This window comes from Acidimicrobiales bacterium (assembly GCA_035540975.1).
Lineage (GTDB): Bacteria > Actinomycetota > Acidimicrobiia > Acidimicrobiales.
Genome location: DATLFN010000152.1, coordinates 1 through 57,671, shown reverse-complemented (window position 1 = coordinate 57,671; position 57,671 = coordinate 1). Strand labels below are relative to the sequence as shown.

At 72.2% G+C, this 57,671-nt stretch carries 52 protein-coding genes, 1 tRNA gene and 1 pseudogene (1 of these 54 running past the window's edge); 17 read left to right on the top strand and 37 right to left on the bottom strand.

Features of this window, described 5'->3' with window-relative positions; translation table 11 throughout:
- The 3 genes from mobF to VM242_15365 form a co-directional block, all read right to left on the bottom strand.
- Positions 1-806 carry the beginning of a MobF family relaxase gene (mobF, locus tag VM242_15375; GenBank protein ID HVM06544.1) on the bottom strand. The gene continues 1,990 nt to the left of window position 1, outside the view, so the window shows 806 of its 2,796 coding nt (coding positions 1-806); it begins with the start codon at positions 804-806; its stop codon lies off the left edge, out of view.
- 512 nt (positions 807-1,318) lie between these two features.
- Positions 1,319-2,044 carry a hypothetical protein gene (locus VM242_15370; GenBank protein HVM06543.1) on the bottom strand — a complete coding sequence of 242 codons (726 nt, stop codon included), beginning with the start codon at positions 2,042-2,044 and terminating at the stop codon, positions 1,319-1,321.
- Positions 2,045-2,384: 340 nt separating this feature from the next.
- On the bottom strand, positions 2,385-3,749 hold the full coding sequence (locus VM242_15365; GenBank protein HVM06542.1) for an amidohydrolase family protein: 1,365 nt from the start codon (positions 3,747-3,749) through the stop codon (positions 2,385-2,387).
- A gap of 379 nt (positions 3,750-4,128) precedes the next feature.
- On the opposite strand from VM242_15365, the gene VM242_15360 reads away from it, so the two are divergent.
- On the top strand, positions 4,129-4,758 hold the full coding sequence (locus VM242_15360; GenBank protein ID HVM06541.1) for a hypothetical protein: 630 nt from the start codon (positions 4,129-4,131) through the stop codon (positions 4,756-4,758).
- A 205-nt stretch (positions 4,759-4,963) separates the two neighbouring features.
- Here the strand turns inward: VM242_15360 and VM242_15355 are convergent, their stop codons facing one another.
- The 4 genes from VM242_15355 to VM242_15340 all read right to left on the bottom strand — a co-directional run bounded on the left by VM242_15355 (position 4,964) and on the right by VM242_15340 (position 6,459).
- Positions 4,964-5,227, bottom strand: coding sequence for a hypothetical protein (locus tag VM242_15355; GenBank protein HVM06540.1), 264 nt, complete (start codon positions 5,225-5,227; stop codon positions 4,964-4,966).
- Positions 5,228-5,495: 268 nt separating this feature from the next.
- Positions 5,496-5,768 carry a hypothetical protein gene (locus VM242_15350; GenBank protein HVM06539.1) on the bottom strand — a complete coding sequence of 91 codons (273 nt, stop codon included), beginning with the start codon at positions 5,766-5,768 and terminating at the stop codon, positions 5,496-5,498.
- 68 nt (positions 5,769-5,836) lie between these two features.
- Entirely contained in the window at positions 5,837-6,262 is a 426-nt protein-coding gene (locus VM242_15345; GenBank protein ID HVM06538.1) for a hypothetical protein, read from the bottom strand.
- Complete coding sequence (locus tag VM242_15340) at positions 6,259-6,459, bottom strand: hypothetical protein (protein HVM06537.1); 201 nt, start codon at positions 6,457-6,459, stop codon at positions 6,259-6,261. The genes VM242_15345 and VM242_15340 overlap by 4 nt, the downstream gene beginning before the upstream one ends.
- 1,247 nt (positions 6,460-7,706) lie before the next feature.
- On the opposite strand from VM242_15340, the gene VM242_15335 reads away from it, so the two are divergent.
- From VM242_15335 to VM242_15325, 3 genes are read left to right on the top strand one after another with little or no spacing between them, the layout of a single operon-like run.
- Positions 7,707-8,453: an ABC-2 family transporter protein gene (locus tag VM242_15335; protein HVM06536.1), complete on the top strand. Its 747-nt coding sequence runs from the start codon at positions 7,707-7,709 to the stop codon at positions 8,451-8,453.
- On the top strand, positions 8,446-9,282 hold the full coding sequence (locus tag VM242_15330) for an ABC transporter permease (protein ID HVM06535.1): 837 nt from the start codon (positions 8,446-8,448) through the stop codon (positions 9,280-9,282). The genes VM242_15335 and VM242_15330 overlap by 8 nt, the downstream gene beginning before the upstream one ends.
- 1 nt (position 9,283) lies before the next feature.
- Complete coding sequence (locus VM242_15325; protein HVM06534.1) at positions 9,284-10,240, top strand: ATP-binding cassette domain-containing protein; 957 nt, start codon at positions 9,284-9,286, stop codon at positions 10,238-10,240.
- Between the two features lie 31 nt (positions 10,241-10,271).
- On the opposite strand, the gene VM242_15320 is transcribed toward VM242_15325, so the two are convergent.
- The gene (locus VM242_15320) at positions 10,272-11,231 is read right to left on the bottom strand and encodes a DUF4272 domain-containing protein (GenBank protein HVM06533.1); all 960 of its coding nucleotides are present in this window, start codon (positions 11,229-11,231) and stop codon (positions 10,272-10,274) included.
- A gap of 52 nt (positions 11,232-11,283) precedes the next feature.
- Here VM242_15320 and VM242_15315 point away from each other — a divergent pair, with 52 nt between their 5' ends.
- Positions 11,284-11,667, top strand: a complete 384-nt coding sequence (locus VM242_15315) for a hypothetical protein (GenBank protein HVM06532.1) — start codon at positions 11,284-11,286, stop codon at positions 11,665-11,667.
- Positions 11,668-11,977: 310 nt separating this feature from the next.
- Here VM242_15315 and VM242_15310 read toward each other — a convergent pair whose 3' ends face one another.
- The 5 genes from VM242_15310 to VM242_15290 all read right to left on the bottom strand — a co-directional run bounded on the left by VM242_15310 (position 11,978) and on the right by VM242_15290 (position 16,782).
- Positions 11,978-13,381, bottom strand: coding sequence for an FAD-binding oxidoreductase (locus tag VM242_15310; GenBank protein HVM06531.1), 1,404 nt, complete (start codon positions 13,379-13,381; stop codon positions 11,978-11,980).
- Between the two features lie 67 nt (positions 13,382-13,448).
- A complete protein-coding gene (locus VM242_15305) occupies positions 13,449-14,420 on the bottom strand; it encodes a hypothetical protein (GenBank protein ID HVM06530.1) in 972 nt (323 codons plus the stop codon).
- Entirely contained in the window at positions 14,417-14,938 is a 522-nt protein-coding gene (locus VM242_15300; protein ID HVM06529.1) for a sigma-70 family RNA polymerase sigma factor, read from the bottom strand. The genes VM242_15305 and VM242_15300 overlap by 4 nt, the downstream gene beginning before the upstream one ends.
- A 356-nt stretch (positions 14,939-15,294) precedes the next feature.
- Positions 15,295-16,284: an SPFH domain-containing protein gene (locus tag VM242_15295; GenBank protein HVM06528.1), complete on the bottom strand. Its 990-nt coding sequence runs from the start codon at positions 16,282-16,284 to the stop codon at positions 15,295-15,297.
- A 3-nt stretch (positions 16,285-16,287) separates the two neighbouring features.
- Positions 16,288-16,782, bottom strand: coding sequence for an NfeD family protein (locus VM242_15290; GenBank protein HVM06527.1), 495 nt, complete (start codon positions 16,780-16,782; stop codon positions 16,288-16,290).
- Between the two features lie 102 nt (positions 16,783-16,884).
- Between VM242_15290 and VM242_15285 the strand changes: the two genes are divergently transcribed.
- Entirely contained in the window at positions 16,885-18,102 is a 1,218-nt protein-coding gene (locus VM242_15285) for a PQQ-dependent sugar dehydrogenase (protein HVM06526.1), read from the top strand.
- Here VM242_15285 and VM242_15280 read toward each other — a convergent pair.
- From VM242_15280 to VM242_15270, 3 genes are all read right to left on the bottom strand, one after another.
- Positions 18,099-19,208 (bottom strand): S8 family serine peptidase, encoded by a 1,110-nt coding sequence (locus tag VM242_15280; GenBank protein HVM06525.1) that lies wholly within the window; start codon positions 19,206-19,208, stop codon positions 18,099-18,101. The genes VM242_15285 and VM242_15280 overlap by 4 nt on opposite strands.
- A 159-nt stretch (positions 19,209-19,367) precedes the next feature.
- Entirely contained in the window at positions 19,368-20,099 is a 732-nt protein-coding gene (locus VM242_15275) for an HAD family hydrolase (protein HVM06524.1), read from the bottom strand.
- Between the two features lie 77 nt (positions 20,100-20,176).
- On the bottom strand, positions 20,177-20,374 hold the full coding sequence (locus VM242_15270) for a BldC family transcriptional regulator (protein HVM06523.1): 198 nt from the start codon (positions 20,372-20,374) through the stop codon (positions 20,177-20,179).
- A 147-nt stretch (positions 20,375-20,521) separates the two neighbouring features.
- Here VM242_15270 and VM242_15265 point away from each other — a divergent pair, with 147 nt between their 5' ends.
- Positions 20,522-21,613, top strand: a complete 1,092-nt coding sequence (locus VM242_15265) for a Glu/Leu/Phe/Val dehydrogenase dimerization domain-containing protein (protein HVM06522.1) — start codon at positions 20,522-20,524, stop codon at positions 21,611-21,613.
- Positions 21,614-21,618: 5 nt separating this feature from the next.
- The gene (locus VM242_15260) at positions 21,619-23,757 is read left to right on the top strand and encodes a dehydrogenase E1 component subunit alpha/beta (GenBank protein HVM06521.1); all 2,139 of its coding nucleotides are present in this window, start codon (positions 21,619-21,621) and stop codon (positions 23,755-23,757) included.
- A 7-nt stretch (positions 23,758-23,764) separates the two neighbouring features.
- On the opposite strand, the pseudogene VM242_15255 reads toward VM242_15260, so the two are convergent.
- The 4 genes and pseudogenes from VM242_15255 to VM242_15240 all read right to left on the bottom strand — a co-directional run bounded on the left by VM242_15255 (position 23,765) and on the right by VM242_15240 (position 28,225).
- Positions 23,765-24,343 (bottom strand): annotated as a pseudogene (locus VM242_15255) (isochorismatase family protein).
- 93 nt (positions 24,344-24,436) lie between these two features.
- Positions 24,437-24,808 carry a hypothetical protein gene (locus VM242_15250; protein ID HVM06520.1) on the bottom strand — a complete coding sequence of 124 codons (372 nt, stop codon included), beginning with the start codon at positions 24,806-24,808 and terminating at the stop codon, positions 24,437-24,439.
- 21 nt (positions 24,809-24,829) lie between these two features.
- Complete coding sequence (locus tag VM242_15245; protein HVM06519.1) at positions 24,830-25,804, bottom strand: nicotinate phosphoribosyltransferase; 975 nt, start codon at positions 25,802-25,804, stop codon at positions 24,830-24,832.
- A gap of 474 nt (positions 25,805-26,278) precedes the next feature.
- Positions 26,279-28,225 (bottom strand): nickel-dependent hydrogenase large subunit, encoded by a 1,947-nt coding sequence (locus VM242_15240; protein ID HVM06518.1) that lies wholly within the window; start codon positions 28,223-28,225, stop codon positions 26,279-26,281.
- 565 nt (positions 28,226-28,790) lie between these two features.
- On the opposite strand from VM242_15240, the gene VM242_15235 reads away from it, so the two are divergent.
- Positions 28,791-29,303, top strand: a complete 513-nt coding sequence (locus VM242_15235) for a DUF3291 domain-containing protein (GenBank protein ID HVM06517.1) — start codon at positions 28,791-28,793, stop codon at positions 29,301-29,303.
- Positions 29,304-29,315: 12 nt separating this feature from the next.
- Positions 29,316-30,776, top strand: coding sequence for a glucose-6-phosphate dehydrogenase (zwf, locus tag VM242_15230; GenBank protein HVM06516.1), 1,461 nt, complete (start codon positions 29,316-29,318; stop codon positions 30,774-30,776).
- A 17-nt stretch (positions 30,777-30,793) separates the two neighbouring features.
- On the opposite strand, the gene purM is transcribed toward zwf, so the two are convergent.
- A complete protein-coding gene (gene purM / locus VM242_15225) occupies positions 30,794-31,873 on the bottom strand; it encodes a phosphoribosylformylglycinamidine cyclo-ligase (GenBank protein ID HVM06515.1) in 1,080 nt (359 codons plus the stop codon).
- Positions 31,866-33,404, bottom strand: a complete 1,539-nt coding sequence (gene purF, locus VM242_15220) for an amidophosphoribosyltransferase (GenBank protein HVM06514.1) — start codon at positions 33,402-33,404, stop codon at positions 31,866-31,868. The genes purM and purF overlap by 8 nt, the downstream gene beginning before the upstream one ends.
- Before the next feature lie 66 nt (positions 33,405-33,470).
- On the opposite strand from purF, the gene VM242_15215 reads away from it, so the two are divergent.
- Positions 33,471-34,292 carry a PHP domain-containing protein gene (locus tag VM242_15215; protein ID HVM06513.1) on the top strand — a complete coding sequence of 274 codons (822 nt, stop codon included), beginning with the start codon at positions 33,471-33,473 and terminating at the stop codon, positions 34,290-34,292.
- Between the two features lie 61 nt (positions 34,293-34,353).
- On the opposite strand, the gene purL is transcribed toward VM242_15215, so the two are convergent.
- Positions 34,354-36,552, bottom strand: coding sequence for a phosphoribosylformylglycinamidine synthase subunit PurL (gene purL / locus VM242_15210; GenBank protein ID HVM06512.1), 2,199 nt, complete (start codon positions 36,550-36,552; stop codon positions 34,354-34,356).
- A 135-nt stretch (positions 36,553-36,687) separates the two neighbouring features.
- Between purL and VM242_15205 the strand changes: the two genes are divergently transcribed.
- Positions 36,688-37,077: a hypothetical protein gene (locus VM242_15205; GenBank protein ID HVM06511.1), complete on the top strand. Its 390-nt coding sequence runs from the start codon at positions 36,688-36,690 to the stop codon at positions 37,075-37,077.
- Positions 37,078-37,084: 7 nt separating this feature from the next.
- Here the strand turns inward: VM242_15205 and purQ are convergent, their stop codons facing one another.
- The 8 genes from purQ to clpB form a co-directional block, all read right to left on the bottom strand.
- Complete coding sequence (gene purQ, locus VM242_15200) at positions 37,085-37,759, bottom strand: phosphoribosylformylglycinamidine synthase subunit PurQ (GenBank protein ID HVM06510.1); 675 nt, start codon at positions 37,757-37,759, stop codon at positions 37,085-37,087.
- Positions 37,756-38,013: a phosphoribosylformylglycinamidine synthase subunit PurS gene (gene purS, locus VM242_15195; protein HVM06509.1), complete on the bottom strand. Its 258-nt coding sequence runs from the start codon at positions 38,011-38,013 to the stop codon at positions 37,756-37,758. The genes purQ and purS overlap by 4 nt, the downstream gene beginning before the upstream one ends.
- Complete coding sequence (locus VM242_15190; protein HVM06508.1) at positions 38,010-38,891, bottom strand: phosphoribosylaminoimidazolesuccinocarboxamide synthase; 882 nt, start codon at positions 38,889-38,891, stop codon at positions 38,010-38,012. The genes purS and VM242_15190 overlap by 4 nt, the downstream gene beginning before the upstream one ends.
- Positions 38,888-40,192, bottom strand: coding sequence for an adenylosuccinate lyase (purB, locus tag VM242_15185; protein ID HVM06507.1), 1,305 nt, complete (start codon positions 40,190-40,192; stop codon positions 38,888-38,890). Before purB ends, VM242_15190 begins: the two co-directional genes overlap by 4 nt.
- Positions 40,189-40,635, bottom strand: coding sequence for a 5-(carboxyamino)imidazole ribonucleotide mutase (purE, locus tag VM242_15180; GenBank protein ID HVM06506.1), 447 nt, complete (start codon positions 40,633-40,635; stop codon positions 40,189-40,191). The genes purB and purE overlap by 4 nt, the downstream gene beginning before the upstream one ends.
- Complete coding sequence (gene purD / locus VM242_15175) at positions 40,632-41,795, bottom strand: phosphoribosylamine--glycine ligase (protein HVM06505.1); 1,164 nt, start codon at positions 41,793-41,795, stop codon at positions 40,632-40,634. Before purD ends, purE begins: the two co-directional genes overlap by 4 nt.
- The gene (locus VM242_15170; GenBank protein HVM06504.1) at positions 41,792-43,081 is read right to left on the bottom strand and encodes an adenylosuccinate synthase; all 1,290 of its coding nucleotides are present in this window, start codon (positions 43,079-43,081) and stop codon (positions 41,792-41,794) included. The genes purD and VM242_15170 overlap by 4 nt, the downstream gene beginning before the upstream one ends.
- A gap of 70 nt (positions 43,082-43,151) precedes the next feature.
- Positions 43,152-45,638 carry an ATP-dependent chaperone ClpB gene (clpB, locus tag VM242_15165; protein HVM06503.1) on the bottom strand — a complete coding sequence of 829 codons (2,487 nt, stop codon included), beginning with the start codon at positions 45,636-45,638 and terminating at the stop codon, positions 43,152-43,154.
- A 389-nt stretch (positions 45,639-46,027) separates the two neighbouring features.
- Between clpB and VM242_15160 the strand changes: the two genes are divergently transcribed.
- Positions 46,028-47,788: an LPXTG cell wall anchor domain-containing protein gene (locus tag VM242_15160; GenBank protein ID HVM06502.1), complete on the top strand. Its 1,761-nt coding sequence runs from the start codon at positions 46,028-46,030 to the stop codon at positions 47,786-47,788.
- A 4-nt stretch (positions 47,789-47,792) separates the two neighbouring features.
- Positions 47,793-48,677 carry a caspase family protein gene (locus VM242_15155; protein ID HVM06501.1) on the top strand — a complete coding sequence of 295 codons (885 nt, stop codon included), beginning with the start codon at positions 47,793-47,795 and terminating at the stop codon, positions 48,675-48,677.
- A 291-nt stretch (positions 48,678-48,968) separates the two neighbouring features.
- Here the strand turns inward: VM242_15155 and VM242_15150 are convergent, their stop codons facing one another.
- Genes VM242_15150 through dnaK form a run of 4 tightly spaced genes read right to left on the bottom strand, consistent with a single transcriptional unit; the run spans position 48,969 to position 53,086 of the window.
- Positions 48,969-49,343 carry a helix-turn-helix transcriptional regulator gene (locus VM242_15150; GenBank protein ID HVM06500.1) on the bottom strand — a complete coding sequence of 125 codons (375 nt, stop codon included), beginning with the start codon at positions 49,341-49,343 and terminating at the stop codon, positions 48,969-48,971.
- Positions 49,343-50,443, bottom strand: coding sequence for a molecular chaperone DnaJ (gene dnaJ / locus VM242_15145; protein HVM06499.1), 1,101 nt, complete (start codon positions 50,441-50,443; stop codon positions 49,343-49,345). The genes VM242_15150 and dnaJ overlap by 1 nt, the downstream gene beginning before the upstream one ends.
- An 18-nt stretch (positions 50,444-50,461) precedes the next feature.
- Complete coding sequence (grpE, locus tag VM242_15140) at positions 50,462-51,247, bottom strand: nucleotide exchange factor GrpE (protein ID HVM06498.1); 786 nt, start codon at positions 51,245-51,247, stop codon at positions 50,462-50,464.
- A gap of 6 nt (positions 51,248-51,253) precedes the next feature.
- Entirely contained in the window at positions 51,254-53,086 is a 1,833-nt protein-coding gene (dnaK, locus tag VM242_15135; GenBank protein ID HVM06497.1) for a molecular chaperone DnaK, read from the bottom strand.
- A gap of 137 nt (positions 53,087-53,223) precedes the next feature.
- Between dnaK and gpmA the strand changes: the two genes are divergently transcribed.
- Positions 53,224-53,943: a 2,3-diphosphoglycerate-dependent phosphoglycerate mutase gene (gene gpmA, locus VM242_15130; GenBank protein HVM06496.1), complete on the top strand. Its 720-nt coding sequence runs from the start codon at positions 53,224-53,226 to the stop codon at positions 53,941-53,943.
- A 76-nt stretch (positions 53,944-54,019) separates the two neighbouring features.
- Here the strand turns inward: gpmA and VM242_15125 are convergent, their stop codons facing one another.
- A complete protein-coding gene (locus VM242_15125; protein ID HVM06495.1) occupies positions 54,020-54,556 on the bottom strand; it encodes a winged helix-turn-helix domain-containing protein in 537 nt (178 codons plus the stop codon).
- A 103-nt stretch (positions 54,557-54,659) separates the two neighbouring features.
- Between VM242_15125 and VM242_15120 the strand changes: the two genes are divergently transcribed.
- Entirely contained in the window at positions 54,660-56,876 is a 2,217-nt protein-coding gene (locus VM242_15120; GenBank protein HVM06494.1) for a heterodisulfide reductase-related iron-sulfur binding cluster, read from the top strand.
- A 21-nt stretch (positions 56,877-56,897) separates the two neighbouring features.
- Here the strand turns inward: VM242_15120 and dcd are convergent, their stop codons facing one another.
- Positions 56,898-57,470, bottom strand: a complete 573-nt coding sequence (gene dcd, locus VM242_15115; GenBank protein ID HVM06493.1) for a dCTP deaminase — start codon at positions 57,468-57,470, stop codon at positions 56,898-56,900.
- Positions 57,471-57,501: 31 nt separating this feature from the next.
- Between dcd and VM242_15110 the strand changes: the two genes are divergently transcribed.
- Positions 57,502-57,572, top strand: a tRNA-Gly gene (locus VM242_15110).
- Positions 57,573-57,671: the final 99 nt, after the last annotated feature.

The window sequence follows — 57,671 nt, the reverse complement described above, 5'->3', positions numbered from 1 at the left end:
TCCTCCACCCACCGGGCCACCAGCTCGCCCAGGCGCTGCTTCACCTGGGCGGCCCGGGCCGAGAACACCCGGAGGGCCTCGGCGGGGACGCCCTCGATGTCGGCGTGGCCGTTGCTGACCGCTCCCCAACCCACGCCCAGGCGGGCGGTCAGCTCCGAGCGCAGGGCGCCGGCGTAGACCCAGCCGATGCTGCACTGCTGGCGCTTGAGGAACCGGGCGTCGAGGGACAGCCACTTGCCGCTGTCGTCCTGGACCTTGGCCACCACGATGGCGTGGGTGTGCAGCTGGGGATCGGAGGAGCGGCTGGTGTGCTGGCGGAACAGGGCCACCGACAGGCCCCGGGTGTCCACCTGGTCCACGCCGTCGGTGCCCCGCCGGGTCACCGAGCCGTGTCGGGCGAAGAAGGACAGGGCGGCCTCCACGGCGGCGTCGTGGGCGGCGGCCGCCTCGGCACGAACGAAGGGGTCCTCGGCCAGTCCCCACAGCACCGACACCGACTTTGGCGCCGAGAAGCAGGCGTCGAAGGCCCGGGCCGAGTCGGCGCCGAAGCCTCGGCCCAGGCGCCCGCCGCTCCCCGGGTGGCGGGCAGTGAGCAGCGCCTCCAGCTCCTCGGGGGCCACCTCGGCGCCGAGGCCGAGGGCGGCGGTCCCCTCGCCCCACCACCGCCCGGGCGGCTCGTCGGCGGCCAGGTAGTAGTCGACCGGGCCCCGGCAGGCGCCGTCTCGGGAGGCCTGGTCGGCGGCCAGACCGGCGTAGTAAGCGACCATGGCCTCCACGCCGTGGGCGCCGGCCTTGATGGTGGTCACCCGCATCACCGCCGGCGACCCCCGCGGGCCAATGCACTCGTCTGTTGGTTCTCGGGTTCGATGTGGAGCTATGCCGGGGGAGGCCCGAAATCTCGCGAGGAATCTGAAAAAAGTTCTGGGCCTTACTGGCCGCCGATCGTGAGGCGCTCGATGCGGCGCTGGTGCACGGCGTAGATAAACGGGCCCTCACCGGCGCAGGCAGCGGCGATGGCGTCGAGGTTGTCGAGGAACCGAGCCGCCATGGCCTAGCCGTCAGGTTCTGGTTGGAGAGGCAGAAGCAGCGGGTCCGGTGCGCCTTACCGCCTCGCGCTCGGCGAGGTTGTACCGGACCCCGCGCGTCCTTCATGAACACCACCCACCCGCGAGCGCCCGCCAGGTCCAGCCAGTCCTCGTCAGGCACCTTCTCGTCGGCGGGGACGCCGTAGTGCTCGGCCAGGGTCGTCAGCCGGAGCCCGGCCGCCCGCAACAGTGACGGGACGATGATGCGGCCGAGGCTGCGGTCGAGGAAGAGGTCAGGCAGCGCGTCGGGATGCGACACGCAGCACGTCCTCGAGCTGGTCGACGGGGACGCCGAACTCGGCCGAGAGCGCGTCCAGGGAGTCCCCGGCCCAGAACCGCTGGAGGACGTCGTCCACCCGGGCGCCGCCCCGCTCGAAGATGGGGGCGCCGAACGAGCGGGTCGGGTCGGCGACCACCTGGGCGTGGCCGTAGGCCGGGACGTGGATAAGCGACGCGTAGCCGTCGGCGCCGTACTCGATTCGGCGCAGGTAGTCGTGGACGACGTCGGCGAACACCCGTTGCCCGCTGCGAACGACGACGAGCGTTCGAACACCGGCGCCGTCCGGCGTGTCAGCGTGGGACTCGCCGTAGTCGAAGAGCAGCTCGGCTCCGTCCGTGTAGAGGCGTCGCGACGCCAGGGCGTGGTTGAGGCCGATCTCCCGCTGCAGGTGGGCAAGGGCGGGCCTGATCCGCTGGAGCGGCACCTCGCTCCGCCGCAGGGCGGAGAGGACGAGCGCCTCGGCGAGCCCGACGAAGGGCACGCACGGGTCCGCCCGGCGATCGGTCGGTAGGCACGTCACGGCCGGGTCGCCGGTCACGGTGGCCCGGTCGGCGAACCGGCGGCTGTACCCCTTGGCCCACGCGGCCAGCGTCGAGGGTGGAACGGCGACGATGCGCGCCGCCTCGGCCACCGTGTACAGCGGCACCTCGAAGCGTGTCCGGTCGGTCGTCGGCTCCACCTCCTCGGGCCTATTCAACCAGGGTCGAGCTCGCAGACGCCTCCACCACGTCAGCTCCGCGGTTCGGTGCGGCTCCGGCGCCGGAGGCCCGGACCTACTCGGCGTTACATGGCAGGGTGTTCGACCGGCGACCGACGCCGCGGACCGCCGCGCGATCATGCAGTCGGTACGGGTGACGGTGACGGACGACGACAGTTCGATGGAGCCGTCGATCGGTTCTCGAAGGCCCGGATCGGCGAAGCGCTGCCCGACCAGTCGGTCCTCGACCAAATCGCGTCATCGCAGCCACCCCGGCTACGAGGGACTGAGCAGCGCGGGATCGTGCCACCCGTCCGCGGCTTCAGGCCTGGTGCGCTAGCGGGCACCAGTCCTGGTCCGCCACTCGGGCGGCGCCCATGAGGTAGTCGTGCGACGCGTCGGCGCGTGCGCTGACCGAGCGGACGTCGAGGTCCACGAACATCCCGTGACGCTTGACCGGTCGCCCCGCCACGTACACCGATTCCACATTGTGCGTTCCCGCCGAGTGCACGACCGCACCGACCGGGTCGCTCAGCGGTGCCAGGTTCAACATGTCCGCCCGCAGCATCAGCACGTCGGCCTGCTTGCCCACCTCGAGCGTGCCGATGCGGTCGTCGAGACCGCAGGCCCTGGCTCCGTCGACGGTGGCCATGGCCAGCACATCCCGCGCCGTCAGGGAGACCTCGGCGAGGGTGTCGCCCCGGGCGAGCGCCGCGGCGTGGTCGGCCCCGCGCTGCAGGGCGATCGCCACCCGCATGGCCCCAAAGAGGTCGCCGCCGACGTTCGTGCAGACGTCCGCCGACAGGCCGGTGGGGATGCCACGGGAACGCAGCCGGGCGGTCGCCGCCGGACCGTGACCCATATTCGCCTCCACCTCCGGAGACACCGAAGCGCGTCCGCCGGCGTCCGCGAGCATGTCCAGCTCGGTGTCGCTGAGCATGTTGCAGTGCACGTACGTCGTGTCGGGCCCGAGCAGGCCCCGGGCACCGAGCTCGGCCACCCCGCCCTGTGCCCCGCGGAGCCCACCACCCACATGGACGGTGACGGGCAACCCGAGCTCCCGGGCCAGGCCCCAATCGGCGACACAGTTCTCGATGGTGGAGTACTCGGGCCCGCGCACGGCCATCCCCAAGGTGACCCGGGCCCGGTCGTCGGAGCCGACGCCGCTCCGGAGGCGGGCAACGTCGCGGGTCTGGGGTGACACGTCCTTGCGCAGCGCCTGGTCGTTGCTGGCGCCGTAGGAGAAGAGGGCTCGACCGCCACCTTGCAGCAGGGCGTCCCACGCCGCGTCGGCGTGGTCGGGACCGTTGAGGTTGTGGGACCAGTCGACCACCGTGGTGATGCCCGAGTCGAGCGCCTCCACCATGCCGAGCAGGGTGCCTGCAAAGGTGTCCTCGGGACGGAAGACACCACCGAGCTGGCCCCGCATCCGGGCGAAGTACTGACCGAGGGTCCAGTCGCACGCGATCGTGCGCAGCGCCGACTGCCACATGTGCCGATGGGTGTCCACGAGGCCGGGGAGCACGATGCGGCCGCGGGCGTCAACCACCTCGGCGTCGGAGACGTTGTCGAGTTGTCCCAGGGACGCGATCCGTTCGTCCTCGATCAGCAGGTCGCCGAGGAACGGCTCCGAGCCCGGCACCATCGTGACGAGCCAGCCGCCCCGGAGCAGGATCCTCTTGCTCACGGGCACATGGTCGCAGTCTCAGTCCTAAGCCGCACTCGGCTCCCGCGCCTGTAGCTTCGTTCACGGTGGTGCGTCGCCAACCGTTTCCGGCCAATCCGGACGTCCACGGCGAACCGTTGCCCGCTCGGAAGAGCGACCTCAGCCTCCGACCAGAACAACTCCATGCCGCATTCTCCCTGACCAGACCCGCTCCGAGGTGCCCGGTCGGTGGCGCCGGCACGGTGACCCGACAGCGGCGAGCGGGGAGACCGGCCCCCGCCCCGAAAATCCGTTCGCCTGGCCGGAGGGCGCCGCGACCCGGCAAACGGCTGCGCTTGTCTCCAGCGACCGCCGCGAAGTCTGTGGTCGAGAAGGAACGCGTCTGACAACATCGCTCGACATGGACGAGGAGCGGATCCGACGGCTTCAAGCCGACCACGAACGACTGAAGAAGAACCCGAACATCCGGATCTTCGGCGAGCCGCCCGGAGGACGCCCGAACGTCACGGAGCGCTTCGCTCGGAGCCTCGCGGAGCTGACACCGACGCGGCGCCGCTTGGCGCTGGCGAGGGCGTGCGCGCAGCCGTGGCGAAACGACGCCGAAGCCATGCCGGAGTGCTACCAGCGTGACTTGGTGCTCGCCGCCTACGAGGCCGGTCAAGAGCACGCCACTTGCTGCGCGGACTTCGACGTCGACGCGATGTTCGTCGAAGACCCCGAGCCGATCTCCCCCCTCCTCCTCCGCCAGCTCGCTGAGCTGTCGCCGACACACCGACGCGAAAGGCTCACGTCGGTGCTGAGTAGCCCCTGGTCGGGCCCGATACCCGAGAAGTGGCGACATCTCGTCGAGAGCGGACGTATCGAGTGGGGGGATCCCTCCGAACCCCCCGAATGGCTGCAGCGGGAGCACGAGTACAGGCATGCTGAAAACTTCGACGACCGCAAGCACTGGGGTGCCGTACCGAGCGCCACGCCGATTCCTCCCGAGGACGGCGCTCGTCAGCTGGAGGACGAGTTGAACCGAGGCTGAGACGGGGCCGGCTAAATGCCTGAGGAAGGTCCACCGACGTGCCGATCCGCGCGTGCCGGCGGAGCCCGGCTGCTGCCGGGCCGTCATCATGCCGGCCGCTCGGATTATTCAGTCGCGCTGGCCAGCGAGCCTTGCGACCAAACAGTCTGAGGGCGAACCGTGTCGGTTCTGCGATGGACGCAGCCGCGGCCTGGCCATAGCAGGGCTACTGGGACCGCTCCTTGCGGGCCTGGATGGCTGACTTGATCGTAGCCACCGCGGCCATGGCGAACAGGGGCACGGCCGGGATGAAGTACGCCCAGTCGGGTCTCGCGTTCGCCACTCCCGCGGCCACAAGCGACAGGATCAGGGCTGTCACAATTGAAGCGAACCAGACAAGTTGGGGATGGCGTCCGCTGAGCGCAGACAAGGTCTTCCACATGACCCCACATGCCGCCGCTGTCAAGAGGACGAGGACGATCCACTCCATGAAGCACATCGTGCTCCAGAGATCTCAGCGCTCCATTCCCACGCCGCACCGACGTGCCGTTCTCCCGTGCCTCAACGCCGACGGGCCGAAGTAGCGGTGTGCGCCGATCTGGTCGTCGTGAGCGCCGCCGCGCTCGACGGCGCGCGCCGAATCCCACTGGCCGACGTTCGGTGCGGTGGCCAGCAGGTCGGGCCGACTCGGCGATCCGGTAGTCGCGTGTCTATTTCGTGCCAGATCCGTGCCAGAAGCACTGGCACAGAGCGGCAAATCACGGTTCGTGGAGGTCACTCGCCAAACGCCAGAAATGGGTTCTGACCTGCCACTTCGCGCCGAAATCGCTGGTGAGCCAACTGGCCCAAACCGGCCCCAGCCCGCCTGAAAAGCGCGAGGTCACCGGATCGACGCCGGTCCCGACCACCACAAAACCGCAGGTCAGCGGGGTTGCGGGGCTCACGGTGGCCCACAGCGAGAGCCCCGTCGTGCCACATCTCCCGAGTGCGTCGTGGCGCTTTGCGGCCACGTGCGGGTCCTCGCTGGTCATCATTCGAGACGAGCCCATCCGGGACTGAGGAGTCGACCGCCGTCGGGGCCCGGTGACCGGCCGCACTGTCACAGCAGCCGGGCCCATGTGCGTCCCTCGATGGCGAGGGCCTGCTCCAGCATCGGCGACGGGGTGGACAGGAAGACGTCGGCCCCCAGATGTTTGGCGGCGGCAACCGCCTCACCGGCGAGCAGGTTCAGCGAGTGCCGCTGGCGCAGCCGGCCGATGGCCGGGCCGAGGTGCCGCAGGCTGACGAGCTCGATCTGGACGGGGAGCTCGACCAAGGCGTCGACCGCCTGGCGCCGGTGCGCCTCCGGAAGCTCTTCGAACGGCCGCGACAGCACGCCCGGACGTTCGGTCGCAGAGAGCACGGCCTGGCACAGCCGCACGTACCAGCAGCCAGTGGTGGCGAGGGGCCGACGGCCGAGCGGGGCCGGCAACTCGCCGCGGAGGACGGCGCCGAGCGCCTGGTCGTCGATGAGGGCGACGGTCACTCGTTGGCGAGGTCGGGATCGCCGAACCCCGATGCCGCCGCCTCCCAGTCCGCGTCGGTCACGGCGTTGAGCACGCGACGTCGAAGGGCCTCAACCCCACCGGGCACGAGCAGCAGTGCGTCGCCCAGGTCCACATAGCCGACCTCGCCGCCGTCGGTCAGCTCCCATCGAGTTCGGGCGGCGGCCGGGAGGCTCATCTGCCCACGGGAGGAGACGCGGAGGTCGCCGGAAGATTCCATACATTGAAGGTTACAAGGCGCGTCCACTCTTTGCCTTGTACCGGCCCCGGTCACCGGCGCCTCGAACGCCCACGACCGCGGGCGTCGCCGGTACGCTCATCGACGGGGTCTGATGACTGGCGGGTTCTGGCGGTGAGAGACCGGCCTCTGCTGCCATGGCGTCGAGGCCCTCGGCGATCCGCCGGTCGCGGTCGTGGGCGGCGTGCTGGTAATCATCGACGCCTGGGGCTGGCGTGGCCGAGGCGGGGCTCAGCTCCTTGGTCGTGGCCCCGGTACGCGGACAACGGGCGGCCGCGGTGTGGCGGAGGTCGTGGAACCGCATGCCGGCGCGCCCGGCCGCCTCGGCGGTCAACAGCCAGGCCCGCTGGTGGAGGTTGCTGCGTCGCTGCGCCGTCTCGACTTTGGCTGTGCCCGGTTCAGCATGTTGCGACGGGCCAAGTCTCTTGCGACGGCGCTGGGGCAGCAGGCTGTGCGACGCTGACCTCTGTGACGATCTCGCGCAACGTTCACGATGTGCTGGCCGCTCTGACCGAGCACTGGTCGCCTCTAGGACGATCGCGGTTGTCGACGACTACGACGCGAGAGTGGTAAAGGCCCGGGGCGAGTTCACGCGGCACAGCCACCCTGAGACTGACGAGTTCCTTCTCGTGCTGTCGGGAACCCTCACCATCAGGATGGACGAGGGCGACGTCGTCCTCGCTCCGGGTGATGTGTATGTCGTCCCGGGTGGTCGGTTCCATCAGCCTTTCGCCGGTGCCGAGACGACCTTCTTGCTTGACCGGTGAGAGACGGGTCCTCTGACGGTCCCACCCGGTCTGATCTGATCTGATCTGACCCTGATCTGACGGCCTCCGCAGGGCGACGCAACGCCCAGCATGTTCGCTGCGCTCTCCAGCGGCGCCTGGCGCTCCTACCGCCTGAGCGCCGGACCGAGAGGATCCGGCGCTCGCCGCGACCCAGCATCAATCGACGTGCCGTTGGCGTCAGACGGGGTCGCGCCGCCCGTCCGTTTCGTGCGGCAAGAACGGGCGATATTCGCTCATTCTTGCCGCACGAACAACGCCGGCCCCATCGTGGGACTCGCGCCGACGCTGCGTTGGGCGCTACGTTCTCTCGCTCGGGTCGAGCGGGGGCGCGGCCGGCGCGCTCGGGAAGGCGATGCGGTGCGAGTTGTCGCGGCGATTGTCCGGCAGACCTTCCGCCGCATGACCGCCTACCGCGGCGCCACGGCCGCCGGCGTCTTCACGAACACGGTCTTCGGCTTCCTTCTGGTGTACGTGCTGCTGGCCGTGTACCGGGAGCGGGACGAGGTGGGCGGGTTCGACGTCGTCGATGCCGTCACCTTCACCTTCGTGGCCCAGGCGCTCATCATGGTCGTGGGGTTGTTCGGCGACTCGGAGATGGCCGAGCGGATCCGCACCGGCGACGTGGTGGCCGACCTGTTCCGGCCCGTCGACCTCCAGCTTTGGTGGGCAGCGGTCGCCTACGGCAAGGCGGGCTTCTACGCCCTGTTCCGCGGCATCCCCCCGTTCCTGATCGGCGTCGCCGTGTTCGAGGTGCGGATGCCGCCCGCCGGGGCGTGGCCATGGTTCGTCGCCAGCGTCCTCGCCGCCGTGGCCGTCGCCTTCGGGTGGCGGTTCCTCCTGGCCTTGAGCGCCTTCTGGCTGCTCGACGACCGGGGCGCGTCGAGCCTGGGCCTGCTGGTCGCCGTCTTCATGAGCGGTCTCTTCGTCCCCGTGGTGTTCTTCCCGGGCTGGCTGGAGTCGCTGGCCCGGGCCCTGCCGTTCGCGTCCATGCTGCAGGTGCCGGTCGAGGTCTTCCTCGGCAAGCACCGCGGCGCCGACGTGCACCGGGTCGTCGCCGTCCAGTGCGCCTGGGCGCTGGTGCTCGCCGGAGCCGGGCGTTCCGTCCTGTCGCGCGCCGTGCGCAGGGTGGTCGTCCACGGTGGCTGACCCCGACAGGACCGGCAGCCACGGGTGGCGAGGCGAGCTCGGCGTCTACCGCCGGCTGGTGGGGGCACGGATCCGGTCCGACTGGCAGTACCGGGCCTCGTTCGTGCTCCTGTTGGTGAGCCAGGTCCTGGTCGCCGGCCTCGACCTGGCGGTGATCGCGGTCCTGTTCGGCCGTGTCGACGCGTTGGCCGGGTGGACGGCCCTCGAGGTCGCGCTCCTCTACGGGCTCGGCGGCGTCGCCTTCGCCGTGGCCGACGTGTTCGCCAGCCAGGCGGAGCTGGCCGGCCGCCACATCAAAGCGGGCACGTTCGACCGGTTCCTCCTGCGCCCGCTGTCGCCGCTGCTCCAGCTGTCGGCCGGCGAGTTCGCGCTGCGGCGGGCGGGACGGGTCGTGCAACCGGGCGTGGTGCTCGCCGTCGCGCTGGCCGGCACGGACATCGACTGGACGCCGGACCGTGTCGCCATGGTGCCCGTGGCGCTCGCCTCCGGAACCGTGGTGTTCGGGGCGGTGTGGGTGCTCACGTCGTCCGTGGCGTTCTGGACGGTGGAGACGCAGGAGTTCGGCAACGCCTTCACCTACGGCGGGAACCACCTGACCCAGTACCCCATCGACGTGCTCGGGCCCTGGCTCCGACGACTGGTCACCTTCGTCGTGCCCCTGGCGTTCGTCGCCTACTTCCCCGCCGCCTACCTGCTCGACAAGCCCGATCCGCTGGGCGCCCCGTCGGAGGCCGCCCTGCTCACGCCCGCGGTGTCGCTCGCCCTGGCGCTGGCCGCCCGCGCCGTGTGGTCGAACGCCGTACGCCACTACCGGAGCACGGGGAGCTGACGTGGCCGTCGTCGCGCTGGACGGGGTGGTCAAGGAGTTCACCGTCGCCCGGCGGGCGGGGCGGTTCCGCCGCGAGCGGTCGGTCGTCCGCGCCGTGGACGAGGTCTCGCTGTCGATCGAGGCGGGCGAGATGGTCGGCTACATCGGGCCCAACGGCGCCGGGAAGTCCACCACGGTGAAGCTCTGCACGGGCGTCCTGGTCCCCACGGCCGGCCGCGTGGCGGTGGTCGGGGCGGACCCGACAGGCTCCCGGACCGACGTCGTCCGCCGCATCGGCGTGGTCTTCGGGCAGCGCACGCAGCTGTGGTGGGACCTGCCGCTGCGTGACTCGTTCGATCTCCTCCGCCACGTCTACGGCGTCCACGCCGACCGCCACCGGACGAACGTCGACGCCTTCGTGGACCTCCTCGACCTCGCCGGGTTCCTCGACACCCCGGTGCGTCAACTGTCGCTCGGGCAGCGGATGCGGGGCGAGCTGGCCGCCGCGCTGCTCCACGACCCGGAGATCCTGTTCCTCGACGAGCCGACGATCGGCCTCGACGTCGTCTCGAAGGAAGCGGTGCGGAGCTTCCTCGTCGCCCTCAACCGCGAGCGGGGGATGACCGTCCTGCTGACCACGCACGACCTGGTCGACGTGGAGCGCCTCTGCACCCGCCTGCTGATCATCGACCACGGCCGCCTCCTCGAGGACACCACCGTGGCCGGCATCAAGCAGCGCTACGGGGGCGAGCGGGTGCTCGTGGTCGACCTCGAGGAACCCCACCCGCCACTGGAGGTGCCCGGAGCCCATGTCGTCCGCACCGACGGACCGCGACAGTGGCTGCGGTTCTCGCCGGACCGGACGGCAGCCGACGTCCTCGCCCGCGTGGCGGCTCAGGCCCCGGTCCGCGACATCTCGGTCGAGGAGACCCCGATCGAGGACATCGTGCGGCGGATCTACGAGGAGGGACCGCGATGACGACCGTCGCGCCGCGGCGGTGGCCGGAGCGTCAGCCGCCGATCCCCACCGCCGGGCGGCCGGCGGTGTCCTGCAACCAGTAGAGGGCGCGGAGGCGTTGGGTCGTGATGGCGAGGCTGACGTCGACCGCCTCGGAACCCTCGGCCTCCGTGAGCCTCCCGGCACCGCTGCGCTCCTGGAGGCTCCAGAGGACCCGCTCGTGGCGAACGACCTCGGCGTCGATCTCTTCTCGTGCCCGCGGACGGGCCGATCCCAGGACCTCGAGCGTGCGGGCGCCGTCCGGAAAGCCGACGGCGCCGCTTATCAGCACTGGGTCCACCGGTTCGTCGGTCGGCGGCAGCCTGTCGAGCAGCCCGAGCGCCCACGTGACGACGACGGCGCCCTCGACCTGCCAGGAGGCCATCGCCACCTCGGCGTCGTCGAGCGCTCCGGTGGGGCGACGCAGGATCTCCTGCTCGTGGGCCTCCAGGCCGGGGCCGGCGCCGGCAGCTGAAACCCAGTCGACGACGGCGTCCCATGTCGTCGGGAGAGGCCGCCCCTGGCGCTCGAACTGGGCGCGCTGCGTCAGGGCCAGCAGGGCGACGAGCCTTGCCGCCATGCGCTCCGTGCGCGGGTCGACGGCGACGGCGCCCGCCGTCGTGCCCGCGAGGACGTCGTCGCCCGGCGGTTGCGGAATGGGCGCCGCCGCTCCGGCCGCGGTCGCCGGGCGCCACCTCGAAGGGGCGAGCAACGGCAACGCGAGCCACCCGAAGTGGTTGGCGAGGGCGAGGGCGGCCACTCCGGCGACGAGAGCGGCGACGAGCAGGACGGCGAACGGCATTCCCATCCCCCCGTCCCCTCCGGTGGCGGGGTCGACCCGGTCGAGTCGGAGGGGGCGGCTCCCGATGGTCAGGGTCCCGCCCGGCGACGCCGGCTCGGCGGCCTCGGTGGTCTCCGTCGTCGGCCCGACGACCGCTTCCTCGACCGGCTCGGTTCCCGTCGCGGGCGCCACGGGGACGGGCCGAGGAGCGGCTTGCGAGGACGTGGAACCACCGAACCGCGGGATGGTGGTGCTCGCGCGCGTCGTCCTACGTGTCGTGGTGGCGCCCGCCGTCGTCACCGCCCGCGTCCCGGTGGTCGGCGACGCCGTACCCGCGGTCCCCACGGGCGACGCAGTGACCGCGCCCGACGGGGCAGCGGTCGTCACGGGAGACACCGCGGTCGTCCCCGTCTGCGGTGCCGCCGCCGTCGGAGCCTGCGCCGTCGTCGTCTGCGCCGGGGTCGCCGTCATCGGCGGGGGTGGCGCCGTCGTGGTCGGTGCGGCCGTCGTCGGCGGTGGAGGTGCGGCCGTGGTGGGCGGCGGCGGTGCGGCCGTGGTGGGCGGTGGAGGTGCGGCCGTGGTGGGCGGTGGCGCCGTCGTCGGTCCTCCGATGTGGCCGGCGACGTGATGAGCGGAGCTGGCGGTCGCCGTCGCGACGGTGACGGCGAGGGACAGCAGGGCGGCAAGGAGCAGGCGGACCGAGGCCGGGGGCGACGCTGACGACTGCGACCTTACCGCCATATCGAGCGCGACCTCCGCCGTCGTGATTCCCGAAAACTGTACCTTCTGCGCGAGGCCATCCTTTCCGCCCCGAACCTCGCGCTCGTTCACATCGTGCGGCTCTGGGCACTGAGGGCCGCCGAGCGCATGCGTCGCCGCACCGATCGGCGGCAGCGGGCGCCGGGGTGCGTCGGGCCCGCGAGGCGAGAGGACGCCGTTCAGTCCGGCGCGATGTTCTGGTTCAGCCGGAAGAAGTTGGTCGGGTCGTAGGCCCGCTTGACGGCCTTGAGCCGGTCGTATTTCCCAGGACCGTAGGCCTGCCTGATGCGGTCCTCGCCCTCCTCCATGAGGAAGTTCACGTAGACGCTCGTGTGGTACGGCCGGAGGGCCGACCAGTAGTCGCGAGCCCACTGGCGTTCGGCGTCGAAGCCGTCGCCGGTCAGGCTGTTGCCGTTGATGTTGAAGGTGAACCCGGCGCCGCGACCGTTGAAGGCCGTCTCGTCGTCACCGACGCGGGCCACCGCCCCGCCCATCTGCCAGAGGGCGATGCTCGAGATGGGCGACGTGATCCGCAGGCCGTGGTCGACGACCACGTCGATGACCTCGTCGGTCAGCGCGGCCACGTCACAGGACCGGACGTAGTACCACCAGCCGTGGCGGAACGAGGGATCGAACATCTGCTGGTGCGCGAGGAACGGCTTGGGCCGGCACAGGTCGAGGACGGGGGAGCCGAACGCCTTGAGCGGACGCATCACCCGCTCGCCGTCCTCCACGGGCCCGGCGTGGCAAGCGGCGACGGCGATCACGAGCTTGCCGACCAGGTCGGGCGGGACGGCGGGGAGCGCCGGCGCCCGGCGCTGCACGACGATCGTCATGAGCTCGTCGGGGCAGTCGGCGATCCAGTCCCGGTAGAAGCGCAGGACCTCGGGGGCCTCCTCCATCGGCCAGAACACCGGCCCGGCCATGACGTCGGGGCCGAGGGGGTTCAGCCGGAACTCGAAGTCGGTGACGACCCCGAAGTTGCCCCCGCCTCCGCGGACGCCCCAGAACAGGTCGGCGTTGCGGTGCTCGCTGGCCGTGACCAGCTCGCCGTCCGCCGTGACCACGTCGACCGAGACGAGCTGGTCGATGGTCAGCCCGTGCTTCCGCATGATCCAGCCGATGCCGCCTCCGAGGGTGAGCCCGGCCAGGCCCGTGTGGGTGACGATGCCGGCGGGGACCGCCATCCCGAACGCCTGCGTCTCCCGGTCCAGCTCTCCGAGGAGCACGCCGGCCTGGGCGCGCACGGTGCGGGCGGCGGGGTCGACCCGCACGCCCTTCATGGGCGCCAGGTCGACGACCAGCCCGGCGTCGCACACCGACAGGCCGGGGAAGCTGTGACCGCCCCCGCGCACGGCGGTCAGCAGCTCGTGCCTGCGCCCGAAGCGCACCGCGGCGCGCACGTCGGCCACCCCGCGGCACCGGGCGATCACCCCGGGGCGGCGGTCGATGGAGCCGTTCCAGACCTTCCGGTGCTCGTCGTAGCCGTCGTCGAGGGGTTGGACGACCTCGCCCGAGAAGGTGCGGCGGAACTCCTCAACCGCGGCCTCGTCGACGGTGCCGGCCTGCGCTCGTCCGCTCACGTCACCCCCCTCTGTCGCGATCAGGTTCGCACCGGAGGCGACTCGGGACAAGCCTCGGCGCCCCCCGTCAGCGGGGAGTCGTCGGGCCCGGGAGCCCGGCGGCGCCCTTCGGTGCGGCGGGTGGCGTCGTCTCCAGGGTCGCCGTGCCCAGGCGGACGGGCACCACGGCGAAGGCGGTGTTGCACCCGGAGCATCCGGTGTCGGTGCTGAACACCAGTGCGCCGGCCGGCAGCGACGGCCGGGGGTCGATCACCAAATCGAGGTGGAAGGGCTCCAACTCGCCGCCCGCACCGCCGATGCCGGTGGCCTCGGCCAGCGGGCGGCGCGCCGTGGCACCGGCCTCGACGACCACGACGGAGATGGTGCCCTCGTAGCCCCGGCTCCTGCCCTCGGCGTTGAAGATCCCGCCGACGGTGTCGAGGGGCCGCGGCGCCTCGACCTCGATGTCGGGCGATCGCGCTCCGATGACGTGCCAGCCGTCGGCGGCGAGGCGCAGGAGGACGGTGCTGGCGACCCGGTCCCGCACGACGCCGCCCTCGCCGAGCAGGTGGACGTCGACCTCGCCCTCGGGCCCGGAGGTGGGGCGGAAGGCCGACAGCGGCGGGTCCGGGAAGCCGACGAACTCCTCGACGAACGAGCGCGCCGCGCCCTGGGGGTCGGTGTACTGCTCGTGGTTCGGCGGGGGCCAGATGGCGTCCGCCGGCCGCGAACCGAGGTCGGGCGGCACGGTCGTCGTCGCCGGCAGCGTCGTGGTCGTGGGGACGCCGGTCGTGGGGACGTCGGTGGTGCGGACCTGCTCGGGCCCGTCGTCGCCCAGGACGCCGGCGAGCCCGACGACGGCGGCGAATGCGGCCGCGGCGGCGAGGAGGCCACCGCCCAGCCGCCCGAGCGCCCGGCGCCTCCGGGCAGCGGAGAGCCGTCGCTCGATGGCCTCGTGGGCGGCCGCCGCGTCCGGCTCGGGCACGTCTGCCACCCGCGCCTCGCAGGCCGCCCGCAGCCGGGCCTCGGTGCGCTCCAGCGCGGTCCGGTCGGCGGTCATCTCCGGTCCTCCAGGGAGACGTGGAGGGCGGCCAGGGCCCGTTGGGCGTGCGTCTTGACCGTCCCCGGGGCGATCCCCAGCGTCTCCGCGATCTCGGCCTCGCTGAGCTCGAGGTAGTAGCGCAGGGCGAGGACCTCCCGCTGGCGTTCGGGCAGGGAACGCAGGGCGGCGAGCACGGCGGCGTGGTCGTCGGCGACCAGCGCCGAGGACTCGGGCGACCGCAGGTCCTCCGCCTCCTCGGCCGGGCCGGGGCGCCGGCGCACGGCGCGGCGGCGCAGATGCGAGCGGGCGCCGTTCAGCACCGCGCTGCGGAGGTACGCGGGCGCACTCGCCGGCTGGCGGACGGCGGCAGAGCGCGACAACACGGCGACGAAGGCGTCCTGCACCAGCTCCTCGCACGTGCCGACGTCGTCCACCAGCAGCGAGGCGAGTCGCACCAGCGACCGGTAGTGCTGGCGGTGGAGCGACGCCAGGTCCGTGCCGCCCGTTCCCGCGGGAGCCGCCGTCGTGGCCGTCATCATCCCTACAGACGCACGAGCGCCCGCCTCGGTTGACACGCGTCGCGGTGACCGGCGCGCCACTCCGACGGTACGCCTCCCGCGCCGGCGGGTCCCGGCCAGACGGCGGGCGGCCCGGCAGGACGGCCGGCCGCGGTGGGGTCGGCCCGGTGGCTGCCGGGCGAGTCGTCGATGTGGGCCACGGGTGCGTCCTCTGGTCGCGTGAAGGCACGTCGCCGACCAGGCCTCCCGGCACACCCGCCGCCGAAGTGGCCGCATCAGCCCGTCGGACGGCGCGACGGGTGCGGTGGGCGAAGGCGCAGAACGCCACCGCGCCGGCGCAGAACGGCGCCGACGGGCCCTTCCGGCGGCGCTCCCTACGCGCCGTCCTCGGCGGGTGGGCGGCGACGCCCCCGGGCCGGGGCGCCACCGTCCAGGTCGGCGAACAGCTCCTTGATGCCGCCCAGGGCCCCGAGCATGGCCGTCGACTCGGCGGGCAGGAAGATCTTCGTGGCCCGCCCGTCGGCGATGCCGGCCAGGGCGTCGATGTACTTGACGGCCAGCAGGTCCGACGACGGGTTGCCCTCGTGGATGGCCGTGTACACGCTGCGGATGGCGGACGCCTCGCCCTCGGCCACGGCCACCTGGCGGAACCGCTCGGCGTCGGCCGCCGTCTTCGTCGCCTCCGCCTCCCCCTGGGCCTCGAGGATGGCCGCCTGGCGGGAGCCCTCGGCCGACAGGATGGCGGCCTGCTTCTCGCCCTCGGCGCGGGCGATGGCGGCCTCCCGCTCGCCCTGGGCGGCGGTGACGACGGCCCGGCGGGTGCGCTCAGCCTTCATCTGCTCGTGCATGGCGTGCATGACGTCGGCCGGCGGGTCGATGCGCTGGATCTCCACCCGCACCACCCGGGTCCCCCACTTGTCGGTGGCGTCGTCGAGGATGTCGCGCAGCTTGGTGTTGATGGTGTCGCGGGACGTGAGCGCCTCGTCCAGCTGCATGTCGCCCACCACGTTGCGGAGGTTGGTCTGCGCCAGCTTGGACACGGCCAGGTAGAAGTCGACCACGTTGTAGACGAGGCGCTGGGGGTCGGTGGCCTCGTAGTAGATGACGGCGTCCACCGACACCACGACGTTGTCGGACGTGATGACCTCCTGGGGCGGCACGTCCACGACCCGCTCGCGCATGTCGACCCGCTCCATGCGCTCGATGAACGGGACGATCACCCGCAGACCGGGCTCGACCGTGTCCCGGTACTTCCCGAGGCGCTCGACCAGCCCCCGCTCGTAGGGGCGGATGATCTTGACGCCGCTCACCACCACCACGAACAGCACGAACGCCAGTGCCGCGAGGACGACGATGAACGCCATGGCTCAGCTCCCTTCCAGCTCCGGTGGGGCGTCGTCGGGCTCCGTCACGGGGACGACCACCAGCCGCGTCCCGTCGACCCGACTGACGAGGACGGTCGAGCCGGCCCGGATCCTGTGCCCGACCAGGCTCTCCGCCCTCCACTCCTCGCGGTCGAGCCGGATCATGCCGGTGGCTCCTGGCTCGCCCGGGATCTCCTGGAGGACGTATCCCTGGCGGCCGACCCAGCGGTTGGCACCGACGGGGACGTGGGGGCCGCTGCGGTCCAGGCGGCGGCCGAGGGGCCACAGGACGGCCGAGCACACGGCCGACACCACCACGAACGCCAGCCAGCCGACGCCGACCGACCCGCCGACGAAGTTGACTGCCGCCCCGGCCAGGGCGCCGGCGGCGAACGGCATCAGGAAGAACGACCCGGCCACCGCGATCTCCCCCACGGCGAACACCACGGCGGCGGCCAGCCAGATGTAGCGCCAGGTGTCCGGTGAGCTCAGGTCCATGCCTCCCCTCCCGGTCCGACCGTACCAACTCGGGATTTCGACCGGTCGCCATCACCTCCGCCGCGACCTCGGGACAAGGCCGGTCTCCTAGCGTGGGCTGCCGTGCGCACCCGTCCGCTCGCCGCCGCCGTCGTCGCCGTGGCGCTGGCCGCCGCCTGCGCCGGGGACGGCGGCACCGGCGCGACCTCCGGCACGGTCGCCCCGTCGACCGCCCCGTCGTCGAGCGCGCCGCCCTCGGCGGCGGGCACCACGACGGCCGCGAGCGAGCCGTCCGGTGAGCCGCCCCGGCTGCGGGCGACCAGGCTGGCCGACTTCGAACAGCCGCTCGGCCTCGCCGTGCGCACCGGCGACGACGCCCTCTACGTGGTGGAGAAGGGCGGCAGGATCCGTGCTCTCCGGGGAGGCCGGGTGGACCCCGCGCCCGTCCTCGACCTCTCGGGCGACGTCTCCTCGGGCTACGAGCAGGGCCTGCTGGGCGCCGCGTTCTCGCCCGACGGCGGGCGCCTCTACGTCGACTACACCGACCGGGCGGGCGACACCCGGGTCGTGGAGTACCCCTTCGCCGCCGGCCGCGCCGAACCGGCCGGCGCCCGGCTCCTCCTCACCGTGGACCAGCCGTACGCCAACCACAACGGCGGAGGGTTGGCCTTCGGGCCCGACGGCCTCCTGTACGTCGGGATGGGCGACGGCGGCAGTGGTGGCGACCCCCGGGGCAACGCCCAGAACCTCGGCACCCTCCTCGGCAAGATCCTGCGCATCGACCCCCGGCCGTCGGGGGGCCGCCCGTACACCGTCCCTCCCGACAACCCCTTCGTGGGCCGGGACGGCGCCCGGGGCGAGATCTGGGCCTACGGCCTGCGCAACCCGTGGCGGTTCTCGTTCGACGCCCGGACGGGCGCCCTGTGGATCGGCGACGTGGGCCAGGGCGCCCGCGAGGAGATCAGCACCGCCGACCCCGGCTCCAAGGGAGGCGAGAACTACGGGTGGGACCGCTACGAGGGGACCCGGCCGTTCGAGGGCGGCGACCCCACCGGGCTGGTGCCGCCCGTGTACGACTACGCCCTCGACGAAGGGGGGACGTGCGCGGTCACCGGCGGCTACGTCTACCGGGGACAGCGGCTGGCCGGTCTTCGCGGTCGCTACGTGTTCGCCGACTTCTGCCGAGGCGAGGTGCTGGCCCTGGTGGACGGGGCGGGCGGCCTGGAGGCCCGGCCCCTCGGGCCGCGCGTGGCGTCGCTCGCCTCCTTCGGCGAGGACGCCGACCGCGAGCTCTACGCCCTCTCACTCGCCGGCGGCCTGTACCGGCTCGACGCCGCCTAGAGGGCCAAGCCCAGGGGCAGCTTGATCCCCAGCCCGAGGAGGCCCGAGGGAGGCACGACCGTCGATCCCGGCGGCACCGCGCCCACGGCCGCGCCCACGTTGAGCCGGCCCGGGCACAGGCCGCCGAGGAGCCCCGGGTTGCACGGCACCCGGTCGGCCGTGCCCAGCACCCGGGCCACGGCCATCGTCGGGGCGTTGCCCTGGGCCAGCAGGAGGGCGAGCGCCCCCGAGACGTGGGCCGTCGCCATCGACGTGCCGCTGAACGAGTCGTACTGGTTGGCCTGGTCCTGCTTCCAGTAGGTCGAGAGGATGGCTGCGGTCTTGTCGGCCGTCCCCGCCCCGCCCGGCGCCGACAGCGCCCACTGGGCGTTGCCGACGGGGCTGGAGTACCCGGCCAGGCGGTCGTCGGGACCGGTGGCGGCCACGACCACGGCCGGCAGCTGCCCGTACTGCGAGCTGCCGATGCCGAGCCCCAGCAGGTTGGTGTTCCCGGCGGCGAGGACCGGGATGGCGCCGCGCGTCCAGGCGTAGAGCACGCCCTCCCGCAGCGAGGTGCCGAACAGGCTGTCCTGGAGGAAGCTGCCACCCAGGCTCAGGTTGACCACCTTGGCGCCGCGGTCCACCACCCAGCGGATGGCGGCGTTGATGTCCTCGGTCGTGCCCGACCCGTCGGCCGCCAGCGCCTTGGCGACGACGAGGTCGGCGCCCGGCGCCACCCCGGCGACCCCCACCCCGTTGTCCTTGGCGGCCGCCGCGATGCCGGCGATGTGGGTCCCGTGCCCGTGGTCGTCCTGGCCGGAGCCGGAGCAGCGGTTGGGATCACCGTTGGAGCCGATGCAGTTGGTCGACTCGACCACCTGCCCGGCCAGGTCCTCGTGCGCCAGGTCGACGCCGGTGTCGACGATCCCGATGCGCACGCCCTCGCCGGTCGTGAGCGCCCATGCCTCGGGCGCCTTGATCTTCCGGAGTGCCCACTGCTGGTCGAACAGGGGGTCGTCTGAGGCGTGCGCCGCCCACGGCGCGAAGACCAGCCCCAGCGCGATGAGGAGTACGGCGCCGGCCGCACCTCCACCCAATCGACGGCACGCGGTCCGATGACGCTCCACGACGCATTCCTCCCGGGCCCGGACCAGCGCTCAGCCCACCTGGCGCCTGGCCGGCTCACCGGTATCCCCGTTCGCCGTCCGGTCCGACGGTCCTGCCGAAACGGACAGAAATCGCGCCCTGGGCCGCCGACGGACGCGCGCGAGCGGGCCGAGCGTGCCTCAGCGGGCGACGCCGAGGACGGCGGGCACGCAGCCGAGGTGGTCGACCACGTGGTGGGCCTCGGGCTCGGGCTGGCTGTCGTCGTCGGCGATGCCGGTGTAGCGGACGGACACCATCCCCATGGCCAAGGCGCCGGCCACGTCCGTGCGCCGGATGTCTCCAACGTGGGCGACCCGCTCGGGGGCCGGGCCGCCGAGGCCGTCCAGCGCGTGCTCGAAGATCACCGCGGAGGGCTTGTAGGCGCCCACCTCGTCGGAGAACGACCAGTGGTCGAACAGCGGCAGCACGCCGTGGCGGATCAGGTGGTCCCGCAGCGTCGACGAGGGGGTGAAGCCGACGTCGCAGATGATCCCCAGCTTGATGCCCGCGTCCTTGAGCGTGCGCAGGCAGGCCTCCACGCCGTCGGCCAGGTGGAGCTCCACGCCCGACCCGACGTTGCCGAAGGCCTCGATGAGCTGGTCCCGCACACCGGGGGGCACCGTGAAGCCCAGGTTCTCGATGATGTGCTCGGCCGCCTGGGCCGCCTGGAACTGCTCGTTGGCGTGCCAGGAGGTCAGGTACGCCTCCCAGGCGCCGTCGTAGACCGCCTCCAGCTGGACGCGCTCGAGGGCGAATCCCGCCTCCTCCAGGAGGCCCGCCCACGCCTCCAGCCGCCGGCTGCGCAGCTCGCCGCGCAGCTCGTAGACCAGCGTGTTCCAGAAGTCGAAGGTGACGGCCTCGATGGCGGGCATGGACCGGCGGAGCCTACCCGCCGTCCCGCGCCGGCCCGTCGCCGGGCCGCCGGGCCGTCACCGCTCGACGGGTCCGTCTACAGGCCCTGGTGCTGCATCTCCTCGAGGGACCGCTTGATCTCCGAGGCGCGGAACCGGCGGTGGCCGCCGAGCGTCCGGATCGCGGTGATCTTCCCTGCCCGCGCCCACCGGGTGACGGTCTTGGGGTTGACCCGGAACAGCGCAGCCACTTCGGCGGGGGTGAGAAGAGGGTCGGGTTGAGTCTGCTCAGGCACGGTCGTTCCCTTCGAGGAGTGTCCCTTTCGTGCCTGGAAGGTACGGGCTGTACCGAGTGCCGTCGATGGCCCGAACGTGTCATTCTCGGCCCATTCGAAATGACTAGCCCGCCTTGAGCAGGAGGTCCGGCTGTACGCTCGCCAACGGTGGACGTCTTCTCTCGGATCGGCGAGGAGGGGTACGAGGAGGTCGTCTTCTGCCACGATCGGGCCTCCGGGCTGCGGGCGATCATCGCCATCCACTCCACCCGGCTGGGCCCGTCCCTGGGCGGCACCCGCTTCCGCCCCTACGCCACCGAGGAGGAGGCCCTGGAGGACGTCCTGCGCCTGGCCAAGGGCATGACCTACAAGTCGGCGGTCGCCGGCCTGGACCTCGGAGGTGGCAAGGCGGTGATACTGGGCGACCCGGCGCGGGACAAGACCGAGCCGCTCCTGCGGGCCTACGGGCGCTACGTCGGTTCGCTGGGCGGCCGGTACATCACCGCCGAGGACGTGGGCACGACCCAGGCCGACATGGACCTCATCTTCCGGGAGACCAGCTACGTCACGGGGGTCAGCATGTCGCTCGGGGGCTCGGGGGACCCGTCGGCCGCCACCGCCCGCGGCGTCCTGCACGCCATGAAGGCGGTCGCCCGCCACCTGTGGGGCGTCCCGTCGCTCGAGGGCCGGTCCGTGGTCGTGAGCGGCGTGGGCAAGGTGGGCTACAACGTGGCCCGGCATCTGGTGGAGGAGCGGGCCGTGGTCACCGTGAGCGACGTCGACCAGGCCGCCGTGGCACGGGCGGCCACCGAGCTGGCGGTGGAGGTCGTGGCACCCGAGAAGGCCCACGCCACCCACTGCGACATCTTCTCGCCGTGCGCCCTGGGCGCCGTGCTCTCCCCCGTCACCATCCCCGAGCTGCGCTGCGCGGCGGTGGTCGGCTGCGCCAACAACCAGCTGGCCGACCCCTCGTGCGCGGCCCTCCTGGTCGACGCCGGTGTCCTGTACGCGCCCGACTACGTCGTGAACGCGGGCGGGATCATCAACGTGGCCGAGGAGCTGCGCGGCTACGACCGCGACCGGGCCGAGGGCGAGATCCGGCGGATCGGCGAGACGACGGCGCACGTCCTGGCCACGGCCGACGCCGAGGGCATCACGACCGTCGAGGCGGCCGACCGCCTGGCCGAGCGCCGCCTCGAGGACGTGGGCCGGGTGCAGCTGATCCGGCCCGGCGGCGTCGCGCCCGTGCGGGGCCGGTGAGCCGGATGGCCCGCACCGTCGAGCACCAGCGCCAGGGCGCGGCGCCCGGCGACGAGCCCACGCTCCGTGGCATCCCCCATGCGGAGCTGATCGACGACTTCCGCCTGGCCTGCATCTCCCGCGCCCTCGACGACCGCGAGATCAGCCTCCAGAAGCAGAGCCGGGTGTTCTTCCAGATCTCGGGCGCCGGGCACGAGGCCCTCCTGCTCGCCCTGGCCCGGAACCTCCGCCCCGGCTACGACTGGTTCTTCCCCTACTACCGGGACCGGGCGCTGATGCTGGGCCTCGGCGTCTCGCCTCTGGAGATCCTCCTCCAGGCCGTCGGCTCGGCCGACGACCCGTCCTCCGGCGGCCGCCAGATGCCCTGCCACTGGGGTTTCGTGGACCGCAACGTCGTCACCCAGTCGAGCCCCACGGGGAGCCAGTGCATCCCCGCCGTGGGCTGCGCGGAGGCCGCCCGCTACATCTCCCGCCGGCCCGGCCTCCCGGGGTGCACCGCCTACGGCGACGAGCTCACCTACGTCTCGCTGGGCGAGGGCGCCACCTCGGAAGGCGAGTTCTGGGAGAGCCTCAACACGGCCTGCACCATGCACCTGCCCGTGCTCTACGTCGTCGCCGACAACGGCTACGCCATCTCGGTGCCGGCGTCCGAGCAGGGGCCGGCCCCGATCGACGAGCTGGTCCGGGGGTTCCGGGGGCTGGAGGTGCACCACGTGGACGGGCGGGACTACTTCGCCGTCCGCCGCACCGGCCGCAAGGCCGTCGAGCACGTGCGGGCCGGCGTCGGCCCCGGCCTCATCCACGCCACCGTCACCCGCCCGTACTCCCACTCGGCGGCCGACACCCAGAGCAAGTACCGGCCGCCCGAGGAGCTGGAGGAGGAGGCCCAGCACGACCCGATCCTGCTGTTCCAGCGCAGCTTGGTGAAGGGCCGAGTCCTGACCGAGGACGAGGCGGCCGCCATCCGCATCGAGTCGCGGGTCATCGTCGCCGACTCCGCCAAGCAGGCGCTGGCCGCGCCGCGGCCCGACCCGGCGACCGTCACCGAGCACGTCGTCGTGCTGCCCCTGCTCCCCGATCCGCCCGAGCCGCCACCGGCCGAGGTCGGCGAGGGAGCGGCCGACACCGTCACCTTCGGCGAGGCCATCCGGCGCACGCTGCACGAGCAGATGGCGGCCGACGAGCGCATCCGGGTGTTCGGCGAGGACGTGGCCGACGCCCGCGAAGCGGTCCTGGCCAACGTGGAGGGCAAGGGCGGCGTGTTCGGGACCACGCACGGCCTCCAGCGCGCCTTCGGGCTGGCCCGCTGCTACAACACGCCGCTCTCCGAGGCGAACATCGTGGGCCGGGCCGTCGGCCAGGCCCTCCGGGGTCTCAAGCCGGCCCCCGAGATCCAGTTCTTCGACTACATCTGGCCGGCCATGCAGCAGATCAAGAGCGAGGCGGCCACCATCCGCTGGCGCTCGAACGGTGCGTTCAGCTGCCCGGTCGTCATCCGGGTCCCGATCGGGGGCTACCTCAGCGGCGGGGCCATCTGGCACTCCCAGTGCGGCGAGTCGATCTTCACCCACGTGCCGGGGCTGCTGGTCGCCTTCCCGTCCCGGGCCCGGGACGCCGCCGGCCTGCTGCGGGCCGCGTTCCGCCACGACGACCCGGTGCTCTTCCTCGAGCACAAGCACCTGCTGCGCCAGCCCTACGCCCGCGACCCCTACCCCGGACCCGACTACGTCCTGCCGTTCGGGCGGGCGTCGTACGTGCGGCGGGGCACCGACCTCACCATCGTCACCTGGGGCGCCACCGTCGAGAAGTCGCGCCAGGCGGCGGCCCGCCTCGAGGAGGACGGCCGCAGCTCGGTCGAGATCGTCGACCTCCGCACCCTCGCCCCATGGGACCACGACACCGTCGCCGACTCCGTCAAGCGGACGGGCAAGCTGCTCGTCGTCCACGAGGACATCGTCACCAGCGGGTTCGGCGCCGAGGTGGCCGCGTGGGCGGCGTCCGAGCTGTTCTGCGACCTCGACGCCCCCGTCCGGCGGGTGGGCGCCAAGGACACCCACGTGGCGTACGAGCCCACCCTGGAGGCTGCCACCCTCCCCCAGGTCGACGACATCGCCGCCGCAGCACGCGAGCTCGTCGAGTTCTAGGTCCCAGCTACTCGTCTCCGCCATTCGCAGAGGACCGGGAGCGGTCCTCGGCTTCGACACCGGTGCCCCCGCAAGGGACGCATCGGTGGACCATGGCGCCGGCTGCGACCATCGCCTCGAAGGCACGGCGAGCGTCGTCGGGCTCGAGACTGACCGCACGGGTTGCGGTCAGCGGGACAACGGTCTCGTAGCCGAGACGGCGTCCGTCGAGCACGGTTTCCTTGACGCACACGTCCTGTGCGAGCCCCACGACGATGATGCGGTTGATGCCACGCTCTCTCAGCACGTCATGCAGGCCGCTTGGCCTCTCGGAGCCAGTGGTCACCTCCTGCACGCTGAACCCGGATTAGCCGTCCGCGCCGGCGGTGCCCTTGCGGATCACCGGACCTTCGACGTCGAGGTCGGGATGCAGCTGTGCTCCCCAAGTGTCCGCCACGCAGTGCACAGGCCAGGCTCCGCCGTCCTTGCGGAAATGCGGCGTGACCTTCGGATGCCAGTCCTGGGTGTAGACGATCGCGCCCCCGGCTGCCTGCACAGCGGCGACGAGGCGGTTGATCGTCGGGATGATCTGCTCGCCGCCGTTCACGTAGAGACTGCCCTCGGCGTCGGAAGTCGTTCTGAACGTCGACGACGACGAGCGCCGTCCGTCGGTCAAAGGCGGGATCCGACAGCGCTTCGGTCACGGCGCCTCCATTGATCCCCGTTTCGCGTCGAGCGATTCGGCGAGCCGGCGGAGCCCGGCCGAGATGTTTACCGGATGGGCCGCCGGTGCCGACAGGTGCTTCAGCGGCGCGGGGAGGCCGGCCCACTCCTGCTCGAAGTGTCGGTTGGCCTCGGTCAGCGTCACCCGGCCTGAAGGAGTACGTCGGCCACCGTGCATGACCTCGATCAGCAGCGGTCGCCGGCCCGGTGCGGGTGACCGCTCGTCGGCCATGGTGACGACATCGAACGACCAGTCGAGCGCCCGCCACACCTGCTTGGCACCGGGCCAGATCTCCTTGCCGGTGAGGTCTTGCGAACCGGGCGACCGTCGTAGCTCACCAGCTTGCACACGGTGTCAAGGGTGGGCACGTCAGCCGAGACGCCGAGGGCCGAACCGACACCGAACCCGTCGATCGGTGCACCCTCCTCGTCGACCAGGCGGTGGATCTCCAGCTCGTCGAGGCCGCCGCTGACGAACACCTTCACCCCAGGGGAAGCCGGCCTCGTCGAGTCGTCGGCGGGCATGGCGGGCCAGTGCCGCCAGATCGCCGGAGTCGAGGCGGACGCCTCGGATCTCGGTGCCGTGGCTCCGGCACTCGGTAGCCACGTGGATGGCTCTGTCGATTCCCTGGTGGCTGTCGTAGGTGTCGACGAGCAGGACGGTGGCGTCGCCAAAGGCACCGGCGAAGGCCCTGAAGGCGTCGGCCTCGTCGGCATGGACCTGGACGAAGGAGTGGGCCATGGTTCCGCTGGCGGAAAGGCCGTAGCGATCGGCGCCCGCCACGTTGCTGGTGGCTGCCAGCCCGACGAGGGGACCGGTGCGGGCCAGCGTCATGCCGGCGTCGATTCCCTGCGCCCTGCGAAGGGCGAAGTCGACCACGGCCCGGCCGGTTGCCGCGTGACGGCAGCGGGCGGCCTTGGTGGCGAGCGTGGTCTGGACCGTGAACTGGTTGAGCAGGAACGTCTCAGCCAGCTGAGCTTCTGCGATGGGCCCGTCGACTTCGATGAGCGGCTCGTGGGCGAACACCGCCGTGCCCTCGGGCACGGCCCTCACCGATCCGGTGAAGCGCAGCTCGCCCAGCCAGTCCAGGAACGCCCGGTCGAAAAGGCCGAGCCGCTCGACGGCTGCCAGCTCTTCGGAGCCGAAGCGGAGCTCCTCGAGCCAGCGCAGGGCATCGTCGAGCCCCGCCGCGACGAGGTAGCCGCGCCCGGGCGGCATGGTTCGGACGAAGAGGCTGAACGTCGCCGGGCGATGCGCCATGTCCTCCCGGCGGTAGACGTCGACCATGGTGAGCTCATAGAGGTCGACGAGCAGCGCGTGGGGGACGTCGGTGGTCATTCCCATCCGGTGGCCGGGTTCTCCTGCGGCGGGACCACACGGCCGCTGTCGAGGTGGCCCCGGAGCTTCTCGGCGTCACAGGTCGAGCACAGACACACGGTGCGCATCGCCACGGTCGACGCCTGGTTTCCCCGCGGCGCGGTCCGGGTGCACGCCGGAGTTGGCGAGCGCCAAGCCGACGAAGATCACTCTCCTTCGGCCGGCTTCTCACCAGGCAGGCGACTGGTCTCGTCCAGCTCGTCGCCCCTCGTGCCGGATCCTCCGGTGACCGTGGCGTCGTCGAGGGCAGGATCTCCGATGGTCTTGCCCCCTCGCTGGTCATCCGGTGCGTCGGGCGCATCGGTCATGGGTTCGTGGGTTGTCGGGTCAACCTTCGGCATCTCAATCGAGTCCTTCCCTTCGCGTGGGGCGGCCGCCCGGCGTGTGCCCGTTCCGGGCCCGGCCGCACGGGGAGCGGACGGCCGGACCCGGCGGGGGGCCTCAGTCCAAGGTGCAGCCGCACGAGTTGACCTCGCGCACGAGCATTCCCCTGCCGGTGTCCATGTGGGTCGTGCAGGGCATGCACGGGTCGAAGCTGCGCACGGCCCGCAGCACGTCCAGGCCCTTGACCTGGTCGTCGGGGACGCTCTCGAGGATGGGCGTGTCGACGATGGCCTGCTCGTACGGGCCGAGGCCCCCGAACGGGTCGCGGGGCGACGCGTTCATCGTCGACGGTGTCGTGATCTGGTAGTTGAGCAGCTTGCCCTTGTCCATGTGGATGTGGTGGACCAGCCAGCCCCGGCCGGCCTCCCAGAACCCGACGGCCAGCCGCTCGTCCTTCGGCACCTTGTAGGGCGTGTGCACCTTGGTCTCACCCCGGCGCCAGTACTCGAGGGCCTTGAGCATGCAGTTCATGCCGATGGCGGCGGTGAAGGCCATGGCGTAGGCGCGGCCCCGGTTGCGCTCGAGGGCGTTCAGGGTCCTCGGCACCTTCCAGAACAGCTCCTCCTCGGGGAGGCCGTGGCGGGGCATGACCATGCGCAGGCCGTCGCCGGTCGCCTCGAGGAATGGGTTCTTGACCATGTCGGCGGCCAGGGCGGTGGTCCACATGCGGCCGTAGGCGCCCGTCTCCACGGTTCGGCGGTCCCAGCGGGGCGCCGTGGCCCACGTGTACTTGCCACGGAAGTCGGTGGCCGTCGGCTTCGGCACCGTGGTCTTGTTCCAAGGGTGGTACGGCGAGATCGGGTTTCCGAGCGACTCGGTGCGGAAGCGTGGGCTCCCCCCCGTTGTCCAGTCCTCGTAGAAGGAGTGATCCACGAACTCCTCGAAGCCCATGTTGATGTCCACCAGGTTCGTGGTCACGAGCTTCCCATCGAGGATGATTCCCGGCTTGGCCCAGCGCCGGTTGCCCCAGGCGTCGGCGTTGGCGTAGGTGGCGTCATAGGCCCCGGAGTCGTCCCAGATGCCCGTCTGGGCCAGGTTGCACTCCCTGGCGCCGACCTGCTCGTACGCCGGGTTGGCCTCCAGGAAGAAGTCGACGAGGTCGTCCCAGATGCGGCAGATGACCTTGCAGAAGTCGAAGATCTTCCCGAGCTGGGTGTAGTACTCGTTGAAGGAGGAGGTGGAGATGGTGGTGGTGACCCCGCCGGGGGCCAGCGTCGAGGGGTGCGGGTACTTGCCGTACATCAGCATGCACATGATGCGGCCGACCCGCGTCCACTCCAGTGCCTCCAGGTAGATCTGGCCAGTGAGCGGGTCGAGGGCATCCATGATGTCCTTGATCGTGTGGTAGCCGTGGACGTCGCCATGGGGAGCAAGGGTCTTCTCCGCCCTGGTGACCAGCTCGGGGTTGGTGATCGACACCAGGGCAGTGGAGTAGTCGGGCCCGGCAAGCAGCCCGAGGTGCAGCGGATGGTCGTAGAACATCTCCCCCACCTCGCCCAGGTTGCGCACCTCGGTGCCGAGGGGTGGGGGAACAACGCCGAACGCCATGTCGAGCCCGAGCGAGGACACGGTGGCGTGCACCCCGCCGCACACGCCGCACGCCCGGGAGCTGATGTCGATGGCGTCTCGGGGGTCACGGCCCTGGAGGATGATCTCGTAGCCACGGAAGAGCATGGCGCGCGAGTGGGCCTCCACCGCCTTGCGGTTCTCCAGGTCGAGCACGGTGTGGATGGCCAGCGCCCCGGCCACCCGGGTCATCGGGTCGATGTTCCAGTCCCGCAGGCGCGGCGGCGAGGCCAGCTGCGCACCGGGGCCCTCGGGGCGGCGGACGTAGCTCGGGCGTGGCGCCGGCGAGATCGCGTATGGATCGCCTCCGCCTTCCCGCAGGAAGGCGCGCCCATCCGCGTCGAAGTCGATCGGCAGGTTCTTGAAGCACATGGCGTCCTCCTCGGGCACAACACACCGGTCGGAGGACATGGCCGGGCTCACGGCCAGGAGGACCACCCGGCCGGCCGCATTCTGCTCAATCGCTATAGGTTGGCTGCACCTACACAATACGCCCATACGCCCTTGGCGACAACCACCCCGGACAGCCCGACCCAGTTGGGATCACCGGCGCTGTCAACCGCCCCGTGATCGCCGTCGCCGCGCTTTGACCTGTGATTCGGCACGCTCGCCGCGCCGGCCGGAAGCCACCAGGGGAGCGGCTCGGGGGGACGAAGGGCCCGGGCGTCGTCGTCCGGCCCCTTCGTCCTTCGGCGAGGAGGTTGGAACCGCGCCACGCCGCAGTGGCGCCGCGACGGGGACTCAGCCTCGCCCGGTCGCTCGGCTCGTTCCCGCGCGACTGCCACGCGGGGGGATGTAGCGGGGGATCGTCCCGATGGAGCCGGCGTCCTCCCGTCGTCCGACGACCAGAGCCTGACGGGTCGGCCACCGTGCGACACCATGGAGGCGTGCACGTGGCGCAGCTGAACGTCGGGCGCCTCCGGGCTCCCATCGACGACCCGAGGATCGACGACTTCCGGTCGAACCTGGCGTCGATCAACGCGCTGGCCGACGCGAGCCCCGGATTCGTCTGGCGGCTCCAGGACGAGAGCGGCAACGCCACCGGCATCTCCGCCTTCGAGGACGCCCTGGAGATCTCAACCTCAGCGTCTGGGAGTCGATCGACGCCCTGGCGGACTTCACCTACCGCTCGGCACACGTGGAGTTCCTCCGCCGCCGCCAGTTCTTCGAGGCGCCGGTGCAACCGATCCTGTGCCTGTGGTGGGTCCCCGAGGGGAGGATCCCGACGGTGGACGAGGCCATCGCCCGGCTCGCTCACCTCCGGGCGCACGGCCCGACGCCCACAGCCTTCACCTTCCGCCACCGCTTCGAGCCGGACGACGACCCGCCTCGGTGGCGCTCAGGACAACTGCTCCGCCTAGGGCGACCGACTCAGCTGTGGCCGGCGAGGACCGGTCGGCGCTGCGCGATGACCGGGCGACGGGCCCGTACCCGATCAACCGGGGCCACCGCCGCCACCGCGGGCGGCGCCACCACCGTCACCGGGGCCGCCGGCGCCATGGGATCACTCGCCTAACGTCGCACCGGGATGGAACCGAGCGACATCACCTCGGCGCTGATGTCGCCGCTGAAGCCGCACCTCATCGTGCTGGTCGGCGCCACCGGTGACCTGGCCCGCCGCAAGCTGCTCCCCGGCCTGCTCCACCTCTCCTGCGCCGGCTTGCTGCCCGAGTGCCGCATCGTCGGCACGTCACTCGACGACCTCGACACCGCGGGCTTCCGTGAGGCGACCCGCAAGGCGTGCGAGCAGTTCGGCCGGCCGCGGGTCATGGCGGCCCACTGGTCGACGTTCGAGAGGAACCTCACGTACGTGCCCCAGGGTGCCGGCCCGGAAGGGCTCCGCAAGGCTGTCGACCTCGCCGAGGCCGACCTCGGCCCGGAGCCGCGGCGCCTGCACTACCTCAGCGTGCCGCCGAAGGCGGCGACGGACGCGGTACGAGTTCTCGGGGAGGCCGGCCTCGTCGACCGCGCACGCGTCGTCATGGAGAAACCCTTCGGCACCGACCTCGCGAGCGCCTGCTCCCTGAACGCCACGCTCCATCGCACCTTCGCCGAGGAGCAGATCTTCCGCATCGATCACTTCCTCGGCAAGGAGGCCGCCCAGAACATCCTGGCGTTCCGGTTCGCCAACGGGCTGTTCGAGCCGATCTGGAACCGCAACTTCATCGACCACGTCCAGATCGACGTTCCGGAGACGCTCGCCATCGGCAGCCGCATCGGCTTCTACGAGAGCACGGGCGCCTACCGGGACATGGTGGTGACCCACCTGTTCCAGGTGCTCGCCTTCGTGGCCATGGAGCCGCCCACCGCGCTCGAACCGGGGGCGATCAGCGAGGAGAAGAACAAGGTCTTCCGGTCGCTCGTGCCGATCGACCCGTCCCACGTCGTGCGCGGCCAGTACACCGGGTACCGCGACGAGGCCGGGGTGGCCGCCGGGTCGGAGACGGAGACGTTCGTCGCCCTGCGCTGCATGATCGACAACTGGCGGTGGGCGGGAGTGCCGTTCTTCCTGCGCACGGGCAAGCGGCTGGCCGAGGGAGCCCGCATCATCTCCATCGCCTTCCGTGAGCCGCCGAAGAGCATGTTCCCGACGGGATCCGGGATCGGCGCCCAGGGCCCCGACCACCTCACCTTCGACCTGGCCGACGCCTCAAGGCTCTCGTTGTCCTTCTACGGCAAGCGGCCCGGTCCGGGCATGCGCCTCGACAAGCTGAGCCTCCAGTTCGCCCTCCACGAGACGGGGCGGGCGGGCGACGTGCTGGAGGCGTACGAGCGCCTCATCCACGACGCCATGAGTGGTGACCACACGCTCTTCACCTCGGCCGAAGGAGTGGAGCGGCTGTGGGAGGTCTCCGCTCCGCTCCTGGCGTCGCCGCCCCCGGTGCGTCCCTACGCCGTGGGCTCATGGGGCCCCAACGCGATCCACCAGCTCATCGCCCCGCACGCGTGGCGCCTCCCGTTCGAGCGGACCTGGCGCCAGGGGACGTAGGCGACCCCCGCCATCCCCTACCGCCCGGGCCCTCCCTCGAGGTGCACGCGCCCGGTTCCCGGCGTCACCACGCCGATCTCGACGGCGCGGTGGCCCTTGTCCCGCAACACGTCCAGGGCGGCGAAGGCGCTCCGCCCGGCGGGGACGGCGACGATCATGCCGATGCCGAGGTTGAACACCCGGGCCATCTCGTCGTCGCCCACGTCGCCGAAGCGCTGGATCTCGCCGAAGATGGGCGGCCGCTCCCACGACGACTGGTCGACCACCGCGTCGAGGTGCGCTGGCAGCACGCGGGCCAGGTTCCCCGGGATCCCTCCGCCGGTGACGTGGGCGATGGCGTGCACGTCCACGGCGTCCACCAGGACCGAGACGGCCGGCGAGTAGATCACCGACGGCTCGAGCAGCTCGTCGGCCAGGGAGTGACCGGCGCCGTGCCAGGCCGGGTCGTCCAGCCCGCGCCCGCCGAGGTCCAGCAGGACCTTGCGGGCCAGCGAGTACCCGTTCGACCGCAGGCCCGGGGACGGCAGGCCCAGCAGCACGTCGCCCGCCGCCAGGTCGTCGCCGGTGACGATGCGGTCACGCTCCACCACCCCGACGGCGGCGCCCACCAGGTCGAACTCGCCCGGCTCCATGGCCCCCGGGTGCTCGGCCATCTCCCCACCGAGGATGGCGCACCCCGCCTGGCGGCAACCGGCGGCCACGCCCTCCACGAGCTGCTTGACGTGGTCGGGGTCGAGACGCCCGACGGCGATGTAGTCGAGGAAGAACAGCGGCTCGGCGCCCTGGCAGGCCAGGTCGTCGACGCACATCGCCACCAGGTCGATGCCGATGGTGGTGAACCGGCCGGTGGCCTGGGCGATGAGCGCCTTGGTGCCGACGCCGTCGGTGGACCCCACGAGCACCGGGTCGCGATAGCCCTTCGGGAAGGCGAACAGGCCGCCGAAGCCGCCGATGTCGCCCAGCACCTCGGGCCGGAAGGTCGAGCGGACCTCCTCCTTGATGAGCTCGACGGCCCGCTCGCCGGCGCCGATGTCGACGCCCGCCTCCGCGTAGGTGGCACCGGCAGGGGCCGGCGGTGACGAGAGGGGGTCAGCCACCGTCGGCGTCGGCGAGGCCTTCGACCGCGGCCGCCGCCTCGGCGACCTGCCAGTCCTCCGACGGCGAGCTCGACCCCGTCTCGAGGACCCCCTTGGTGAGGTTGACCGGCACCTCGGTGGGGTACCGGCCGGTCAGGCACGCGTTGCAGAACCCGGCGCCGGGGGCGCCGACGGCCCGCTCCAGGCCGTCCAGGCTGAGGAAGGCGAGCGAGTCGACGCCCAGGTAGTCCTGCATCTCCGAGACCGACATGTTGGCGGCGAGCAGCTCGGAGCGGCTCCCGGTGTCGACTCCGTAGAAGCAGGGCCACTTGTAGGGCGGGCTGGTGATGCGGACGTGGACCTCGGTGGCGCCGGCCTCGCGCAGCATGCGGGCGATGGCGCGCTGCGTGGTGCCCCGGACGATCGAGTCGTCCACCACGATCAACCGCTTGCCGGCCACGTTCCCCCGCAGCGGGTTGAGCTTGCGGCGCACGCCCTGGCGGCGCAGCTCCTGGCTGGGGGCGATGAACGTGCGGTGGGTGTAGGGGTTCTTGACCAGGCCCTGCCCGTACGGGATGCCGCTGCGGCGGGCGTAGCCCTCGGCCGCGGGTACGCCCGACTGGGGCACGCCCATCACCATGTCGGCCTCCACCGGCGCCTGCTCGGCCAGCAGCTCGCCCATGCGGCCGCGGGCACCGTGGATCTCCCGCCCGTACAGCTGGCTGTCGGGCCGGGCGATGTAGATGAACTCGAACAGGCAGAGCTTGGGATCGACCCGGTGGGCCGGGAACGGGCGCTCGGAGCGCCAACCGGCGGCGTCGATCACGATCATCTCGCCCGGGTCGATCTCCCGGACGAAGTGGGCGCCGATCACGTCCAGGGCGGCGGTCTCCGACGCCAGCACCCACCCGCCCTCGATCTTGCCGAGGCACAGGGGCCGGAACCCGTTCGGGTCACGCACGCCGATCACCCGAGCCGTGTCCATGAGGACGAACGAGAAGGCGCCCGCCAGGCGGGGCAGCACCTTCACCAGCGCCCGCTCGAGGTCGCGCCCGTCGCTGTGCTCGTGCCCGTCGGCCGGGAACTCGGCGGCGATGAGCTCGGCCACCAGGTCGCTGTCGCTGGTGATCATGCCCGGGAGCATCCCCGCCTCCCGGGCCAGGGCCTCGGTGTTCGTGAGGTTGCCGTTGTGGCCGAGGGCGAAGCCGGACTCGCCGGGCTCGCGGTACACGGGCTGGGCGTTGCGCCAGGTGGACGAGCCGGTCGTGGAGTACCGGGTGTGGCCGATGGCCAGGTGGCCCTTGAGGGGCGCCAGCGTCCGCTCGTCGAAGACGTTGGTGACCAGGCCCATGTCCTTGACGATGGTGATCGTGTCGCCGTCGCTCACCGCCATGCCGGCCGACTCCTGGCCGCGGTGCTGGAGGGTGTGCAGGCCCTCGAAGGTGAGGTGGGCGACGGTCGTGCCCGGCGCGTACACCCCGAACACGCCACAGGCGTCGCGCAGGTGGTCGTCGCCCTCCGCGTCGGCGGCGTGGGGCTGACCGTCCGTCACGGGCTCAGTCTCGCACACGGCGCCGCCGGACCGGCCGACCCGGCGGCGGCGCGTACCGTCCAGGCCTTGATCGACTTGCACACCCACTCCAGCGTCTCCGACGGGTCGGATCTTCCCGCCCGGATCCCCGAGCTGGCGGCCGCCGCCGGGTGCTCGGCCGTCGCCCTCACCGACCACGACCGCCTCGACGGGGTGGCCCCGGCAGCCGCCCGGGCCGCCGAGCTGGGCGTGCGCCTGGTGCCGGGGTGCGAGATCTCGTGCCGCTGGGACCGGGGCAACCTCCACGTCCTCGTCTACTTCGTGGAGCCGGGCGATGGCCCGTTCCAGGAGGCCCTGGTCGAGCTCCAGCAGGCGAGGGAGGAGCGCAACAGGGCCATGGCGGCGGCCCTCGGCCTCGACTACGAGGAGATGCTCGAGCTGGCCGGCGGATCGGGGGCCGGCCGCCCCCACGCCGCCGCCCTGCTGGTCCGCCAGGGGCGGGCGACGAGCATCGACGACGCCTTCCGGCGCTGGCTCGTCCGGGGGAGACCGGGCGACGTTCCCCGCCGCGCCGTCGACCCCGTCGGCGCCATCGCCCTGGCGCGGGCGTCGGGCGGCGTGGCCGTGCTCGCCCACCCGCTCAGCACCAGGCTGGCGCCCGACGCCCTGGAGTCGGCGGTGGCCGAGCTGGCCGAAGCGGGACTGGCCGGCGTCGAGGCGATCTACGGCCGCTACGACCCGGGCGAGCGCGACGAGCTGGCGGCCATGGCGCAGCGGCTGGGCCTGGTGGCGGCCGGCGGCTCCGACCACCACGGCACCTACAAGCCGGACCTGGCCGTGGGCGTGGGCCGGGGCGACCTCCACGTCCCCGACTCGGCCCTCGCCGAGCTGGAGGACCGCCGCCCCTGAAGGGATTCACCTCGCGAGGCGCGCCACGCCCTGGCGCGCCGTCGCGAGGTGAACGCCGGGGTCAGGCGCGTTCGGGCTCCAGGGCGCGCGGGATGGCCGAGCGCCAGGCGTTCACCGCCTCGTCGAGGGCGACGTCGACCAGCCCGGCGACGGCCAGGCGGTCGCCGCCCGCCACACCGAGGCCCGACACCGGGACGGCCGCGTTCGCGGCCCGGGCCTCGACCTCGGGCACCTGGTCGGCGCCGACGCACAGGACGACCCGGGACGGGGACTCCGAGAAGAGCTCGGCGGCGGTGGCCACGCCCGCCACGGCGAAGCCCACGCCCGAGCGGACGGCCATCTCGGCCAGGGCCAGGCCGATCCCCCCCTCCGACACGTCGTGGATGCCGGAGACCACGCCGTCGGCCACCAGCCCCCGCACGAGGCCGAGCAGCCGGGCGTGGGCGGCGAGGTCGAGGCCGGGGAGCGGGCCGCCACGGCGGCCATGGGTGCGCAGCGCCCACAGGGACCCTCCCAGTCCCGGATCGGTGGTCCCGAGGAGCAGCAGGCGGTCGCCGTCCACCAGGCCGACGCCCGGCGGGCGGCGCTCCAGGCGCTCCATCAGCCCCACCACGCCGATGACGGGCGTGGGGTCGATGTCCCGCCCGCGGCTCTCGTTGTAGAGGCTCACGTTGCCGCCCACCACGGGCAGGCCGAGGGCCCGGCAGGCGTCGGCCATGCCGTCGATCGCCTCCGACAGCTGCCACATCACCTCGGGGTGCTCGGGGTTGCCGAAGTTGAGGCAGTTGACGACCGCCGCCGGTCCCGCCCCGGCGCAGGCGACGTTCAGTGCCGACTCGGCCACCAGCATGGCCGTCCCGGCGCGGGGGTCCACCGCGCACCAGCGGGCGTTGCCGTCGGTGGACACGGCGATGCCCCGGGAAGCTCCCCCAGGAGCGGCCGGGAGGCCGGGCGCCTTGAGCAGCAGGACGGCGGCGTCGCCGCCGGGCCCCTCGACGGTGTTGAGGAACAGCTGGTGGTCGTACTGGCGGTACACCCATGACGGGTCGACCAGCAGGTCGAGGAGCTCGGCGCCGGCGTCGTGCGACTCCAGCTCCCCGAGAGGCGGCGCCGGCGACGGCGCCTCCATCGGCCGGTCGTAGAGCGGCGCGTCCTCGTGCAAAGAGGCGGCGGGCACGTCGGCCAGCACGTCGCCGTCGTACCGGTCGAGGATGCGCAGGCGACCGCCTGCGGTGACGGTCCCGACGACGGAGGCGCGGACCTCCCAGCGCCGGCACACCTCGACGACGCGGTCCAGCGACTCGGGCGTGACGATGGCCAGCATGCGCTCCTGGCTCTCGCTGGTCATCACCTCGAACGGCTCCATGCCCCGCTCCCGCAGGGGCACCTCGGACACGTAGACGTCCATGCCGACGCCGCCCCGCGACGCCGTCTCGCTGGTGGCGCAGGTGAGGCCGGCGCCGCCGAGGTCCTGGATGCCGACGACCAGCCCGTCATCGAGCAGCTCGAGGCACGCCTCGATGAGCCGCTTCTCCTCGAACGGGTCGCCCACCTGGACGCTGGGCCGCTTGTCGGCGTCGGCGTCGCCGTCGCCGAACCCGGCCGACGCCAGCACGCTCACCCCGCCGATGCCGTCCCGGCCCGTCGTCGAACCGAGCAGCACGGCCAGGTTCCCGACGCCGGTGGCGGCCCCCAGCACCAGGCGCTCGGCCGGCATCACGCCCAGGCACATGACGTTGACGAGCGGGTTGTCGGCGTAGCACTCGTCGAAGACCACCTCTCCCCCCACCGTGGGCACTCCGACCGAGTTGCCGTAGCCGGAGATGCCGCTCACCACGCCCTCGAAGATCCACCGGGTGCGCGGCTCGTCCAGCGGGCCGAAGCGCAGGGGGTCCAGCAGGGCGATCGGGCGGGCGCCCATGGTGAAGATGTCGCGCAGGATGCCGCCCGCGCCGGTGGCGGCGCCCTGGTAGGGCTCGACGGCCGAGGGGTGGTTGTGGCTCTCGATGCGCACGGCGAGGGCCACCCCGTCGCCGGCGTCGATCACCCCCGCGTTCTCGCCGGGCCCGACGAGGACCCGCGGCCCCTCGGTGGGCAGCCGGCGCAGGTGCAGCCTCGACGACTTGTACGAGCAGTGCTCGCTCCACATCACCGCGTACATGGCGAGCTCGAGGTGGTTCGGGGCTCGCCCCAGGATCCCGGCGATGGCGTCCGACTCGTCGTCGGTGAGCCCCAGCGCGCGCGCGACCTCGTAGTCCATGACCGTCACCCTATGCCGCCACCCTGCGCTGCGGGCCTGACCACCAAATGGAATTCCGAGCTTTGATTTGAAATTCCCGACGGAAGGGAGTTTGCTTGGTCCATGGCTCCTCGAGCGAAGAAGACCAAATCCACCATGACCGACGCGCACAAGCAGGCGCTCGCCCTGGGAAGGGAGCAGGGCCGCGCCGTACGCCGGTACCTCGAGGCCCTCGATGCGCATCGCCCCAAGCGGGGCCGCAAGCGCACGCCGGATTCGATCAAGCGGCGCCTGGACGACATCGCAAATCGCATCGAGGAAGCCGACCCTCTGACCCGGCTGCAACTCGTGCAGGAGCGCATGAACCTGCAAGCGGAGCTTTCCACCAAGGAGGACGCCGTCGACCTGGCCGCCCTGGAGGACGACTTCGTGGCGGCGGCCGGGGAGTACAGCCACCGCAAGGGCATCACCTATGCGGCGTGGCGTGAGGCCGGTGTGGACGCCTCGGTCCTGCGCCGAGCCGGCATCCAGCGCAGCGCCAGCTGAGCGCCCGTCAGCGGCCGGGAACGCCCGCCCCGGAGAGCAGAGACCGCAGGAGGACGAGGCCGTCCTCCGACCCGAGCAGCGCGCTGCTCGCCCGCTCCGGGTGGGGCATCAGTCCGACGACGTTCCCCTGCTCGTTGCAGACGCCTGCGATGGAATCGCTGGATCCGTTGGGGTTGTCGACATAACGCAGGATGACCTGTTGGTGGCGGTCCAGGCGGTCGAGGGTCGCCGGGTCACAGGTGTAATTGCCCTCGAAGTGGTTGATGGGGATGCGGAGGATGTCGCCGACCGTCGCCCCCGACGTAAGGACCGACTTCGCGCTCTCCACGCGCAGCTCCACGGTGGTGCACAAGAACTTCAGCCCGGCGTTCTTCTGGAGCGCGCCGGGGAGGAGGCCGGCCTCCGTGAGCACCTGGAATCCGTTGCAGATCCCGACCACCGGACCACCTTCTCCGGCGAAGCGGCGCACGGCGTCCATCACCGGCGAGAAGCGGGCGATCGCCCCCGGGCGCAGGTAGTCGCCGTGGGCGAAGCCGCCGGGCAGGACGACGGCGTCCACGTCGGGCAGCGTCGGCGAGCCGTGCCACACGATGTCGCCCTTGCCGCCGAGCCTCTCCACGGCCTCGACGACGTCGTGCTCGCAGTTCGAGCCCGGGAACTGGACGACGCCGACGCGGCTCATACGGCCGTCAGATCGAATCGGGTGTCCTCGATCACCGGGTTGGAGAGCAGGCGGTTGCACAGCTCCTCCACCCGGCTGCGAGCCTCCGCCTCGTCGCCCGCCTCCACCGAGAACCGGATCGACTTCCCGACCCGGACGCCGGCGACGCCCTGGAAGCCGAGGGCGGGCAGCGCCCGCTCGATGGTGGCGCCCTGGGGGTCGGCGATCCCGGGACGCAGCGAGACCTCGACCCGCACGTCGTAGCGGGCGGTCACGCGTTCACCCCCAGCCACTCGGAGAAGCGGCGGCCGGTGATGCGCTCGTAGGCCGTGATGTAGCGCTCGCGCATGGAGTTCACCACGACCTCGGGCAGCGGCGGGGGCGGGGGCGACTTGTCCCAGCCGCTCGCCTCCAGCCAGTCGCGCAGGGGCTGCTTGTCCAGCGACGGCGGCGTGCGGCCGGGCTGCCAGTCGGCCTCGGCCCAGAACCGGGACGAGTCGGGCGTGAGCACCTCGTCGCACAGCGCCAGGTCGCCGTCGATCCAGCCCAGCTCGAACTTGGTGTCGGCCAGGATGATGCCCCTCGCCCGCGCCCAGTCCGCAGCCCGCCCATAGGCGGCCAGGCTGATCTCCCGGGCCTGCTTGGCGACGTCCTCGCCGACGATTCGGCACGCCTCCTCGAACGAGATGTTCTCGTCGTGGCCCTCGTTCGCCTTGGTGGACGGGGTGAACACGGGCTCGGGCAGGCGGTCGGACTCCTGCATCCCCTGCGGCATCGGCGTGCCGTGGACGGTGCCCGACGCCTTGTACTCCTTCCACGCCGAGCCGGAGACGTAGCCGCGCACGATGCACTCGATGGGCAGCATCTCGGCCCGGCGCACGAGCATGGTGCGACCGGCGGCGTCGTCGATGTCGTCGGCGCCGGGCGGGAAGTCGGCCGGGTCCACCGAGACGAGATGGCTGGGGGCGATGTCGGCCAGCTTCTCGAGCCAGAAGGCGCTCATGGCGGTGAGGACGCGCCCCTTGTCGGGGACCGGCTCGGCCATGACGACGTCGAAGGCGGACACCCGGTCGGAGGCGACGAACAGCAAGCGCCCGTCGCCCGCGTCGTAGATGTCGCGCACCTTCCCGGAATAGCGGTGCTCCAGGGTCACGAGATCTTCTCCAGGTGGTCGAGGACGCGGGCGGCGTTGCGCACGGCCCGGCCGAGGTCGAAGGCCTCGTCCAGGGCGTCGGCGCCCAGGGCGACCTCGGGGTCGCCCTCCAGCAGTGTGCGGAAGCTCTTGCCCTGCTCCCACGCGGCCATGGCGTTGCGCTGGACGATGCGGTAGGCGGCGTCGCGCGGCAGGCCGGAGGCCACCAGCGCGAGGAGCACGGGCTGGCTGAACACGAGGCCGTGCGACCGGTCGAGGTTCTCCCGCATACGGGCGGCGTCGACCTCCAGGCCGTCGACCACCCGGGTCATGCGCCGCAGGAGGTAGTAGGCGAGAAGGCTGGCGTCGGGCAGCACCACCCGCTCGACCGACGAGTGGGAGATGTCGCGCTCGTGCCACAGGGCGACGTCCTCCAGGCCCGCCCCCAGGTACCCGCGCAGCACCCGGGCCAGCCCGGACAGGCGCTCGCACGTGATGGGGTTGCGCTTGTGGGGCATGGCCGACGAGCCCTTCTGGCCCGCCCCGAACGGCTCGTACGCCTCGCCCACCTCGGTGCGCTGGAGGTGGCGGATCTCGGTGGCCATGAGCTCCACGCCCGCCCCCGCCGACGCGCACGCCCACAGGAACTCGGCGTGGCGGTCGCGGGCGACGACCTGGGTGGAGGGGACGGGGCGCAGGCCCATCCGCTCGCACACGAAGGCCTCGACCGACGGGTCGACGTTGGAGTACGTGCCCACCGCGCCCGACAGCTTGCCCACGGCCACCGCGTCGCGAGCGGCGCGCAGCCGGGCCCGGTCCCGGTCGGCCTGGAGGCACCACAGGGCGAGCTTGGCCCCGAACGTGGTCGGCTCGGCGTGGATCCCATGGGTGCGCCCGGCCATCGGCGTGTCGATGAACTCGCGGGCCCGGCGCTCGAGCGCGGCCACCAGCCCGTCCGACGCCGCGATCAGCAGGTCGGCGGCCCGGGCCAGGGTGGCGCCCAGGGCCGTGTCCACCACGTCGGACGACGTGAGCCCGTAGTGCACCCAGTTGCCCGCGGGGGCGCCGATGGCCTCCTGGACGACATCGACGAAGGCGGCCACGTCGTGGTCGGTGACGGCCTCGCGCAGGGCCACCGCCCGCACCATGGCCTCCGTGACCTCCGGCGCCCGCCCCCGCACGGCGAGGGCATCGGCCTCGGGGACGACGCCGAGACGGGCCCACGCCTCCACGGCCAGGACCTCGACCTGGAGCCAGGTGGCGAGGCGGGCCTCGTCGGTCCACAGCGCCGCCATCTCCGGCATGGAGTACCGCGGGATCAACGGGCGCCCCCGGCGCGGAACTCGGCCAGCTTGTCGGCCAGCACCTTGTCGGTGACGGCCAGGATGGCGACGGCGAGCAGGCCGGCGTTGGCGGAGCCGTCGATCGCCACCGTGGCCACCGGGATGCCCTTGGGCATCTGCACGGTGGCGTACAGGGCGTCCACCCCGTTGAGGGCTCCACCGGACAGGGGCACGCCGATGACCGGGAGCGTGGTGTGGGCGGCGACCACCCCGGCCAGGTGGGCGGCCATGCCGGCGCCGCAGATGACGGCGGCGAAGCCGTCGTCCCGGGCCGACGAGGCGAAGGCGGCGACCTCGGCCGGGGTCCGGTGGGCCGACAGCACCCGCTCGTCGCACTCCACGCCGAAGCGCTCGAGCATGGCGGCGGCGCCCTTCATCTTGTCCCGGTCGTTGGGCGACCCCATGAGCACGGCGACCTTCATGCGGCGACGTCCCTCCGGTACTGCATCCCGGCGAACGAGATGCGCTCGACGGCTTCGTAGGCCCGGGCCCGGGCGTCGGCGACGCTCGGGCCCAGCCCGCACACGTTCAGCACGCGGCCGCCGGCGGTGACCGGCCGGCCCTCCTCGTCCGTGGCGGTCCCGGCCCGGAAGACGAGCACGCCGTCCAGGGCCTCGGCGTCGTCGATCCCCTCGATGGCGTCGCCGTGGCGGGGCGCCGCCGGGTACCCCTCGGCGGCCAGCACCACGGTCACGCACGCGTCGTGCGAGAAGGACGGCTCCGTGCGCAGGTCGCCCGATGCGGCCTCGGCCAGGAAGCCGGCCAGGTCGCCCGAGAAGCGAGGCAGCACGACCTGGGCCTCGGGGTCGCCGAACCGGACGTTGTACTCGAGCACCTTGGGCCCGTCCGGCGTGAGCATGAGGCCAACGTAGAGCACGCCCCGGTAATCGGTGCCCGCCGCCCGGAGCGCCGCCAAGGTGGGCTCCACGGCCAGCGTCATGACCGTCCCGACGACGTCGGGACCGGCTTCGGGGACGGGCGAGTACGCCCCCATGCCGCCCGTGTTGGGACCGGCGTCGCCGTCCGCCAGGCGCTTGAAGTCCCGGGCGGGGGAGAGGGGGACGGCACGGCGCCCGTCGCACACGGCGAGCAGCGACAGCTCGGGCCCGGTGAGGCCCTCCTCGATGACCACCGTGCGGCCCGCGTCGCCGAAGGTCGACCCCGAGAGCTTGGCGGCCACGTCGTCGACCGCCTCGTCCAGCGACTCGGTGACGAGCACCCCCTTGCCGGCGGCCAGGCCGTCCGTCTTCACCACGTAGAGCCCGGGCAGGGACTTGAGGAACTGCACGGCCGGCTCGACCGAGGTGAACACGCCGTGGCGGGCGGTGGGGACGCCGGCGTCGGCCAGCACCGACTTCATCCACGCCTTCGACCCCTCCAGGCGGGCGCCGTCGGCACCCGGCCCGAAGACCAGCTTTCCGTCGGCCCGCAGCCGGTCGGCCAGCCCGTCGACCAGCGGCTGCTCGGGCCCGATCACGTAGAGGTCGGCGTCGTCGTCGGGACCGACCACCTCGGCGGTGCGGGCCAGCACGTGGCGCAGGGCGTGCTCCCGACCGCCGCTCCCGACGACGGCGACCCTCATGCGGCGGCGCCCGGCATGGTGACGAACTGGTCGCGACCGGGGCCCACGCCGACCAGGCGGATGCGCACGCCGGCCCGCTCGCCGAGGAAGGTCACGAAGCGTGCGGCGGCGGACGGCAGGTCGGCCACCTCGGTCACCCCGGAGAGGTCGGCCTGCCAACCGGGGAGCTCCTCGTAGATCGGGACGGCGTCGTGGAGGTCCGACTGGTGGTACGGCAGCGTCTCCATCCGCCGCCCGTCGACCTCGTAGGCCACGCACACCTTGAGCGCCGGCAGCGGGTCGAGCACGTCCATCTTGGTGAGCGCCAGCTCGGTGAGCGAGTTGAGGCGGACGGCGTGGCGCATCATCACCGCGTCGAACCACCCGACCCGGCGGCGCCGGCCGGTGACGGTGCCGTACTCGTGGCCCCGCTCGATGAGGTCGTCGGCGAGCGCCCCGTGGAGCTCGGTGGGGAACGGCCCCGACCCGACCCGGGTGACGTACGCCTTGGCGATGCCGATCACGCGGTCGATGCGCAGGGGACCGACGCCGGCGCCCGTGCAGGCCCCGCCCGCCACCGGGTTGGACGAGGTGACGAACGGATAGGTGCCGTGGTCGAGGTCGAGGTAGGTGGCCTGGGCGCCCTCGAACAGCACGTGGGCGCCCTCGTCCAGCGCCTCGTGGACGAGGCCGACGGTGTCCGCCACCAGCGGCCGGATCCGGGGGGCGTACACCTTCAGGTAGGTGTCGGCGATGTCCTCGATGGCCAGCGGGAGCCGGTTGTGGACCTTGGCGAGGACGGCGTTCTTCTCCTTCAGCACCAGGTGGAGCTTCTGGCGGAAGATCTTCTCGTCGAACAGGTCCTGCACCCGCAGGCCGACCCGGGCGGCCTTGTCGGCGTAGGCGGGCCCGATCCCCGACTTGGTGGTCCCCAGGCGGTTCTTCCCCAGCCGGCGCTCGGCCGCCCGGTCCAGCTCCTGGTGGTACGGCATGATCAGGTGGGCGTTGCCGCTCACCCGCAGCCGGCTGCAGTCGATGCCCCTCGCCTCGAGCTTGTCGATCTCGGAGATCAGCACCGCCGGGTCGACCACCACGCCGTTGCCGATGACGGGGGTGATGTGGGGGTAGAGGACGCCGCTCGGGATCAGCTGGAGGGCGAACGTCTCCTCGCCCACCACGATGGTGTGGCCCGCGTTGTGGCCGCCCTGGTAGCGGACGACCACGCTCATCTCCTTGGAGAGGAGGTCGGTGAGCTTCCCCTTGCCCTCGTCCCCCCACTGGGTGCCGACCACGACGGTCGCAGGCACGCGCCTCTCCCTCGGAATGCTTCGCTGGCGGTCCGCGCATCATAGGCCGACGGCCCGACCGCCCCCGGGACTACCGGAGCACGAGCTCGCTGCCCTCCACGTCCACCTTGACGGTGGACCCGTCCTCGTACCGGCCCTCCAGCAGGGCGAGGGCGAGGAGGTCGCCGATGTGGCGCTGGATGAGGCGGCGGAGGGGGCGGGCGCCGTACGCCTGGTCGTAGCCGCGGTCGGCCAGCCAGGCCCGGGCGTCGGGGGTGACCTCCAGGGCGAGGCGCCGGGAGGCCAGCCGCTTCTCCAGGTGCCCCAGCTGGATGTCGACGATCCTCGACAGGTCGTCCCTGGTCAGCGCCTTGAAGCGCACGATCTCGTCGATGCGGTTGACGAACTCGGGCTTGAAGAAGTCCTCGGGGTCGCCCTGCAGGTTCGACGTCATGATGACCACCGTGTTGGTGAAGTCCACCGTGCGGCCCTGGCCGTCGGTGAGGCGCCCGTCGTCCAGCAGCTGGAGCAGGACGTTGAAGACGTCGGAGTGGGCCTTCTCGATCTCGTCGAGCAGAACGACGGCGTACGGCCGGCGGCGGATGGCCTCGGTGAGCTGGCCGCCCTCGTCGTAGCCCACGTAGCCGGGCGGGGCGCCGATGAGGCGGGCGACGGTGTGCTTCTCCTGGTACTCGCCCATGTCGACGCGGACGAGCGCCTTCTCGTCGTCGAACAGGAAGTCGGCCAGCGACCGGGCCAGCTCGGTCTTGCCCACGCCGGTGGGGCCGAGGAAGAGGAACGAGCCGATGGGCCGGTTGGGGTCGGACAGGCCCGAGCGGGAGCGGCGGATGGCGTTGGCCACCGCGGACACGGCGTCGTCCTGTCCGACCACCCGCCGGTGGAGGACGCCCTCCATGCGGACGAGCTTCTCCACCTCGCCCTCGAGAAGGCGGGAGACGGGCACGCCCGTCCACTTGGCCACCACCTCGGCCACGTCCTCGGCGTCCACCTCCTCCTTCAGCATCTGGCTGGTGGCCTGCTCCTCGGCCAGGCGGGCGCCCGCCTCCTCCACCTTGCGCTCCAGCTCGGGCAGCTGGCCGTAGCGGATCTCGGCCGCCCGCTCGTAGTTGCCCTCCCGCTCGTGGCGCTCCACGTCGGTGCGGGCCGTCTCCAGCGCCTCCTTGAGGGCGCGGATCTCGGCGATGGCGTCCTTCTCGGCCTGCCAGTGGGCCCGCATGGCGTCGGCCTGCTCGCGCAGGTTGGCCAGCTCCTCGTCCAGCTTGGCCAGCCGCTCGGCCGAGGCGGCGTCCGTCTCCTGCTCCAGGGCCACCCGCTCGATCTCCAGCTGGCGCATCCGGCGCTCCACCACGTCGATCTCCATGGGGACCGAGTCGATCTCGATGCGCAGCTTGCTGGCCGCCTCGTCGATGAGGTCGATGGCCTTGTCGGGGAGGAACCGGCCGGTGACGTAGCGGTCCGACAGCACGGCCGCCGCCACCAGGGCGGCGTCCTGGATGCGGACGCCGTGGTGGACCTCGTACCGCTCCTTCAGGCCCCGGAGGATGGCGACGGTGTCCTCGGCCGACGGCGGGCCCACGTAGACCTGCTGGAAGCGGCGCTCGAGGGCGGCGTCCTTCTCGATGTGCTTGCGGTACTCGTCCAGGGTGGTGGCGCCGATCATCCGCAGCTGGCCCCGGGCCAGCAGCGGCTTGATCATGTTGCCGGCGTCCATGGCGCCCTCCGCCGCGCCGGCACCGACGATCGTGTGGAGCTCGTCGACGAAGGTGATGACCTCGCCCCCGGCGTCGGTGATCTCCTTCAACACCGCCTTCAGGCGCTCCTCGAACTCGCCGCGGTACTTGGCGCCGGCGACGAGGGAGCCGACGTCCAGCGAGACCAGCCGGCGGTTCTTCAGGCTCTCGGGGACGTCGCCCTCGACGATGCGCCGGGCCAGGCCCTCGACGATGGCCGTCTTGCCCACACCGGGCTCGCCGATCAGCACGGGGTTGTTCTTGGTGCGCCGGGAGAGCACCTGGACCACCCGGCGGATCTCCTCGTCCCGCCCGATGACGGGGTCGAGCCTCCCCCGCCGGGCCTCCGCCGTCAGGTCGCGGCCGTACTTCTCCAGCGCCTGGTACTGCGTCTCGGGGTCCTGGCTGGTGACCCGGTGGCTGCCCCGGACCTCCCGCATGGCCTCGAGCAGGACGTCGCGCGAGGTGCCCAGCCGGTCGGCCAGGACCAGCAGGAGGTGCTCGGTGGAGAGGTACTCGTCGCGGAGGTCGACGCGCACGCCCTCGGCCGCCTCGAACGTCTGCTGGAGGGCACGGCCGACCTGGGCCTCGCTCCCGTACGCCCTGGGCAGGCGGCTCAGCGCCTCGGTGACGGAGTTGCGGACGGTCAGGGGCGACAGCCCGGCCCGCTCCAGGAGCGGCAGGACGACTCCGTCGGCCTGCGCGAGGAGGGCGGCGAGCAGGTGGTCGGGCGTGACCTCGGGGTTGCTGGCCGACCGCGCCAGCTCGACGGCGTCCTGGAACGCCTCCTGGGTCTTGTGGGTCCAGCGGTTGGGGTCCAGCGCCATCGCTACCTCTGCGGGTCAGGTCACGAGGAAACTTGCTAATGACGTTATCAAGAACGACGGGCCCCCCACGACGCATTCCCGGTCGCCGCCGGAGGGCGCCCACGCCGCCCTCCGGGCGCTCGCGTCGAGCCGTACGCAACGGACTGTGTAAAACGGGTGCGGTTGTGAAAGGATTGCGCCGCCGGACAACCGGCACAGGCGGCCGCGGACCGCCCGGAACTCGACAGCAACACAAAAATCAGCAGACACACCGTCATAAGGCACTGCCAGCCACGTCTCTCTTGATGAACGAGAGTGCCGGCAGCGCGGGCATGTCGGACGTCTTCGGCGAAGGGAAGATACCTGTGAAGCGACGGTTGTCGATCGTAGCGAGCAGCCTGTTGGTCGGATTGACGACCTCGGTGTTCGCGGGGGGCACGCCGGCGGGGGCCCAAGTCCCGGCCGCGCAGGCCGACTACAAGGGGTACAGCACCGGCACGGTGATCCACGCCGATGCCATCACGGCGGGGACGACACGAGTGCTGGACACCGAGGTGGCCTTCTCGGGCGCCACGGTGGCCTCCAAGGGCACGGGCGGGGTCACCCGAGGCCCCGGCGCCGCCGCCGGCACGGTCGTGAACGAGATGGAGCAGGTCATCCAGCCTGCGCTGCCCAACACGAGCCTGGACCCCAACCTCCAGGGTGACCGTGTCTTCGGCCGGGGTTCGGGCCTCGAGATCGGCGTCGGTACGACGGTCTCGCAGGACGTGAACGCCAACCAGCTCCTGCTGGCGCAGCGGGCGCTCGTCTCCGGCCCTCCGACCTCGGCGCTGGTCCGCCGTGAGGTCGGCCCCATCAAGATCGACCCGGCCGCCTATGCGTCCCTCGTCCGCGGCGAGGCCCAGGTGCGCTGGGACGGCGACAACACCTGCTCCCTCGGGGAGCCCCTCAGCTACGGCCTCGGCTACGCCGCCGACGCCCAGCTGCTGAACCTGGGTGGCGCCACCGAGGGCGACGCTCCGTTCGCCAGCGGTGCCGTCGAGACCAACGCCCCCGAGCCCGAGCGCGCCGTGTCGCAGTCCCGGTCGATCACCCGGCTGGTCCCCCAGACCGACGCCCAGGGCAACAAGATCGGCGACCACTTCGGCCTCATGACCGAGACCCGCATGACGATCGCCCCGGTCGACATCCTGGGCGGCGCCATCACCCTGGAGTTCCTCGGTGAGTGGGTGCTGCGCTCGGTGGCCACCGGCCTCCCCGGCCAGGCGTACGTCCACTACGGCCCGGGCGCCGTCAGCCCCGAGACCCCGGTGCTCAGCATCCTCGAGGGCGGCGTGGAAAACACCGTGCTGACCCTGCAGGACCTGCTCGGCACCGAGGGCCTCCCCATCGAGATCCCGGGTGTGGCCTCCATCGTCATCGGTGAGGACCCCCGGGCCATCGGCGGCGACGCCAACTCGTCGGCCACCCAGGGCGGCGACGGCACCGTCGCCTCCGGTGCCGTGGACGTGGTCCGGGTGCAGCTGCTCGAGGCGACCACCCTCCTCGGCGTCAGCGTCCTCGACATCCGCGTCGGCCACATGGAGTCGCACGCCCAGGTCCCGGCCGGCGGCATCCGCTGCAACGTCCCGGTCAGCAAGACCGCCGACAAGCAGACCGTCAACGCCGGTGACACCTTCACCTACAACATCAACGTCACCAACCCGTTCGCCGACTGCGACCTGACCAACGTCCGGGTGGTCGACACCATCACGACGACGGCCGGCGTCCGGTACACGATCACCGGCACGAACCCGCAGGCGAACAGCCAGACCGCCAACACCATCACCTTCGACGACATCGGCCCGATCGGACCGAAACAGTCGAAGACGGTGAGCATCACGGTGGCGGTCGCCGCCAACTCGGCGGCCGGCCAGTTCACCAACAACGCCGTCGCCACGGGCAACTGCGCCACCGGCTCGGCCCAGGGCGGTGCCCGCATCACGGTGCCGATCACGGGCGAGACCACCGTGGTCGTCCCGAGCGTCGGCGGTGGCCGTGAGCTGCCGGCGACCGGCGTCGACGTGCTCCCCCGGACCGGCTCCAGCGGGCCCGCCATGGCCCTCGCCGGCCTCGGGCTCCTGAGCGCCGCCGTCCTCGTCCGGCGGGTGAGAGCCGCCGCGCAGTCGTAACGCCGTGAGGCGTGGACTGCTGGCAGCGGCGGTGCTGTCAGTCCCTTTGTTCCAACTTCTGGCAGGAGGGCCCGCTTCGGCGGGCCCTCCTGCTGAGGCACGCCGGACGGCGCTGATCGTCGGGGTGTCGGGGCACGTCGGGAACCGCCCGGCAGCGCCCGTCGGGGGAGCGGGGGACGCCGACACCTTCCGCGACGTGCTGAAGCGGGCAGGCTGGGCCGACGACTCCATCCGGGTCCTCACCGGTACGGCGGCCACCGGGGCGAACATCCGGGCCGGGCTCGACTGGCTGCGCGACCGCAGCAACGACGGCTCGTTCAGCGTGTTCCACTACTCGGGCCACGTGTTCCAGCGGGGCGGCGACCTCGACCGCGACGGCGAGGTGCTCGACGAGTTCCTCGTCCCCTACGACAACAAGATCATCTCCGACCGCGAGCTGGGCGAGCGGCTGGGCAGCGTCCGGGGCTGGCTGTGGACCGACATCTCGGGATGCGAGGCGGCCGGGTTCAACGAGGGAGGCCTCTTCGGGGACCGGCGGCTGTTCACCGGCTCGTCGGAGGAGCACCAGAAGTCCTACGAGCACCCCGGCTGGGGCATGTCGATCTACACGGGGCTCACCATGCGCTTCGCGGCCATGGAGAACCGCGGCGACGCCAACGGCGACGGCGTGGTGTCCATCCAGGAGATGTTCCGCCATGCCGAGCGGGAGGCGCCCCGCCTCACGTCCGGCCAGCGCAAGGGCGTCCAGCAGCCGGTGATGTTCGGCGGCGGCGCCGGTGGCGACTGGTTCCTGTCCGGCCCTCCGAAGCCACCGCCCCCGCCCCCGGGGCCGCTGGCACCCAACCCCAACGCCGGCAAGATCTGCCTGCTGCCCGACATCTGCATCTAGAAGGAACCGCCCCGGGCAACCGGGGCGGTTCCGGGCGGCGGTTCCGGCGGCAAATCGGGGCGCTATCCGCCCTCCCGTGCCGCCGGAACGCGGCAAGGGGGCGGTAGGGGCGGGGGCCGTCGCGGAAGTGGGCGGCAACGGACGGCGGCCGCCGACCGCCGCCGGAGGCGGCGCTCCCCGGCTGCCGGCCATGCAGGGACGAGGGTCCAGCGCGGAGGGCGGCCGGCTCCGCCGGCCGCCCGGAGCACGACAGAGCTCGCCGAGCAAGCTCCGCTTGCGACGGCGAAACGCCTAGCGGCGCCGGTACGGGACGGGGAACTGGTTCATGGGCACCAGGTCGCGGCGGTGCTCCCGGTGGGCCAGCTCGACCGCCGCCTCGGCGTCGAGGCGGGCCTGGGCCAGCTGCGCCCGGAGGCGCTCGTTCTCGTCCTCCAAGGCGATGACCCGGCGCACGCCCTCGAGGTTGAGCCCGGCGTTGGTGAGGTCCTGGATGCGGCGCAGGCGCTCGATGTCGCGCTCGCTGTACCGGCGGCTGCCGCCGACGGTGCGGGCGGGGTCCACCAGCCCCTTGCGCTCGTAGATGCGCAGCGTCTGGGGGTGCACGCCGGCCAGCTCGGCGGCGACCGAGATCACGTAGACGGCCCGGCGGGCGTCGGCGGCGGCCATCACTCCACGCCCAGGTGGCGCCGGGGCGACTCCGACGACGCGGCCGCCAGCGCCTCCACGGCCGACCGCTGCTCCTCGGACAACCTCTCGGGCACGACGACCTCGACGGTGGCGAGCAGGTCACCGTGGCCGTCGCCGGTGTCGATGCCCCGCCCCCGCACGCGGAACGTGCGGCCGGACCGGGTGCCCGGTGGCACCTTCAGGGTGACGGGCTCGCCGAGGGTGGGGATCTTCACCGTGGCCCCCAGGGCGGCCTCGGCGAACGTGACGGGGACGGTGAGGGTCAGGTCCTTGCCCTTTCGACCGAACAGCTCATGGCTCGCCACCCGCACCACCACGTACACGTCTCCCGGAGGGCCCCCATTGTGCCCTGCCCCGCCCCGCCCCTTGAGGACGATGCGCTTCCCGTCGTCGATCCCGGCGGGGACGCGCACCTTGACCTGGCGGGGGCGGCGCTCCAGGCCGGAGCCGGCACAGGTCCGGCACGGCGTCTCGACCCGCATGCCGGTCCCCCGGCACTCCGGGCACGGCTGGCTGAACGAGAAAAGCCCCTGGTTCTCGTTCACCGCTCCCCGCCCTCCACACGCCGAGCAGATCACCGGCGACGTCCCCGGCGCCGCCCCGGTGCCGTTGCACGTGTGGCAGGCGGCGTCGCTGATGACGTTGACCGAGGTGATCACCCCGTCGACGGCGTCGGAGAACGACAGGTTGAGCGTCGCCTCGAGGTCGTCGCCGCGCTGGGGTGACGACCGGCTGCGGGTGGCGCGGCCCTTGGTGAAGAGCCCGCCGAGCAGGTCGCCCAGGTCGTCGACGCGGAAGCCGCCGCCGAAGCCCGGGCCGCCGTTCCCGCCGGGCCGGCCGAACCCCGCCGGCCCCATGCGGCGGACCTCGTCGTACTCCTTGCGCCTGGCCGGGTCGCCGAGCACGTCGTAGGCGGCCGAGACCTCCTTGAAGCGGTCCTCGGAGCCGGGGTTGGCGTCGGGGTGGAGCTTCTTGGCCAGCCGGCGGTACGCGCTGGTGATGTCCTTCTCGGACGCCTTCTCGGTGACCCCGAGGACCTTGTAGTAGTCCTTCTCGAACCACTCGCGCTGTGCCGGCACAGCCTTCTCTCTCGACCTCTAGCCCTTCACCTTCACCATGGCCGGGCGCAGGACACGGCCCTTCCACCGGTAGCCGGCCCGCATCACCTCGATGACCTCCGGCTCGGCCGAGTCGCCCCCCGGCTCGTGGAGGACGGCGTCGTGCTCGTTCGGGTCGAAGGGCTGCCCGGCCGGGTCCATGCGCTCCAGACCGGCCGACGCCAGCACGCTCAGCAGCGACCGGTGGATCGGCTCCAGGCCGGCGTCCGCGGCGGCGTGGGAGATGGCCAGGTCGAAGTTGTCCAGGACCGGGAGCAGGCTCTCGACCAGCTTCTCGGCCGCCCGCTCCTGGATGTCGGCGTGCTGGCGGGCGATGCGCTTCTTGTAGTTCTCGAAGTCGGCCTGGAGGCGGCGCAGCGAGTCGAGGTACTCGTCGCGCTGGGCCTCCGCCTTGGCCAGGGCGTCGATGTCGTGCTCGACGGCCTCGGCGGCCTCCTCGACGGCGTCGCCGTCGTCCTCCTCCTGGCGCCCGAGCATCTCGGCGACCTTGGCCGCCGCCTCCTGGGCCGGGCTCGACCCGCCCGACGGGGCGCCGCTCTCGGCGGAGCCGGTCCCGCTGCCCGCTGACGGGCCCGGGCCCGGTGCCGGGTCGGTGGCGGGACCGGCGGACGGGCGCCCGGGCGGGCCGGCGCCCGGTGAGCCGTCGGCCGAACCCGACGTCCGCGGGGGACGCGAAGGGCCGCCGCCGGCCGACGACGGCTGCCCCGGCCGGTCGATCCAGCCGGGGGGCTTCGGGAAGTGGCCGGGGTGGCCGGGTCCGGGCACCGTGGGTTACCGGTCCTCGTCGACGATCTCGGCGTCCACGACGTCGTCGTAACCGCCGCCGCCCCCGGGCGCCTGGCTGCCCTCGGCCTCCGCCCGCTCCTGGGCCGCCTGCTCGTAGAGCCGCTGGGCGAACGCCTGGCTGGCGTGCATCAGCGCGTCGCTGGCGTCGCGCACGGCGTTGGTGTCGCTGCCGCCGAGGGCCGCCTTCAGCTCCTTCAGGGCGGTCTCGGTGTTGGTGCGCTCGTCGCCCACCAGCTTGTCGCCCTGGTCGCGCAGCAGCTTCTCGGTCTGGTGGATGAGGGTCTCCGCGTTGTTGCGGATCTCCGCCTCCTCGCGCCGCTGGCGGTCCTCCTCGGCGTGGGCCTCGGCGTCCTTCACCATGCGCTCGATGTCGTCCTTGTTCAGCGACGACTGGCCCGTGATGGTCATCGACTGCGTCTTGGCGGTGGCCCGGTCCTTGGCGGACACGTGGACGATGCCGTTGGCGTCGATGTCGAACGTGACCTCGATCTGGGGCACGCCCCGGGGCGCCGGTGGCAGGTCGACCAGCTGGAACTTGCCCAGCGTCTTGTTGTACATGGCCATCTCCCGCTCGCCCTGGAGGACGTGGATCTCCACCGACGGCTGCATGTCCTCGGCCGTGGTGAACACCTCGGAGCGCTTGGTGGGGATGGTGGTGTTGCGCTCGATGAGCTTGGTCATGATGCCGCCCTTGGTCTCGATACCGAGGGACAGGGGGGTCACGTCCAGCAGGAGGATGTCCTTCACGTCGCCCTTGAGGACGCCGGCCTGGACGGCGGCGCCGACGGCCACCACCTCGTCGGGGTTGACGCCCTGGTGGGGCCTGCTGCCGGTGAGGGACTGCACCAGGTCGACGATGGCCGGCATGCGGGTGGACCCGCCCACCAGGATGACGTGCTCGATGTCGCCCTTGGTGAGGCCGGCGTCCTTGATGGCCTGCTCGAACGGCCCCCGGCAGCGCTGCACCAGGTCGGCGGTGAGCTCCTGGAACTTGGCCCGGGAGAGCTTCAGGTCGAGGTGCTTGGGGCCCTCGTTGGTGGCGGTGATGAAGGGCAGGTTGATGGTGGCCTCGGTGACCTGCGACAGCTCGATCTTGGCCTTCTCGGCCGCCTCCTTGAGCCGCTGGAGGGCCATGTTGTCCTTGGACAGGTCGACGCCCTCGGTGTCCTTGAAGCTCTTGACCAGCCAGTCGATGACCTTCTGGTCCCAGTCGTCGCCGCCGAGCTGGGTGTCGCCGTGGGTGGCCTTGACCTCGAACACGCCCTCGCCGATCTCGAGCACCGACACGTCGAAGGTGCCGCCGCCGAGGTCGAACACGAGGATCGTCTGCTCCACGCCCTCCTTGTCCAGCCCGTAGGCCAGGGCGGCGGCGGTGGGCTCGTTGATGATGCGCAGCACCTCGAGGCCGGCGATCTGGCCCGCCTCCTTGGTGGCCGTGCGCTGGGCGTCGTTGAAGTAGGCGGGCACCGTGACGATGGCCTGGCTGACGGTGTCGCCCAGGTACGCCTCGGCGTCGCGCTTGAGCTTCTGGAGGATGCGGGCGGAGATCTCCTGGGCCGTGTAGCGCTTCCCGTCGATGTCGATCTTCCAGCTCGTGCCCATGTGGCGCTTCACCGAGCGGATGGTGCGGTCGGGGTTGGTGATCGCCTGGCGCTTGGCGACCTCGCCCACGAGGACCTCGCCCGACTTGGAGAAGCCGACCACCGACGGGGTGGTGCGGTTGCCCTCGGCGTTGGGGATGACGACGGGTTCGCCCGCCTCGAGGACGCTGACGACGGAGTTGGTGGTGCCGAGGTCGATCCCGACGGCCTTGGGCATGGAGGTGCCTCCAGAGGGACTCGTTCTTACGTGACAGCGCCAGCCTAGCAAAGTTGAGCGCCTGATTGGCAAGTCGGGCGGCCGGTGTCGTCAGGACGCAGCGGGAGCGCTCGGCGGCCCTCCGCTACGGTACGCCGGTGCACCGTCTCGTCCTCCTGCGCCACGGCCAGAGCACGTTCAACCTCCGGAACGTCTTCACCGGCTGGCAGGAGTGCGACCTGTCGCCCTCCGGCGTCGAGGAGGCGATGGAGGGCGGCCGCCGCCTGGCCGGGACCGGGATCGAGGTGGACGTGGTCCACACCTCGGTGCAGAACCGCGCCATCCGCACCGCCAACCTCGCCCTCGCGGAGATGGACCGGTCATGGGTGCCCGTCCGCCGGCACTGGCGGCTGAACGAGCGCCACTACGGCGCCCTGGAGACGCACGACAAGGCGGAGACGGCCGCCGTCCACGGGGCCGACCAGGTCCGCGTGTGGCGGCGCAGCTACGACGTGCCGCCGCCTCCGATCGCGCCGGACGACCCCCGCCACCCGCGCCACCTGGCCCGCTACGCCCGCCTGCCCGTCGACGTCCTGCCCACCGGCGAGTGCCTGCGCGACGTGGTGGTCCGCATGCTCCCGTACTGGTTCGACGCCATCGCCCCCGATCTGACCGGCGGGGCCACCGTGCTGGTGGCCGCCCACGGCAACAGCCTCCGGGCCCTCGTCAAGCACCTGCTCGGCATCTCCGACCACGACATCCCCGAGCTGGAGATCCCCACCGGGGTGCCGTGGGTGTTCGACCTCGACGACCGGCTCGCCCCGGTGTCGGAACGGCTACTCGGCGACCAGGCCGAGAACACCGCCTCGTCGTTCTAGGACCGGCGCTCGCTCGGGTGCCGCGCGGTCGGGTGCCCGGCGGCGCGCCCGGGCCCGTCGACGGGGAGCGGGCTCGTCACGCGTGCCGGACCCGGACGTCGCCCCACCCCGACGCGGCCGCCTCCAGCAGGTAGCCCCGGGAGCGGACCGTGCGGATGGCGAGGGAGACGGGCACGAGGCGCCGGCGCAGCCGGAGGACGTGGACGTCGAGGGCGTTGCGACCGGGTGCCCCGTCGGGCCAGCCGGCCCGGGCCAGGGCCTCCCGGCTGACCACCGCGCCGAAGCGCTCGAGGAAGGCGGCGGTGAGGCGCGACTCCACCGGCGGGAGCGACACCCACGCCGCCCCGAAGCGCAGCACGCCGTCGCTGTCGAGGACCGGTGCCGTGCCGGCATGGCGGCGGGACCGGTGCAGGAGGGCGCGGACGCGCACCTTCACGTCGGCGTCGGGCGCCGGCACCCGGATCCAGTCCTCCACGCAGTCCTCCGGCTCGGGCGGCGCGGCCCCCTCCTCGACGAGCAGCAGACGGGCGGTCTGCGAGCTGGCGAGGACCTCGCGGCGGTCGCGTTCCAGGGGCCACCGGAGGAGGACGACCTCGGGGGGTGACGCTTCCATGCTGCCGGACGCTAGGAGCCCGACATTACGGCCATGTTGCCTCGGCATGAACTCCGGCGGTCCGATGATCGGGCCGCGGCGAATCCCGGCGGTACCGTTCGGCGTGGCCCGCCACCCGGCCCGGCGCCTGTCGCCGTCGCATCTCGCCCTCGCCCTGGGGCTGGCCGGCGCCGGCGTCGTCGCCGCGTCGGGGCTGGCAGGGCTGGTGGTGGGCGGCCACCCGCCCGCCGCCGTCGGCCGCGAGGTGTTCGCCAACGTCGCCGGCCCGGTGCGGGCGGTGTTCTACACGGTGACGGCGGTGACGGTGGCGGCGGTCGGTGCGCTGTTCGCCCGCCGCGTCCGGAACTGGGAGCGGGGCGGGGCGGAGCGGCGGGACACCAGCCGGGCGACGGCCGGCCGCCGGCTGAGGCGGTTCTGGCTCGGCGTCTCGATGGGGACCGTCGCCGAGGACCGCGCCGCCGGCGTCATGCACTCGCTCCTCTACTTCCCGTTCCTCGTCCTGTTCGCCGTGACCGTCGTCCTCGAGGTAGACCACCAGCTGCCCGAGCGGTTCAAGTTCCTGACCGGCGACGTCTACCGGGGCTACAGCCTGGTGGGCGACGTGGCCGGCGTGGCGTTCCTGGCCGGGGTGCTGTGGGCCATCGCCCGCCGGTGGGGGCGGCCACCGTTCCGCCTGCGGACCAAGACCCGGCCCGAGGACGCCGCCGTGCTGGGGACCTTCCTCGCCGTCGGGGTGAGCGGCCACCTGGCCGAGGCGATGCGCATCGCCCTCGACGGGCGCCCGGCGTTCGAGCGCTGGTCGGTCGTCGGCTACCCGCTGTCCTCGCTGTTCGACGGGCTCGGCGAGGGCGCGCTGGCGAACGTCCACCAGGCGACGTGGACCGCGCACGTCGTGGCGTTCCTGGCGTTCCTGGTGCTGCTCCCCGAGACCAAGCTCCGGCACATGGTGACGTCGCCGCTCAACCTCTACCTGTCGCCGCGCGACCGGCCCCGGGGGGCGATGAGGCCGATGCCGGACCTGGCGACCACCGACCTCGAGCGGTTCGGCGCCGGCGTGGTGGAGGACCTCACGTGGAAGCAGCTGCTCGACACCGACGCCTGCACGGTGTGCGGCCGGTGCACGGAGGTGTGCCCGGCCCAGATGACGGGCAAGCCGCTCGACCCCCGCGAGATCGTCCTGAAGGTGGGCCAGGTCATGGCCGAGAGCGCGGCGGGCACCAGCGGGCCGGTGGCGCCCATCGTCGGCCACGAGCCCGAGCTGACCGTGCGGGCGCCCGACCTCTTCGCCCGGATCACGCCCGAGGAGCTGTGGGCGTGCACGTCGTGCCGGGCGTGCGACGAGGTGTGCCCCGTCGACATCGAGATCCTCGACAAGATCCTGGACATGCGCCGGTACCTGACGCTGATGGAGTCGGAGTTCCCGGCCGAGCTGGGACGGTCGTTCCGGTCGCTGGAGAACAGCGGCAACCCATGGGGGATGAGCCAGTCGGACCGGGGCTCGTGGACCGACGCCCTCCCGGAGGGCGTCCCCGTGGTGGACGGCTCCTCGCCCCTCGACCACGAGTACCTCTACTGGGTCGGCTGTGCCGGCTCGTTCGACGACCGGAACAAGAAGGTCACGGTGGCGACCGCCACGCTGATGCACCGGGCCGGGCTCGACTTCGCCATCCTCGGACCGCGGGAGAGGTGCACAGGCGACCCGGCCCGGCGGTCGGGCAACGAGTACCTGTTCCAGATGCTGGCCGGGGAGAACGTCGAGACGCTGAACGGGCTGGGCGTCCGCAAGGTCGTCACCCAGTGCCCCCACTGCTTCAACACCCTGGCCAACGAGTACCCCCAGCTGGGCGGGCACTACGAGGTCGTCCACCACAGCCAGCTGCTGTCCGAGCTCATCTCGTCGGGCCGCCTCGACGTGGGCGGGGCCCGCCTCGACGAGCGGGTGACGTACCACGACGCGTGCTTCCTCGGCCGCCACAACGGGGTCTACGAGGCGCCGCGGCGGGTGCTGGGCTCGCTCAAGGGGATCGAGATCGTGGAGATGGGGCGCAGCAGGGCCGACGGGCTGTGCTGCGGGGCGGGTGGCGCCCGATTCTGGATGGAGGAGCACACGGGGAAGAAGATCGGCGTGGAGCGGGCCGAGGAGGCGGTGGCGACGGGCGCTCGCCGGGTGGCCACGGCCTGCCCGTTCTGCGCGGTGATGATCGACGACGGCGTCAAGGAGACGGGCCGCGACGACGTGGTCGTGCAGGACATCGCCGTCCACCTGCTCGAGGCGATGGATCGGGAGTCGGGACGCGGCGCGGAGGTGGCGCGACCCTGACGGGGCCGACCGCCCCGGTGGTCAGCCGGGGGGGCGGAAGTTCTCCGAGTAGCGGCTGGGCGTGGGGCCCCGCTGGCCCTGGTACTTCGAGCCCGCCGTCTTCGACCCGTAGGGGTTGTCGGCCGGCGTGGTCATGCGCAGGAAGCTGATCTGGCCGATCTTCATGCCCGGGTACAGCGTGATGGGCAGGTTGGCCACGTTGGAGAGCTCCAGCGTGAGGTGCCCGTCGAAGCCGGCGTCGACGAAGCCGGCCGTGCTGTGGATCAGGAGGCCGAGCCGACCCAGGCTCGACTTGCCCTCCAGGCGGGCCACGAGGTCGTCGGGGAGGCGCACCCGCTCCTCGGTCGACCCGAGCACGAACTCGCCGGGATGGAGGATGAACGCCTCGTCCTCGTGCATCTCCACAAGCTCGGTGAGGTTCTCCTGGTCCTCCTTGACGTCGATCACCCGCATCGTGTGGTTCCGGAAGACCCGGAAGTAGCGGTCGACGTGGAGGTCCACGGACGACGGCTGGATGCAGCCGTCGCCCAGCGGCTCGATCACGATGCGGCCCGCTTCGAGCTCCTGGCGGATCGTGCGGTCGGAGAGGATCATGAGCGCCGCCACGCTACAGTTGGCCCACTCCGCGGGCGTAGTTCAGAGGCAGAACATCAGCTTCCCAAGCTGAGAACGCGAGTTCGATTCTCGTCGCCCGCTCAAGCCAAAAGGCCTGGTCACACCCTATTTTTCTTGCCAGAGGCCCCCGGGCCATGTCGGATCTATCGGTCTCGTGCCCCAACGTGCCACCGCGCCCGC

What these genes read in the sequence shown, in the direction of transcription:
- VM242_15360 (HVM06541.1), top strand. Translation starts at nt 4,129, where the DNA reads ATGGACGAGGAGCGGATCCGACGGCTTCAAGCCGACCACGAACGACTG.
- VM242_15355 (HVM06540.1), bottom strand. Translation starts at nt 5,227, where the DNA reads ATGGAGTGGATCGTCCTCGTCCTCTTGACAGCGGCGGCATGTGGGGTC.
- VM242_15350 (HVM06539.1), bottom strand. Translation starts at nt 5,768, where the DNA reads ATGACCAGCGAGGACCCGCACGTGGCCGCAAAGCGCCACGACGCACTC.
- VM242_15340 (HVM06537.1), bottom strand. Translation starts at nt 6,459, where the DNA reads ATGAGCCTCCCGGCCGCCGCCCGAACTCGATGGGAGCTGACCGACGGC.
- VM242_15335 (HVM06536.1), top strand. Translation starts at nt 7,707, where the DNA reads ATGACCGCCTACCGCGGCGCCACGGCCGCCGGCGTCTTCACGAACACG.
- VM242_15315 (HVM06532.1), top strand. Translation starts at nt 11,284, where the DNA reads ATGGTGGTGCTCGCGCGCGTCGTCCTACGTGTCGTGGTGGCGCCCGCC.
- VM242_15305 (HVM06530.1), bottom strand. Translation starts at nt 14,420, where the DNA reads ATGACCGCCGACCGGACCGCGCTGGAGCGCACCGAGGCCCGGCTGCGG.
- VM242_15300 (HVM06529.1), bottom strand. Translation starts at nt 14,938, where the DNA reads ATGACGGCCACGACGGCGGCTCCCGCGGGAACGGGCGGCACGGACCTG.
- VM242_15295 (HVM06528.1), bottom strand. Translation starts at nt 16,284, where the DNA reads ATGGCGTTCATCGTCGTCCTCGCGGCACTGGCGTTCGTGCTGTTCGTG.
- VM242_15290 (HVM06527.1), bottom strand. Translation starts at nt 16,782, where the DNA reads ATGGACCTGAGCTCACCGGACACCTGGCGCTACATCTGGCTGGCCGCC.
- VM242_15275 (HVM06524.1), bottom strand. Translation starts at nt 20,099, where the DNA reads ATGCCCGCCATCGAGGCCGTCACCTTCGACTTCTGGAACACGCTGGTC.
- VM242_15260 (HVM06521.1), top strand. Translation starts at nt 21,619, where the DNA reads ATGGCCCGCACCGTCGAGCACCAGCGCCAGGGCGCGGCGCCCGGCGAC.
- VM242_15245 (HVM06519.1), bottom strand. Translation starts at nt 25,804, where the DNA reads ATGGGAATGACCACCGACGTCCCCCACGCGCTGCTCGTCGACCTCTAT.
- zwf (HVM06516.1), top strand. Translation starts at nt 29,316, where the DNA reads ATGGAACCGAGCGACATCACCTCGGCGCTGATGTCGCCGCTGAAGCCG.
- purL (HVM06512.1), bottom strand. Translation starts at nt 36,552, where the DNA reads ATGGACTACGAGGTCGCGCGCGCGCTGGGGCTCACCGACGACGAGTCG.
- VM242_15205 (HVM06511.1), top strand. Translation starts at nt 36,688, where the DNA reads ATGACCGACGCGCACAAGCAGGCGCTCGCCCTGGGAAGGGAGCAGGGC.
- purQ (HVM06510.1), bottom strand. Translation starts at nt 37,759, where the DNA reads ATGAGCCGCGTCGGCGTCGTCCAGTTCCCGGGCTCGAACTGCGAGCAC.
- purE (HVM06506.1), bottom strand. Translation starts at nt 40,635, where the DNA reads ATGAAGGTCGCCGTGCTCATGGGGTCGCCCAACGACCGGGACAAGATG.
- purD (HVM06505.1), bottom strand. Translation starts at nt 41,795, where the DNA reads ATGAGGGTCGCCGTCGTCGGGAGCGGCGGTCGGGAGCACGCCCTGCGC.
- clpB (HVM06503.1), bottom strand. Translation starts at nt 45,638, where the DNA reads ATGGCGCTGGACCCCAACCGCTGGACCCACAAGACCCAGGAGGCGTTC.
- VM242_15150 (HVM06500.1), bottom strand. Translation starts at nt 49,343, where the DNA reads ATGGCCGCCGCCGACGCCCGCCGGGCCGTCTACGTGATCTCGGTCGCC.
- dnaK (HVM06497.1), bottom strand. Translation starts at nt 53,086, where the DNA reads ATGCCCAAGGCCGTCGGGATCGACCTCGGCACCACCAACTCCGTCGTC.
- VM242_15125 (HVM06495.1), bottom strand. Translation starts at nt 54,556, where the DNA reads ATGGAAGCGTCACCCCCCGAGGTCGTCCTCCTCCGGTGGCCCCTGGAA.
- dcd (HVM06493.1), bottom strand. Translation starts at nt 57,470, where the DNA reads ATGATCCTCTCCGACCGCACGATCCGCCAGGAGCTCGAAGCGGGCCGC.